The organism is Aeromonas veronii bv. veronii (assembly GCF_000820225.1).
Lineage (GTDB): Bacteria > Pseudomonadota > Gammaproteobacteria > Enterobacterales > Aeromonadaceae > Aeromonas > Aeromonas veronii.
In genome coordinates this window covers 288,318-345,008 of sequence record NZ_CDDK01000031.1, presented here as the reverse complement: position 1 = coordinate 345,008, position 56,691 = coordinate 288,318, and the positions used below count along the sequence as shown (strand labels likewise).

The window sequence follows — 56,691 nt, the reverse complement described above, 5'->3', positions numbered from 1 at the left end:
GCCAGATCCAGCCCGTCCAGCCACTGCAGGCAGAGGGCGGTGGTGGGGTGGGTACCGGTACCGAAGGCCAGACCCGGATCCAGCATGACGTTGACTGCATCGGGGTTCGGCACATCGCGCCAGCTCGGGCAGATCCAGAGGCGCTCGCCAAACTGCATGGGGTGGAAGTGATCCATCCACTCGCGCACCCAGTCCTTGTCTTCCAGCTGCTCGACCTTGTAGCCGACGTTTTCGCCGAAGATCTGCTGGAAGAAGGCGATGGTGGGAGCCGGGTCGGTTTCGGCATCGAACAGACCCATCACTTCGGTCTCGCCCCAGAGCGGGGTTTCACCGGGCATGGGTTCGTAGACGGGCACATCCTTGGCATCCATAAAGGTCACAGCCTGGGCTCCACGCCCCAGCAGCATGTTGCTCACCTTGTCTGCGGTCTTGGCAGTGGCGTTGATTCGAATTTGTATCCAGGGCATGGCGTCGACTCTTCATAAATGTGAAACCGCGAGATTCTATCATCATGGGGCAGTGCTGTCGTGGTTTGCCCATGACGTGGAGGGATACGGGGGCTTTTGCCGGATTGGCATGGTTCCTGTATTGCTCTATGCAGGCGAAGACGACCGGTTTTCGCTGAACGCTTTGCTCAAGTTCCGTCATCTTTCACTGCCACCCTCGGGTGGCATTTTTTTATCTGCACTTCTTTGCCTGGTAAACAGTTTGCCAGACAAAAAAGAGCAAGGTCGGCACCTTGCTCAAGGACGGGCTGACGCCGTTTTGGCGCATTCATGCTGCTGTTGGCACGCCAGATGCAAAGACTAATATGTCCTGCATAAGGATATGTGTGTGATTGTTACCCCAATGTTCAGGTATTCAGGCCATTTCTCGCGAAATGGCCTTTTTTTTGGCTGATTGTCGGACGTTGGCCTGCCACAGGCTGTCATGAGTGCCGCTGGTTGTGCCCGTTTGGGGCATCTCCTTGGTGAACTTATCCCATCATGGTGCGTTGGGGGGCTTAGTTGGCAAAGCCGCTCATGTCGATCACCAGCTTGCCTACCATGCGTCCCGCTTCCACCTCGGCATGGGCCTGAGCCAGCGTGACCGGGGTCAGTGACGGGATGGTTCTGGTCAGGGTGGTCTGCAATACCCCTTCATCGACCAGTGCCGCCACCCGGCCGAGCAGGCGGTGCTGCTCGATCATGTCCGGCGTCTGGAACAGGGAGCGGGTGAACATGAACTCCTGGCTGAAGGTGACGCTCTTGCTCTTGAGCAGGGAGAGATCCCACGGCTCGCTCGATTCTGCGATGGTGCAGATATGGCCAAACGGACGGATCAGCCCGGCCATGGTGGCCCAGTGCTCGGCGGTGGCGTTGGTGCAGAAGATGGCATCGACCTGAGTGATGCCAAGGGCGGTCAGCTCCTCCTGCAACTTGTGGTGGTTTACGACCTGGTGGGCGCCCATTTCGAGGCACCACTCGCGGCTCTCGGGGCGGGAGGCGGTCGCAATCACCTCCATACCTGTGAGCTGGCGAGCCAGCTGGATGGCGATGGAGCCCACGCCACCGGCGCCGCCGATGATCAGCAGTTTGCCACGGCTTTCGCGGGTGAGGGCAAAGCGCTCGAACAGGGTTTCCCAAGCGGTGATGGCGGTGAGCGGCAGGGCGGCGGCCTCCACATCGCTCAAGGTGGTGGGGGCGATCGCGGCGATGCGCTCATCCACCAGTTGCAGGGCGCTGTTGCTGCCCGGACGGCTGATATCGCCGGCATACCAGACCCGGTCGCCCGCCTGAAACAGGGTCACTTCGCTGCCGGTGGCGATCACTTCCCCCACCGCATCCCAGCCCAATACCCGGGGCGAGCTTTCAATTTTGGCCTTGGGGGAGCGCACCTTGGTATCCACCGGATTGACGGAGGTGGCGGTGACCCGCACCAGCAGATCCCGCGGACCCGGAACCGGATCGGGCAGGTTGGCGGTGATGAAGCAGTCGGGGTGGTCGCTTGGCAGATAGTGAGTCAGGGCAATGGCTTTCATGGTTTTTCCTTTCAAATCGCTGTGTTCGGGATTGCCACTCACTCTAGTCTGGTTGATTATCAAGATTAAGATGGGTAATCGGTAAAGACTGTTTGAATATATGAACAATGTCGATCTGGAGTTGATGGGACTGTTCGCCACCGTGGTGGAGCAGGGAAGCTTTACCCGGGCCGCCGAGCTGCTTGGTATGCCCAAGTCATCGGTGAGCCAGAAGATCTCGCGGCTCGAATCCCAGCTCGGGGTGCGGCTGTTGCAGCGCACCACCCGCAGGTTGAGCCTGACCCCGCAGGGGGAGCTCTATGTGGAGCACTGTCAGGGGCTGCTGGCACTGGCCCGCAGCGCCAATCTGGCGATGGCACGGCTGCGCTCGGCCCCGGCGGGGCGGGTGCGGATTACTGCACCCGAGGCGACCGGTACTCTATTGCTTGGCCGGATCCTCGCCGAGTTTCGCGCCCTCTATCCCGAGGTGGTGCTGGAACTGACCCTGAGCGATGAACAGCTCGATCTGGTGGGGGAAGGTTATGATTTGGCGCTGCGGGCGGCGCCGCTGAAAGACTCCAGCCTCATCTGTCGGCGTATCGGTGAGGTGGCGCGCCATCTGGTGGCGGCGCCCGCCTATCTGGCGGCCCACGGCATGCCGCAACAGCTGAGCGAGCTGGGTCGTTATGCCTGTCTGGTGCACTCGGCCATGCCGGTGTGGCCATTGCTGGAGGGGGGCTGGCGGCCGCAGGGGGCCTGTGTCAGCAACAGCTTGCTGGCGCTGCGGGAGATGGCACTCCATGACGGGGGGATTGCCCTGTTGCCCCACCATGTCTGTGAAGGGGATTTGGCGGCGGGGCGGCTGCAGAAGGTGTTGCCGGATCAGCCCATTCCGGCCAACCCGTTCTACCTAATCTATCCGAGTCGGGAGCATCTGGCCCCCGCTCTGCGCACCCTGATGGATTTCGTGGCCGAGCGGTTGCCGTTTGCCTGAGTTACCAGCTGCTCTGGCTGGCCGACTCCTGATTGGGTTTGAGGCCGAGGGGGACCGACTGGCGCTCCGCCAGCATGCGGATCTGCCCTTCAATCAGGCTGGCGCTGGGGCCCAGCACCAGCACCAGCTGGTGCTCGTTGAGCTGGATCCAGGAGAGGCAGCCCAGACCCAGCAGGCGGGATTCATCCACTAGTGAAATATCCCGCACCCGCAGGCTGAGGCGGGTGATACAGACACTCATCGCCACCAGATTGTCCATCCCGCCCAGCACCTTGAGGTACTGGATCGCCAGCATCTGCGGGTCTGAGGGGGCAACACTGGCAAGGCGCGGATGTTCCACCGCGATGGGCTTGCTCGGCATGCTGAGGGGGGCGCGCTCCAGCAGTTGATAGAACAGCAGGGTGTAGGCAACGAAGAACAGGATACCGACCGGAATGAGCCAGAAGCTGTGCTCCCCTGCCTGATAGCTCAGCACCAGATCCAGCAGACCGGCGGAGAAGTAACTGCCCACCTTGATCCCCAGCCCGCTACAGACCGCCAGTGACAGTCCGGTCAGCAGGGCGTGGGCGAGAAACAGCCAGGGGGCGGTAAAGGCGAACAGAAACTCGATAGGCTCTGTGATACCCACTAGTGCCGAGGTGAGCGCCAGGGTGAGCAGCAGCCCGCCTTGTGGCAGCCGCCGCATCCGCTGGCGGTGCAGCCAGATGGCAAAACAGGCGCCCGGCAGGCCGAACATGATGATGGGGTAGAGACCGGCCACATACCCTTCATGAAGGGGTTGGGCGGTGGCCAGTGCCTGCAGGTTGCTCTCGCCAAGGCCGATGACGCTGCCCAGCACCTGATGGAGCCCGAGCGGGATCAGCAGTCGGTTGAGAGTGCCGTAGCAGAAGGCGCCAAACGGCGTGGTAAGCAGCTCGGAGGTGAGCAGGGTCAGCCCGCGCTCCAGCGGCGGCCATAGCAGCGAGAGGGGAATGGCGATCAGCAGGCAGGCCAAGGCCGACACCAGCAGGCTGGGAAACTCCCCCTTGGCGATTTGCAGCCAGCGGGGCAGGGTTTGCTGGTGTACCCAGGGGTAGATGATGGCGGTGGTGAGCCCCGCCAGCAGGCCGCAGATCATGTCGGCGTGCAGGTTGGGGGCCAGCGTATTGAAGGCGGTGCTGAGCAGCAGGAAGTTGACCGCCCCCGCCAGCGTTTGTCCGCCCAGCTCCTGCCGACTCAGGCCAAAGGCGATCGCCACCGCATAGATGAGCGGCATCTGGCTGAAGATCGCCTGACCGGTGAGGGAGAGCACCGCCAAATCGAGCACGTCGGGTTGCCCAAGCCGGTAGATCAACGCCGCCATCGGCAGGATGGAGACGGGCAGCAGCAGGGCATAACCGAGCCGCTGCAGGGCTTGAGTAACGACTTGTCGAGTGGCTTTAACGGGCATACAGCGGCTACGTTCTGTGACTTGGCGCACAGTTTAACCGGAAAACACCTATTTGGGGATAGTTTTGGAACCCCTAATTTATATTTTTATTATTTCTGCCCGAAAAGCTCGCGCACTTCCCGCGAGGGCGGTGCCGTTAACAGGCTCACCGTGATAAAGACCATCAGCGCCAGCGTGAGGCTTGGCACGATGGCGTGCAGGCCAGCCAGCTTGATCCCCCACTGACTCAGAACCCCATAGCTGACGATGCCGCTGACCATGCTGGCCAGCGCGCCCGGGCCGTTGGCCCGTGACCAGTAGAGACCGAGCACCAGCGGCCAGAGGAACACCGCCTGCAGGCCGCCAAAGGCGAGCAGGTTGAGCCAGATGATCATCTCGGGGGGCTGCAACGCCGCCAGCAGCACCAGAGTGCCGAGGATCAGGGTGCAGAGCAGGGAGAGGCGGGGGATGCGCACCTCCAGCTTCTCCTGCTTTGGACTCAGATAGTTGAGGTAGAGATCCTTCACCAGAGTGGCGGAAGCCTGGATCAGCTGGGAGTCGATGGTGGACATGATGGCCGCCATCGGCGCCGCCAGAAAGACTCCGGCCAGCCAGGGGGGCAGCACTTCCATCATCAGGGAGGGCATGATCTTGTCCGGGCTGTCCATGCCCGGCAGGATGGCGCGGCCAAGGGCACCCGCCAGATGCATGCCGAACATCAGCAGGGCGCTGACCACGGTGCCGATCAGAATGCCGCGATGGAGCGCCTTGCTGTCGCGATAGCCAAAGCAGCGCAGCGCCGAGTGGGGTAGCCCCACCACCCCGACACAGACCAGGATCCAGAAGCTCAGCATAAAGGGCTGGGTCAACATGTCGCCGGCCCCTTGCGGGCTCACCAGCTTGGGATCGATCTCCCTGAGCTGGTGGATAAGGTTCGGCAGGCCGTCACCGGCAATCAGAATCCCCGCCAGCAGGGCACCGGTGCCGATCAGCATGATGATCCCCTGCAGGGCATCGGTCATCACCACGGCGCGGAAGCCGCCGATGATGGTGTAGAGCAGTACGCAGCTGGCAAACAGCATCAAGCCCTGCTGGTAGGAGAGGCCGGTGGCGGTCTCCAGCAGGCGAGCGCCGCCGATAAACTGCACCACCATGGTCGCGATAAAGGCGAGGATGATAGTAATGGAGCCGAGGATCACCACCGCCTTGCTCTGGTAGCGGGCCCACAGCATGTCGTTGATGGTCACCGCATTGACCCGGCGGGCGATGATGGCGAACTTCTTGCCAAGCACCCCCAGAGTGAGCCAGACGGTGGGCAGCTGGATCATCGCCAGCAACACCCAGCCCAGACCGATCTTGTAGGCCGCGCCCGGTCCGCCGATAAAGGAGGAGGCCGAGGTGTAGGTGGCCACTAGCGTCATCGCCAGCACCAGCCCGCCCATGCTGCGGTTGCCGATGAAGTACTCCTGCACGAAGTTGCCTTGTGCGCGATGGCGGCTGGCCCAGAAACCCACCCCCAGCACCAGTACCAGATAGATGACGAGCGGCAGCATCAACTCAAGATTCATGGGATGACTCCTTGCCGGAAGGGGAGTGGGTATCGAGGGGGATCTCCACAAACAGCCGGTTCACCATCAGAGCGCAGAGCAGAATGAACAGCAGCGGCATCACCATGCAACTGAGCAGGAACCACAGCGGCAGCCCCCACAACTCCAGCTGGAGCGGGATAAAATAGGCGGTGCCATACCAGGCAAAGAAGTAGAACAGGGTCAGCAGCAGGCAGAAAGCTGCTTCCCGGCGGGCGAGAGCAAAACGGTTCACCTTGGCCTCCGACAAATTTGAGGGGCGCAAGGATAACAAAAAAGGGCCATGTCGCCATGGCCCTTTTTCAGCAGAGGCTTCTTGCGAAGCCGCCTCCCGGTTGGATTGCGGATAAGCAGCGGGCTGCTATCCGGCCGGAAGTGATTGTTCTGCCTGCGAGATCTTACAGACCCAACTTCTTGTGCAGATAGTGGATATTGGTGCCACCGTGCTGGAAGTTTTCGTCTTTCATGATCTCTTTTTGCAGCGGCACGTTGGTCTTGATGCCCTCGACCACCAGCTCGTCCAGCGCATGACGCATGCGGGCGATGGCAATGTCACGATTCTCGCCGTAGCAGATCAGCTTGCCGATCATCGAATCGTAGTGGGGCGGTACCTTGTAACCGGCATAGATGTGGGAGTCCCAACGCACGCCCAGACCACCCGGCGCGTGGAAGCGCTGCACCAGACCCGGAGAGGGCATAAAGGTGGCCGGATCTTCGGCGTTGATCCGGCACTCGATGGCATGGCCACGGATGCGGATATCCTGCTGGGTGATCGACAGGGGCTGACCGGCGGCGATGCGCAGCTGCTCCTTGATGAGATCGATGCCGGTGACCATCTCGGTGACCGGATGCTCAACCTGAATACGGGTGTTCATTTCGATGAAATAGAACTCGCCATTCTCGTACAGGAACTCGAAAGTACCCGCACCGCGGTAGCCGATCTCGATACAGGCGCGCACACAGCGCTCGCCGATGAACTTGCGCATTTCGGCGGTGATGCCGGGCGCCGGCGCTTCTTCCACCACTTTCTGGTGGCGACGCTGCATGGAGCAGTCACGCTCGCCCAGATAGAGGGCGTTGCCCTGGCCGTCTGCCAACACCTGAATTTCGATGTGGCGCGGGTTTTCCAGGTACTTCTCCATGTAGACCATGTCGTTCTTGAAGAACTGGCCTGCTTCGGATTTGGTCAGGGCGATGGCGCCCGCCAGTTCCGCTTCATTGCGCACCACGCGCATACCACGACCACCACCGCCACCGGCAGCCTTGATGATCACCGGATAGCCGATGCGCTTGGCAATGGCAGCGTTGTGCTTGGCGTCGTTGTCGACGGGGCCGTCAGAGCCCGGTACGCAAGGTACGCCCGCTTTCTTCATCGCTTCGATGGCGGAGACCTTGTCACCCATCAGGCGAATGGTCTCGGCGCGCGGGCCGATGAAGATGAAGCCGGATTTTTCGACCACTTCGGCGAAATCGGCGTTCTCGGAGAGGAAGCCGTAACCCGGGTGGATGGCCACGGCACCGGTTACCTCAGCGGCGGCGATGATGGCCGGGACGTTGAGGTAGGATTCAGTACTGGCCGGTCTGCCGATACAGATGGATTCGTCGGCCAGCAGCACATGTTTGAGCTCCCGGTCGGCGGTGGAGTGAACGGCCACTGTCTTGATCCCGAGCTCTTTACAGGCGCGCAGGATCCGCAGGGCAATTTCACCGCGGTTGGCGATGACTACTTTGTCCAACATGGGTGGCGATTTCCCTTATTCGATGATGAACAGCGGCTCGTCAAATTCGACGGCCTGACCATTTTCAACCAGGATCGCTTTGATCACACCGGCCTTGTCAGACTCGATTTGGTTCATCATTTTCATGGCTTCGACGATGCACAGGGTGTCGCCGACATTGACTTGCTGACCCACTTCCGCGAACGGCTTGGCATCCGGGCTGGAGGAGCGGTAGAAGGAGCCAACCATCGGGGAGCGCATCAGGTGACCGCTCGGGGCGGCATCGGCGGCCGGTGCGGCGGCAACCGGGGCGGCAGCGGCAGGTGCGGCAACCGGAGCAGCTTGCTGCATCATCATCTGCGGCATGGCGGTGGTCACCTGACCGGAGAAGTTGCGGCTGATGCGAACTGACTCTTCACCTTCGGAGATCTCCAGTTCGGCGATGCCGGACTCTTCAACCAGTTCAATCAGCTTCTTGATTTTGCGGATATCCATTAGCATTCTCTTTCTTCTTTATCTGATCAGTGATTATCAAGCCGCGCGCAGATGGTGCACGGCCGCGGTTAAAGCGAATTGGTAGCCATCGGCCCCCAGACCACAAATGACCCCTTTTGCGACATCAGACAGATAGGAGTGATGACGGAACGGCTCCCTGGCATGGACGTTTGACAGGTGAACCTCGATAAAAGGGATGGCGACACCCAGCAGCGCATCGCGAATGGCGACGCTGGTGTGGGTGAAGGCGGCTGGATTGATGATGATAAAATCCACCTGGCCCATGGCCTGATGGATGCGGCCGACCAACTCATGTTCGGCATTGGATTGCAGATGTTCCAGAGTGACACCGAGTTCGCTGGCGTTAAGCTTCAGATCGGCGACGATCTCATCAAGCGTCTTGCTGCCGTAGATACCCGGTTCCCGTTTGCCCAGCAGATTCAGGTTTGGTCCGTTGAGCAGGAGAATTCGGTGATTTTGCGACATATTGAGTACATCCTCGATGATAATGCTGCTATCTATCAGCTATCTTGTGGACTACCAGAAATCTAGCCATTTTCTGCGCAAATCGGTGTGCCCTGGCACACAGATTTCGCAATTATATTGATTTCGTGAAAATTAGCAGCATTTTACTGGTCTAATCTCTACATCTGGCTATTTATTGCACGTTTCGACCTGAGATACTTCGTCGCTGCCACCTTGCTGTTTGCTGGCGGATAAGAAACGACAAAGCCGGCACAGGGCCGGCTTTGTTGAGCAACAAACGAAGCGGGATCAGGCTGCTTCCGACTTCTCGCGGATGAGTTTGTCTACTACCCCCGGATCCGCCAGGGTGGAGATATCCCCTAGGCTGTCGGTCTCGCCGGTGGCGATCTTGCGCAAGATGCGGCGCATGATCTTGCCGGAACGGGTCTTTGGCAGCCCCTCTGCCCAGTGGATCACGTCCGGCGTGGCGATGGCACCAATCTCCTTGCGGACCCACTCCTTCACTTCTTTGTGCAGCTCGCGGCTCGGCTCTTCCCCGGCGATCAGGGTGACATAGGCATAGATGCCCTGACCCTTGATCTCGTGAGGAACCCCCACCACCGCGGCTTCAGCGATCTTGGGATGGGCCACCAGCGCCGATTCAATTTCGGCGGTACCCATGCGGTGGCCGGAGACGTTCAGTACATCATCCACCCGACCGGTAATCCAGTAGTAGCCGTCCTCGTCGCGACGGGCACCGTCGCCGGTGAAGTAGCGGCCCGGGAAGGTGGAGAAGTAGGTCTGCTCGAACCGCTCGTGATCGCCGAACACGGTGCGCATCTGGCCCGGCCAGGAGTCGGTGATCACCAGGTTACCCTCGGTGGCTCCCTCCAGCGGTTCGCCCATGTTGTCCACCAGCGCAGGTTGCACCCCGAAGAAGGGACGAGTCGCCGAGCCCGGTTTCAGGTCGGTGACGCCGGGCAGCGGCGTAATCAGGATGCCGCCGGTTTCGGTTTGCCACCAGGTATCGACAATGGGGCAGCGCTCGTCACCAATGGTGCGGTAGTACCACTCCCAGGCTTCCGGGTTGATGGGTTCACCCACCGAGCCCATGATGCGCAGGCTCTGGCGTGACGTGCCGGTGACCGCTTCGTTGCCTTTGGCCATCAGGGCGCGGATGGCAGTGGGGGCGGTATAGAGGATGGTGACCTGGTGCTTGTCCACCACCTGACTCATGCGGTTGGTGGCCGGGTAGTTGGGCACCCCTTCGAACATGATGGTGGTGGCACCGTTGGCGAGCGGCCCGTAGACCAGATAGGAGTGGCCTGTGACCCAGCCCACATCGGCGGTACACCAGTAGATATCCTCTTCGTGGTAGTCGAACACATATTTGAAGGTGAGGGTGGCATAAACCAGATAGCCGCCAGTGGTGTGCAGCACCCCCTTGGGTTTGCCGGTGGAGCCGGAGGTATAGAGGATAAAGAGCGGATCTTCGGCGTTCATCGCCTCGGGCGGGCAGTCGCTGCTGACGGCGGCGGTCGCTTCATGCCACCAGATGTCGCGGTGGTTGTGCCAGGCGACATTGCCGCCGGTGCGCTTGAGCACGATCACCTTGTTGACCTGGGTTTCCGGGTTGGTGAGCGCTTCATCCACATTCTTCTTGAGCGGCACCGGACGGCCGCCACGCAGCCCCTCGTCGGCGGTGATCACGATGCGCGAGCCCGAGTCGATGATGCGACCAGCCAGCGCTTCTGGCGAGAAGCCGCCGAATACGATGCTGTGTACCGCGCCGATGCGGGTACAGGCCAGCATGGCGATGGCGGCTTCGGGCACCATGGGCATGTAGAGGCAGACCACGTCGCCGCGGTGAACCCCTTGTGCTTTCAAGACGTTGGCAAACTTGCACACTTCGCTGTGCAGTTCGCGGTAGGTGAGTTTGCGATCTTCGGTGGGGTTGTCCCCTTCCCAGATGATGGCGACCTTGTCACCCCGTTCGGCGAGATGGCGATCGAGACAGTTGGCCGAGACGTTGAGCTTGCCATCTTCAAACCATTTGATGGAGACATGGCCCGGATCGTAGGAGGTATTCTTGACCTTGGTATAGGGTTTCATCCAGTCGAGAATTTTTCCCTGCTCTCCCCAGAAGGTATCGGGATCCTCGACGGAGGCCTGATACATGGCGGCGTAGTCGCCCTTGTCGAGCAGTGCATTGCTGCTGATGTGGGGTTTGACCGGGTAGACCTTGCTCTCGCTCATCTGTCACTCCTTTGAATAGATCTTTTAATGGTTTCTTAACAACTTATACCTTTGGTTGCGGGGGGCAATTAGACTTTTGGATAGGCGGCAACAGTTGGTTACAGGACAAAGAGTGACAATTAATCGGTGAGTGGGTAAAAGGGGGCGTTTCGATTAATTGGAGGTCATGATGTTTTCTCTGTTGCTCTGTGCATCCCTCTGGCAGTTTGATGCGCCTGTGCCCGCTAGCGAACCTCCGAAAGAGTTTGCGATCACCCATCAGGAGGCTTCACCTGCGCTGCGGGATCGGGTGGCCGATCAGCTTGGTTATGCATGGCAGGCCAAGGAGCCCGGTACCAGACTCACCTTCAGCGAGCCAGCCCCCCGTTATGCTGGCGAATCACCGTTGACGCGTATGCTCAATGATCGTGATGATGGTTGGGAATCCCGCTTGCAGATTGAGTGGTAATCCGGTCGGCAGCCAGGAGGCGGATGCCTCCCGGCTGGTGATGATGATTGCCTGCCGCTATGAGACGTAGCGTTGATGCAGGCGATCTCCCATGTGCTCGACATGCAGTGGTTTGCTGAACAGATAGCCCTGTCCTTCGCCGCAGTTGAGTGACTGCAAGAAGGCGTGTTGTGCCTGGGTTTCAATCCCTTCGGCGGTGACCTCCATATCCAGACTGTCGGCCAGATTGATGATGGTGCGGCAGAGCTCCCGACTGTTCTTGTCTTCCGGTAATGCCTGCACAAACGCCCGGTCGATCTTGATGCGATCGATCGGCAGGGTCTTGAGCAGACTCAGTGACGAGAAGCCGGTACCAAAGTCATCGATAGCAATCTGAACGCCGAGATTTTTCAGGCGGGTAAAGAGATCCAGACTCTGTTCGACCCGCTGGATGATGCTCTCAGTCACCTCGATTTCGAGCCGTTCTGGCGGAAATCCGGTCTCGGCCAGGATGGCGGCGACCCGCTCAACGTAGCCGGGGGATCGCATCTCCCGCACCGACACATTAACCGACAAGCGGGGCACCGGCAGTCCGGCAGCCAGCCAGTTTTGTCCCTGCTCGCAGGCGTTGCGCATCACCCACTCCCCAATTTTCTCGATCAGGCCGCACTCCTCCGCCACCGGAATAAAACGGGTCGGCGCTATCATTCCCTCATTGGGATGCTGCCAGCGCAGCAGGGCCTCCAGTCCACTCAGGTGGCCGTTGGCCAGATTGGTCATGGGTTGATAGAAGATGCAGAGCTGTTCGAGCTCCAGGGCCTTGAGCAGACCCTGCTCAATCTGCATCCGCTCGCGGGCTCGAGCCGCCATGCAGGGGGTATAGAACTGGAATCCGTTGCGCCCCTGACTTTTCGCCTCGTACATGGCGCTGTCGGCGGCGCTGACCAAGGTTTCCGGGCTGTCAGCATGATCCGGATAGATGGCGATACCGATACTTGCCGAGATCGCCACCAGCTCATGGGCCAGCTCAACCGGTTCACGCAACACGGTCAGCAGGGTATTGGCCAGGGTTGCCAGCTCGTCAGGCTCCTCCAGATAGGGGATCAGCACCAGAAACTCGTCTCCCCCGAGGCGGGTCGCCAAATCGTTGTGCTGCAGGCAGCCGCGGATCCGCTCTGCCAGCCGCTTGAGCAGCTCATCGCCAACTCCGTGGCCCAGGCTGTCGTTGATCAGCTTGAAGCCATCCAGATCGATAAAGAGCAGCCCCAACCGTTTGCGATTGAGCTGCGCGGTTTTCAGCTCAAGGGCCAGCCGCTCCTGCAACAGATGGCGATTGCCCAGCTCGGTCAGGGGATCGTGATAGGCAAGGTGGTTCAGCTCGGCTTCCACCTTGCGAATGGCGCTGATGTCGGAAAGGGCGATCACATAGTGAGTGGTGTTGTTGAAGTTGTCATAGACAGCGCTGATCTGCTGCCAGGAGGAGAAGTAGCTGCCATCCTTACGCAGACAAACCATCTCGCCATGCCAGGCGTTGTTGCCGGGACGCAGGTGATACCAGGGATAGTCGAGGTCGGTGTAGCGCCTGGGATGCATGATGATATCCGGGGTGCGGCCTATCACCTCCTCGGCATTGTATTGGGTCAGCATGGTGAAGGCCGGGTTGACCGACAGAATATGGTGCTCGCTGTCGAGGATGATGATCCCCTCGGCCGTGGTATCGAATACCACGTTGGCCTGATGGAGCCGCTCCTCCTGACGGCGGCGGGCGGTGGCATTGTGAATGACCCCCATGACCCGGTGGCCGATCGACTCGGTGGCGGGGACATGGTCGGCATGAATATCGACCCAGTGGCGCTCGTTGAGTGCGGTGAGGTAGCTCAGGGTGAGATGGATGGGGTCATGGCTTTGCAGCGCGGCCTTGAGCTGGCTGCCGGATTCCGGTTCAAAACAGTCGACGAACGCTTGCAGCCCGCCGTGGAACTGGTTGGCCTCGATGCCCAGCAGCGGCTCAATCTGGCCGTCGAACAGTAATCTGTCTTCCGCAACGTGCCATTCCCACACCCCGATTTGGGCCGCTCGCATTGCCAGCTGCAGCCGTTGTTCGGTTTCGTACTGCTCGGTGATGTCCCGTACGATGGCGAGGATGCCGTTCAGCTCCCCTTTCTCATCACGCATCGGACTGTAGGTGGCCTGAAAGCGGCGGGAGCTGCTGTCGTACGCCGCGGTTTGGCCCGTGATGGCGATATCCACGTAGGGCAGGCCGCTGCGCATGATCTGCTGAAACATGGGCTCCAGGGTCGGGGCCAGCTTGGGAACCACCTCTCTGAGGTGCTTGCCCTGATGCTCCTCGATGCTTTTGCCATTGATGTCGGCCAGCACCTGATTGACTTTACGGTAGCGAAATTCGCAGTCAAAGACGCCGATGCCCAGAGGGGCATTATCCATCAGCTGTTCCAGGACGGTGTGATCTGACAGCTGGGTCAACATTGCCTCGGTGTCGGCGTTGAAAAGCTTCCCATCCATGATGACCTCGGCATTGATTGTTTTGTCATTTGCATCAGTTGTCAGTATGGCACGAACTGTTTGACCGGGAGTCAAGCGGAGTTATCTGGTTGTTTTGACGGCAAGAATAGGCAGAAAAACCTGATAAAAAGGATGGAAAAAGGGGGCGAGTGGTTATCCCTTCTGGCGACCAAACGCCTGAATGCCGCGCACCAGTACCAGCCAGCCGAGCAGATGGAACGGGAGGGCAAGCAGATAGAGCAGCAGGAAGTGCGACTCGCTGCCGCTGCTGTTGATGAAGTCGATCCAGGCGGCCAGCAGCGCCAGCATGCCGGCTATCTGGAAGCGGCGGCGCAACACCACCTCGACGCCGAGATTGGCAAGGTAGAGGGTGAGCAGGATGCCGGCAAAGCCGGTGAGCTGGGCGGTGCCGTAGAGCTCGCGATCCGGGTTGAACAGCAGCGCAATCAGGGGAGTAATGCCCTGATCCAGCGGGATCAGGGCCAGCAGCCAGCATGCAATCAGAAGCAGGGCTGTCTTCATCGCGGCCTCAGTCGGCAGATGGTGCCGGTTTGACCAGAGAGAGGTAGTTGGCATCCATCTTGAGGAAGACCCCCAGCAGACGGGCACTGGCGCCGTAGAAGCCAAACCGGTCGGCGGCGCGACAGGCGCTTTCGAACTTGTCGAACCAGCCCAGCAGATGGCCGTGCAGCAGCGCTTCCTGCTCGTCGAGCCAGCGTTCCCGCTCGGCCGCGCTCTTGGCTTCCGCCGCGCGGATGATGAGATTGCCCATCAGATCCAGCTCGATGGCCAGATGGTCGGCAGGCTCTTTGTATTTATCGCTGACATTGATGCCGAGGCGATCGAGGCGGGCCTGCATCTCGGCCATCGGGGCCTGCATCAGCAACTTGGCCTCGCCGCGGTAGAGGGACTCGTAGGGCAGGGCGCCCTGTTTGGGATCCACCAGAAACAGGCCAGCGAAGTCGGCGGCGAGTTCCAATTGGCGATCCTGGCGCACCAACAGGCGGGCGATGGCCTCGTTGAGCTCGGCCACGGCTTCGCGCATCGGATCCAGGGTGGAGAGGCTTTTCAGGAAGCTTCGCACATCATAGGTGTCATATTCGGCGATCTGCTCATCACTGAGTTCGGCGGCGAACAGGGTGGAGAACCACCAGTAGAGTTCGGCCCGGCGTTCGCTGGTAGCCATAAATTCCTGCATTTTTCCTCCGTGGATGGCAATCGGGAGCCTTGATGGCTCCCGATTCTAACGACTTTAAAAATAAAGGAAACTCAAGGGGGCGCTTTCGTCCCCCTGGGGTCAGAGTGCCGGGAACATGGGGTCGATGCCCTTGGCCGATTCCGGCGCGCCGAAGGCAGTGACGGCGGGCGCCTGTCCGCGGAACTTCTCGATCTCCACCAGCGCGGTATGGGCCGTGGTGGCCTGCGCCAGGCTGGAGGAGCCGATGTCGGCGGTCAGCACGTTGGGATCGCCGTAGGTACAGAGAGTGCCCACCTTGCCACCCTCTTGCGGGCCATACCAGGCTCCTTCCTGAATGCGCACCACGCCGGGGGCGTAGTCATCGCTCACCACCAGACCAGCCAATACCTGACCGCGGCCGTTGAACACCCGCACCAGATCGCCGTCCTTGAGGCCGCGGGATTTGGCATCCTGCGGATTCATATAGACAGGTTCGCGACCCTGCACCGTGTAGGTGGCGCGGTAGTTGTCGGAGGAGCAGAGCTGGCTGTGCAGCCGCTTGTCCGGGTGGCAGGATTGCAGGTGCAGCGGGTACTGTTTGCTGCCCGGCCCGCCGTGAGAGCGCTCGTAGGGTTCGATCCAGACCGGGTGGCCCGGGCAATCCCCATAGCCGTAGTCGGCGATGGTCTTGGAGTAGATCTCTATGAGACCGGACGGGGTACCGAGCGGTTCCAGATCCGGTTCCTGACGGAACGACTCGTGGCGCACCCAGGGTTGGCCTGCCGGGAAGGTGACGAAGCCTTCGCCGTGCCAGAACTGGCTGAAACGGGGCAGACGAATGCCGATGCCGCGCCCCTGCAGGCGGGCGTCGTCATAAATGCTCTGGATCCACTCCAGCTTGCTCTTGCCACCGGTGAACTCGGCCTCGCGACCGAAGCGACGGCAGAGATCGGCGAAGATGTCATAGTCATCGCGTGCCTCGAACAGCGGCTCCACCACCTTGTACATGGCCAGAATGCCCGCATTGGAGTGAGAACCCCACTGCTCGATGTCATCCCGCTCGTAGGTGGTGGTGGCGGGCAGCACGATATCGGCGAAGCGGCAGCTGGCGGTCCACTGGTGATCGATGCTGACCACGGTTTCCAGCTTGCGCCAGGCCGCGACCATCTTGTTGCGATCCTGCTGGTGGTGGAACGGGTTGTTGCCGCAGAACACCGCCATCTTCATGTGGGGGTAGGTGATGGTCTGGCCGTTGAAGGCGATCTGCTTGCCCGGATTGAGGATGCAGTCGACGAAACGGGCCACCGGAATGTACTTGGAGTAGCCCTTCCAGTCGCCGTCATGGATCGGCTTGACCCCGGGAATGACCGAGCTGAAACCGGACATGATGGGGCCGCTGGAGGTGATGGTGCCCGCTCCGTTGTAGTGCCAGCCAAAGCCGTAACCGCCCCCCGGCAGGCCGATCTGGCCAATCATCGAGGCCAGAACCACCAGCATCCAGGCGTACTGCTCGCCGTGGTGCATACGCTGCACGCACCAGCCGCCGATAAGCTGGGTGCGGCCGCTGCTCATGGTGCGGGCCAGCTCGCGGATGGTCTCGGCAGGGACGCCACAGATGGTGGCGGCCCACTCGGCATCCTTCACCTGACCATCGCTGGTGCCCAGCAGGTAGGGCAGGAACTTGTCAAAACCGGTGGTGTAGTTCTTCAGGAACGCCTCGTCGTGGCGCTTCTCGCTGTAGAGGGTGTGGGCGATGCCCAGCATCAGCGGTACGTCGGTCTGCGGATTCAGGGTCACCTGATCGCAGTTGAGGTACTTCTGGGTCTTGGATTTGACCGGATCGACACTGATCACCCGGATCTCGCCCTTGGCCACCTTTTCTTTCAACTGCGCCCAGTAGTCGTAGACACTGTGATCCGGCACCAGCCAGCCCACCTGCAGGTTCTTGATGGGATCAGAGCCCCAGATAACGATGGTTTTGCTGTGCTCCAGCACCAGCGGCCAGGAGGTCTGCTGTTCATACACCTCCATGGCGCCCGCCACGTGGGGCAGGATCACCTGGGCGGCACCGGTGGAGTAGTCACCGGCCTTGGCCAGATAGGTGCCGTGCAGGTTCATGGCACGCCCCAACATGGCGCCAGCGGAGTGCAACTTGCCCACCGACTGCCAGCCGGAGTGACCGGCATAGAGGGCGCTCGGGCCATAAGTTTTCTGCACCCGCTCCAGCTCGTGATAGAAGAAGTCCAGCGCCTGAGACCAGGTGACCCGCACGAAGCGGTTCTGGCCGCGTTCGCTGGTGTCGGACTGGTGGCCCTTGCGCAGCCAGTCCAGCCGCACCATGGGGTAGCGGATGCGGGAGGGGTTGTAGACCACTTCACTCAAGGCCTTGAGCATGTCGGTGGGGTGCTTGTCGTGCTCGAACGGCAGGGTCTCGACCCAGCGGCCATCGACCACCCGGGCACGGAAGGCGCCCCAGTGGGAGCCGGACTGCACCAGCTTGTCGCCAGACTCGGCAGCCATCACGGCGCGACCGAGCAGGGAGGGGCCGATCAGGGCAGAGGCACCGCTGGCCAGCAAGCCACCCAGAAAACCACGACGGGAAATATTGATCATCTTGTTATTCCTCTTTCGAATCCGGACTTAGTGGCTGCCCTGACCACCGGTATCGGCGGCATGGTTTTGCAGGTATTTGAGCAGGGTGCGCTCCTCTTCCTTGCTCAGGCGATAGTAGGCAGACATCGCCTTGAGTCCCGAAATCCAGCCGTTGGCAGTGAAGTGGGCGGGATCCGGCGCGCCGTGGCAGGAGTTGCAGGTGGATTTGTACATCTCGCCGGCGTAATCCCAGATTGGCTTGAGCGAGGACTCAAAGCCCTTGCCATCGACCCAGGCCTGCACCTGAACCTGTTCCCACTTGATATGGGTGGCGCTGTCGGTCTCCTGCTTGAGCACTTTCTCGCTCGCTTTCAGTTCGTCACGGATGGTGGCGACGAAGACCCGCTTGCCCATGTATTCGCTCAGCACCCGGCCCTTGCCGTCGCTCTCGCGCCACCCTTCGATGGTCACCTTGAGGCGATCGCCGCTGCGGTCCACCACGTCGATACGGGAGGCGGGCAGCAGTTTGCCGACCGGCTCGCTACTCTGCTCGCTGGCATAGAGATCTTTTTCACCCAGGTTGTAGAGGGTCTCGGTGGCTGGCGCCTCTTGCGCGTCGTTGACCAGAGTGGCGTAAGTGGCCCGGAAGCCGCCCGCCATGTTGGGCAGTTCGTGGGCGATGCCTTTGTGGCACTCGATGCAGTTCATGTTCTTCGCCGCCGCATCTTTCATCGCCAGCGCAGCCGCCGGGGACTGCTTGGCGTGATCCATGTTGTCGTAGCTGTGGCAGGACTTGCAGGTCTTGGAGTTCTGGCTGCTCATCCGTGCCCACACCTTCTCGGCCAGATGCAGGCGCCGGTCCTCGAACTTCTCCTGGGTGTCGATGCTGTGGCCTATGTACTCCTGATAGAGGTCGTTGGCCGCCTCTATCTTGCGGGCCACCTTGCCGACGAAATCCTTCGGCTGATGACAGTCGGTACAGACCGCCTGTACCCCGGAGGCATTCTTGAAGTGGATGGACTCCTTGTACTCCGGATAGACGGTGTCTTTCATGGAGTGGCAGGAGATACAGAATTCGAGGCTGCTGGTTTTCTCAAAGCCATAGTGCAGGCCGACGGTGCCCGCGAGGGTGACGCCGACGCCCACCAGAAGCAGCGCCAGTACCGACCAGCGACGGCTGGGGGTGCGCAGGAAGTGCCACAGTTTTTTCATCATGCTCTCTCACATCACTTTTTTGATGGGAGCCATGATAGGGAGGCGTTGTGAACAGGGCTGCCGCCACAAATTAATGAAATAGGGGTATTTATGACAAAATGTGAATAGAATAATTCTCCCTTGTCGACCATCGTGAACCCTGCCCATGAGCTACCACATTCTGGTTGTTGAAGATGATGCGGTTACCCGCGAGAAGCTGACCGGCTATTTCGAGCGGGAGGGCTATCGGGTGACGGCGGTCGAAAACGGCCAGGAGATGCGCGCCGTGCTGGCAGAGCAGCCGGTCGATCTGGTGATGCTGGATATCAATCTGCCGGGGGAAGATGGTCTGCTGTTGACCCGTGAACTGCGGGCGCGCAGCACGGTGGGGATCATTCTGGTCACCGGCCGCAGCGATGCGGTGGACCGGATTGTCGGCCTCGAGATGGGGGCCGACGACTATGTCACCAAGCCGTTCGAGCTCAGGGAACTGCTGGTGCGGGTCAAGAATCTGCTGTGGCGGATCTCGCTGGCGGCCGCCGCGCCGAGCGAGCCTGCGGTGGCTGACGATGCGGTGCGCTTTGGCCCCTGGCGTTTTGATATTCCCCGCCGCCAGCTCAGCAAGGACGGAGTGCCGGTGCGTCTGACCAAGGCCGAATATGAAGTGCTGGTGGCCTTTGTCGCCCATGCCGGGCGGGTGCTCAGTCGGGAGCGGATCCTGACCCTCATCAGCCATCGCGGCGATGGCCCGAGCGATCGCACCATAGACGTGTTGATCCGGCGGCTGCGCGGCAAGATGGAAGCGGATCCGCGGGATCCCCAGCTGTTTGTCACCGTCCATGGTGAAGGCTATCTGTTTGCCGGCGAGATAGCCTCCTGACCCCGTTGCGGTGGCCTTGACCTGTTTGACCGGGTATCAGACCGGCGGGCGGGTATCAAATTGCGGGCAGTCGTCGCCAATCTGGTGCCAGGGCGCCTTGGAGCCGACAAAGATGTGAAACGCGGGCCGCTGGCTCGGCACATCGTCCAGTACCCCGAGGCGTAGGTTGATCTTGCCGCTGCTGCTCTTCTGGCTGAACAGGCTGGAGCCGCAGTGACGACAGAAGGCCAGGGTGGTCTCTGCCGATTTCCGGTAGCGGGCGATGGCCTCTTCCCCTTTCACTATGGTGACCTTGTTGCCATCCAGTCCGCCGACCGAGGCGTAATCTCCCCCTGAAAACTTGCGGCATTCGCTGCAGTGGCAGTTCCCCATATAGTCGAACTGATCCGGCAGGGTCAGGGCGACGGCGCCGCACAGGCAGCTGGCATGTAACTCTTTCATCTCTTCTCCTTGAGTGTGCTAATCGGATTTGGAACGGCTATTCGACCCGATAGACGGGACGAAAAGCGCCATCCGAGAGGGAATCGGCGGGGTCGGCCAGTGGCGCAGACAGCGTCAGAATGGGTGGCCCCATCACCCGAGGGCACTGCTCGGCATTGGCATCAGGGTGTTGCAGCAGGCAGACAGCCTGAGCGACCGCAAGGCGCCCCTGCAGCCGCATCTGATCGCTGTTGGCGGCGAGGATCTTGCCCCGGCGCAGTCCCCGCTGTACCCCGTGGCTGAAGTAGGTGCTCAGCACCTGGGGCCTGTCGAGATGGCGCTGCGCCAGCTCGTTGACCGCTACTTCGGCGGCGATGGCGCCCCCCACCAGATAGTCGAGGTCGGGATAGCGGGCCAGAGTTTGCTGCACCAGCGTGCGCTGGATTTCCCGGCTGTTGTCGCCGCGCTCGGTGCTGACCAGCTTGATGGCGCTCCCCTTGATGGCATCGGCAAAGCCCGGCTCTACGAAGTTGTTGCCGCCACTCGCCTGCGGGCCGGGGAAGAGGGCGACCGAGACCGGCTTGCTGCCGGCGGGGTGGCGCTGCGCCAGCCAGTGGCCAATCTGCCAGCCCATCTGGTACCAGGAGACCCCAACCTTGGCCTGCACCAGACCGTTGGGCAGATCGTTGACCAGTCCAAAGAGCGGCAGCGGCGTGGCCTTGATGGCCTCGCGCAGGCCCTGATAGCTCACCGCGCCGAGCAAGATGGCATCGCTCCCTTCCTGCACGCAGCGTTGCAACTGCTGGCGCTGCTCGGCGAGGGCGCCGTACCCCCCCGCTTCGTGGATCTGCAACTTGACTCCCAGCCGCTTCGCCTCGTCAACCATGCCCTGATTGACCGAAAGCCAGTAGGCGTCGCGCAGATGGGGGTAGAGGGCACAGAGGGTCAGCGGTTTGGTTGCGGCAGCGGGCTCCGGCCACTGCTGGCGCAGCGGCTGGCCGCTGAATTCGCCGCCGGGCCAGATATCGACCGCAAAGGCGAGGGCGGCGCGGGGAAGCATTAGCAACCAGATCAGCAACAACGGGGAGAGATAGACGCTTCGCATGGTCAGGGGTTTTGTTAAAGTGTTGGGCCATATTATCCGGTCAATGCCGACCACAACCAAGGGACTTCCCGTGAGAATCTTTTCCGGCCTGGGTGGCAAGTTGCTGCTGGCCTTCTCCCTGATGGCGTTGTTGACCCTGAGTGCCTCCCTGCTGGGCTGGGTGGGGCTTAGCCATCTGCGCCAGCTGGAGCAAGGGGTGCAGCAGACGTTGGCCGATCAGGAGCTGGCCCGCACGCTCTCTCGCCTCAGCGGCGAGATCCAGAGCGCGTCGCGGCTGCTGGCCACCGCAACCAGCGAGCAGGAGCGGGAGCATCAGGGACGCTTGCTCACTCTGCAGGGGCAACAGCTGCAACAGGTGTTGGCGCAACTTGGCCGTGGGCAGGGTTCAACAAGCCTCGATCAGCTCAGTCAGAGCATCATCGGCAATCTGGGCCAGCAGGGCTGGCTGGTGGGGGAAAGGTTGACCCTGATGGCGCAGGGGGAGGCGCAGCGGGCCCGTCTGGTGGCGGCGGCCGGACAGATCGCCGAGCTGGCGCGCAGCCAGATGGAGAACGCCGAAACCGTGATGGTGGCGGGATTGGGTTCCCTCTACCAACAGCAAGGTGCGCAGGCGACCCGGACGCTGGACCGCCTGCTGGAGCAGGATCTCGACTGGCTGGAGCAGATGACCGAGCTGCGTCATCGCACCCTGATGCAGCAGCAGCGCATCGAGGAGATGTGGCGCAGCGAACGGCAGGAACAGTTGCAAACGTTATTGCAAGAGGGGCAGCGGGAGTTGGCCATCTTGCAACTGCGAGCCGGGGCTGTGACCGATCCTGCCCGCCGGCAGGCGGTGGAACAGGCGCTGACCGTGCTGGCGCAGAGCGACAAGCTGGTGCAACTGCGCAGCGACTGGCTCGGCAAGGGGGAGGCGCTGCGGGTGCTGGCCAATGCCAATGAGGCCCTGATGAGCAGCCTCAACCAGCAGGTCGGTGAGCTGGTCAGCCGTGCCCGCGATTCGCTGGGGCAGAGCCAGCAGGCGCTAAGCCAGCGCCTCAGGCTGCTGGAGCAGGCGTTGATGGCCATTGGCCTGCTCACCCTGCTACTGCTGATGCTGCTGATGTGGCGCATGGTCTACGGCCGGATCGTCTGGCCGCTGCAACGGGCGGTGGCGGGGATGAGCCGGTTGGCGCGCGGGGATCTGGCCCCCCTTGAACCGATCGCCAGTACCGGGCGCGATGAGCTGGCGGAGTTGGGGCGGGCCCTGCAGGTGTTTCGTGACAATGCGGTAGAGCTGGGCCGCTATCAGCGAGAGCTGGAGTCGCGGGTCGAGGAGCGCACCGGCCAGCTCAGCCACGCCAACGAGCGGCTCAATGAGGAGGTGGAGAAGCAGCGGCAGGCCCGCGCCGAGGCAGAACAGGCCAACCGGGCCAAGTCGGTGTTTCTCGCCACCATGAGTCACGAGATCCGCACCCCCATGAACGGCATTCTGGGCGGTCTGACGCTGCTGGAAGATACCCACCTCAGCGATACCCAGCAGCGCTATCTGGCCGCCATCGAGCACAGTGGCGAATCCCTGCTGGAGATCCTCAACGACATTCTCGACTACTCCAAGATCGAGGCGGGCCATGTGGAGGCGCGCCGCGAACCCTTCCCCCTGTTCCAGCTGGTGGATGAGCTGGGCGCGCTGTTCCGGCCAAAGGCAGAGGCCAAGGGGGTCACCCTGGCACTGGAGTATGCGCCCTGGCTGGCGCCTGTGGTCGAGGGGGATCTGGGCAAGCTGCGCCAGGTACTCGGCAACTTGCTCGGCAATGCAGTCAAGTTTACCGCCCGTGGCCAGATTACCCTGACGGTGGCGCCCCTTGTCTGTCACGGCCCTTGCGCCGAGCCCTGCATCCGGTTTGTGGTACGCGATACCGGCCCCGGCATTCCGGCCGATGAGCAGGAGGCGGTGTTCGAGGCATTTCGCCAGCGCAAGCGTGATATAGGCCATCAGGGCGGCACCGGGCTGGGACTGGCGATCAGCCGCAAGCTGGTGACCGCCATGGGGGGCGAGCTTATCCTTGCCAGCGAACCGGGCAAGGGGTGTGAATTCAGCTTCAGCCTGCCCTTGCAACGCTCGAGCGCCCAACTGCCCGCCGAGGCGCAGCCGCTGCACCTTGGCCAATCCCGCGACATCCTGCTGGTGGAGGATAACGAGATCAACCGGCTGGTGGCGCACGGCATGCTGACCCGCCTCGGCCATCGCGTCACCCTGGCGGAGGATGGTCGCAGCGCGCTGGCGCTGGTGACCGAGCGCCCCTTCGAGCTGGCGCTGCTCGATATCAATCTGCCCGATATGGACGGTATGAGCCTGCGCGAGGATCTGGCCGCCATCAGCGAGGAGATGCATGAACGGCCGCTGCCCGCCATCGCCATCTCGGCCCAGATGTATCCGGAGGATATCCGCCACTGCCTTGCCGCCGGCTTTGTCGATTTTGTCGGCAAGCCGGTACGGCTGGCGGTGCTGGCGAACGCTATCGATCAGCTGTTTCGGCAAGAAGGAACCTCTATCGAGCCGCGGGTGCCGTTATCAGTAGCCGTGCCCCCAACTAACCACCCCGAGTGGGCCAATCCGGTGCTGGATGCCGATCTGCCCCTGCTCGGCATGGCGCGGATCCGCCAGCTGGTCGCGCTGTTTGAGTCGCAAGGGCGGGTGTTGGTAGATAAGTTGGCTCAGGGTGAGGGGAAAGAGCAACGTCAGCTGGCGCACAAGCTCAAGGGAAGTGCGCTGGCGCTGGGGTTGACCGAATTTGCCAGCCACTGTGCGGCTCTTGAGGCGGGAGGCGGGGAGCCTGCGGCAATCGGCGGGCAATTTGACGCGGCGGTGAGCGGGTTGCAGCAGTGGCTGGCGGCCAACAGGGATTCGCCGTTCTGATCCCTGCTGGCGATGCACAACGTTCAGAGGGGGCCAGTTCCTGCGCCGTTATTCTATTTCGCGAAACAGCACCTGCTTGCACTTGGCGCAGACCCATTCCCGGCGAAAATCGGTCAGGTGCACCATGCCTAGCTCCAGCAACTCGTGGTGGCCGCAGTGATAACAGAAGATGATGTCGCCATCGACTGATTCAGGGTGGGTCGCCAGATATTCGGCTTTGGTGGGGAGCTGCTCCCACGAGGTGGTGGGGAGATGTTTGCGTTGGCTGGTGTAATAGACCCAGTAGAACAGAAAAAAGACAGCCAGGATCACGAATGTCAGCAGATGGTCCATCTTGAACTCCTCCGGTTAGGTGCAGCCCCTCGGATGCATGGCTGCAATCAGCTCCATCATCATTAAATTTGTTTCGAATGAATATGTTACAGGATGGATAAAGAGGGCGTTGTGATCCCCTTCGGGTTTTGCCCGCCCGCAGCGGGATGAAAAATGTGCCGTTTGGCGGAGCGGCCAGGATATTGAACGGGGAGGGAATCTTGCTTTTTACAACATAAATTCAACATTTTTTTAGGTGGTTGGACTGTCTCTTTGATCCAGCTCACGTTACAATGCCCGCGCCCACTTCACCTAACGCGCAAACGATTTTCAGGAGAGAAACGGATGTTGAAACGTGACATGACCATCGCCAATTATGATCCGCAATTGTGGCAGGCCATCACAGACGAAACCCGTCGTCAGGAAGAGCATATCGAGCTGATTGCGTCTGAGAACTACACCAGCCCCCGTGTCATGGAAGCCCAGGGCTCCCAGCTGACCAACAAGTACGCTGAAGGTTACCCCTCCAAGCGTTACTACGGTGGTTGCGAGTATGTGGATGTGGTCGAAACCCTGGCTATCGAGCGCGCCAAAGAGCTGTTCGGTGCCACTTACGCCAACGTGCAGCCGCACTCCGGCTCCCAGGCCAACAGCGCCGTTTACATGGCTCTGCTGCAGCCGGGCGACACCGTACTGGGCATGAACCTGGCCCACGGCGGTCACCTGACCCACGGCTCCCCGGTCAACTTCTCCGGCAAGCTTTACAACATCGTGCCTTATGGTATCGATGAGTCCGGCAAGATCGATTACGACGACATGGAACGTCAGGCTGTCGAGCACAAGCCGAAGATGATGATCGGTGGCTTCTCTGCCTACTCCGGCATCGTTGACTGGGCCCGCATGCGCGAAATCGCCGACAAGGTCGGTGCCTACCTGTTCGTCGACATGGCCCACGTGGCTGGTCTGATTGCCGCTGGCGTCTACCCGAACCCGGTGCCCCACGCTCACGTGGTCACCTCCACCACCCACAAGACCCTGGCCGGTCCGCGCGGTGGTCTGATCCTCTCCGCCGCTGACGACGAGGAGCTCTACAAGAAGCTCAACTCTGCCGTCTTCCCGGGTGGTCAGGGTGGCCCGCTGATGCACGTCATCGCCGGTAAAGCCGTTGCCTTCAAAGAGGCGCTGGAGCCGGAGTTCAAGACCTATCAGGCTCAGGTCGTGAAAAACGCCAAGGCGATGGCCGCCACCTTTATCGAGCGCGGTTACAAGATCGTCTCCGGCGGTACCGACAACCACCTGATGCTGGTTGATCTGATCGGCCGCGAGCTGACCGGTAAGGATGCTGACGCTGCGCTGGGCAAAGCCAACATCACAGTCAACAAGAACTCCGTGCCCAACGACCCGCGCTCCCCGTTCGTCACCTCCGGTGTGCGGATCGGTACCCCGGCCATCACCCGCCGCGGTTTCAAGGAAGCCGAGTCCATCGAGCTGACCCACTGGATCTGCGACGTACTGGACAACCACGACAACGATGCCGTGCTGGCCACCGTACGCGAGAAGGTGCTGGATATCTGCCGCCGCTTCCCAGTTTATGGCTGATAAGTCAGACCGTTCGCTTTGAGACCAATGCCACCTGCGGGTGGCATTGTTTTTTCTGGCTTTTACCGGTTTTGGATGGCCGTGCTACACTGGCCGACCTAGATCCTGGCCCGCCGGGCCGGTCCCTATTCCATTAACGCCGGAGGTCCGATGCATTGCCCATTCTGTAGTGCGGTTGATACCAAGGTGATCGATTCCCGTCTGGTGGCAGAAGGCCATCAGGTGCGCCGCCGTCGTGAGTGTCTGCTCTGTCACGAGCGTTTTACCACCTTCGAGATGGCCGAGCTGGTGATGCCCCGCGTCATCAAGTCCAACGGCTCCCGCGAGCCGTTCAACGAAGACAAGCTGCGCGCCGGCATCCTGCGGGCGCTGGAGAAGCGGCCGGTGAGCATGGAGGCCATCGAAAAGGCGGTCAACCATATCAAATCCCGCCTGCGTGCCACCGGCGAGCGCGAAGTCGCCTCCGAGCTGGTGGGCAATCTGGTGATGGATGAGCTCAAGAGTCTGGACAAGGTGGCCTATATTCGCTTTGCCTCCGTCTATCGCAGCTTCGAAGATATTCGCGAGTTCGGTGAAGAGATCGCCAAATTGGAGAAATGATGGTATCGGATGGGCAAGTGGATATCCGCTTCGCCCCTCTCTACCTCAGGACACGAAGATATTCGCGAGTTCGGCGAAGAGATCGCCAAGCTGGAGAAGTAAACCGCCATTCTCACCCATGTTGCCGCGTCCGATTACGCTGCGCTAATCGAACCTACGATACTGCGTAAAGCCGAGACGTGTTGTCAAAGGAGCCCGGATGTTTAGTCAAGATGATTACCAATGGATGAGTCGGGCCCTCGAACTGGCCCGCCGCGGCCGCTACACCACGGCCCCCAACCCCTGCGTCGGCGCCGTGCTGGTCAAAGATGGCGTGGTGGTTGGCGAAGGGTGGCATCAGAAGGCGGGCGAGCCCCATGCCGAGGTTTACGCCCTGCGCGCCGCCGGTGACAACGCCCGTGGCGCCACCGCCTATGTGACCCTCGAACCCTGCTCCCATCACGGTCGTACTCCCCCCTGCGCCGAGGCGCTGATCAACGCCGGCGTGGCCCGGGTGGTAGCAGCCATGGTCGATCCCAATCCCCAGGTGGGTGGGCGTGGCCTGCGTATGCTCTCCGAAGCGGGCATCAAGACCGATTTCGGCCTGCTGGCGAGCGAAGCCGAAGCGCTCAACCCGGGCTTTTTCAAGCGGATGCGTACCGCCTTCCCGCGGGTGACCGTCAAGCTGGGGGCCAGCCTCGATGGCCGCACCGCCATGGCGAGCGGCGAGAGCCAGTGGATCACCTCCCCGGATGCACGCCGCGACGTGCAGCGGCTGCGGGCCCGTCACGATGCGGTGCTCTCCAGCGCTGAAACCGTGCTGGCCGATGGTGCCTCCCTGACCGTGCGCTGGGACGAGCTGCCCCCCTCGGTCAAGGTAAGTTATCCCAAGGAGACCCTGCGCCAGCCGCTGCGGGTCATCGTCGATTCGCAAAACCGGCTTACCCCAGAGCTGCCGCTGTTCCAGAACGAGAGCCCGGTGCTGCTGGCCCGTCACAAGGCGTCCGGCGAGTGGCCCGAGTGGGTGCAGCAGTTGGAGCTGCCGCTGCTGGATGGCAAGCTGGATCTGGTCAGCCTCTTCATGCTGCTGGCCAAACAGAACGTCAACTCGGTGCTGGTCGAGGCGGGCCCGCGGCTGTGCGGCGCTCTGCTGGAAAAAGGGCTGGTGGATGAGCTGGTGCTCTATCAGGCTCCAAAATTGATGGGTGACGAGGGGCGTGGCCTGTTCCATCTGCCCGGCCTGACCCGGCTGTTCCAGGCGCCCAAGCTCGCCATCAAGGATGTGCGCATGGTGGGGCAGGATATTCGCATTACCGCCAAAATAGCCTGATTTATCAATGTTCAAGGGGGCATAATCAGCCCCCGTCATCAGCAAGGTGATCTGCATGTTTACCGGAATTATCGAAGCGGTGGGAACCCTGGCCGAGCTGCGCCGTCAGGGCGATGACATGGCTCTCACCGTCCACGCACCAGGTCTGGATTTTAGCGACGTCAAGCTGGGCGACTCCATTGCCACCAACGGCGTCTGCCTCACCGTCGTGGCGCTCGGCGACAAGAGCTATACCGCCGACGTGTCGCTGGAAACCCTCTCCCGTACCGGCTTTGCCGCCGCCAGAGTGGGCGATCGGGTCAACCTCGAGAAGGCGCTGATGCCCACCTCCCGCCTCGGCGGCCATCTGGTCTCCGGCCATGTGGACGGGGTAGGGGAAGTGAAAAGTGTCTCCAGCAGCGGCCGCGCTATCGAGTACTGGATCAAGGCGCCGGGCGAGCTCTCCCGCTATATCGCCGAGAAAGGCTCCATTGCGGTGGATGGCATCAGCCTCACCGTCAACGCGGTGCAGGGGGACCTTTTCCGCCTGACGATCGTGCCCCACACCGCCCAGGAGACCACCATCGCCAGCTGGAAGCCGGGCCACAAGGTCAACCTCGAGGTGGATCAGATCGCCCGCTATCTGGAGCGGCTGATGATGGGGAAAAGTCAGGAGAGCAGCGCCTCGACCCTGACCATGGAGACGCTGGCCAAGGCTGGTTTTCTCTGACGGTGAGCGCTGAATCTGGCCCCCAAAACGATTTTCTGTGATCCCGCTCTGATTGAAATGGAGCCGCGAGCCCCAATCTAGAGCAACATACACTCGCATTTGCGTTGAGCCTGCTGGCTCAACCCCCAAGCACACTGATGGAGTAGCCCATGGCGCTGAGCACAACCCAGGAAATCATTGCCGACATCAAGGCTGGCAAGATGGTGATCCTGATGGATGACGAGGACAGGGAGAACGAAGGGGACCTCATCATGGCCGCCTCCTGCGTCCGTCCGGAGGATATCAACTTCATGGCCCGCTACGGCCGTGGCCTCATCTGCCTGACTCTGACCCGGGATCGCTGCAAGCAATTGGCGCTGCCGCTGATGGTGGATCGCAACAATGCCCAGTTCTCCACCGCCTTTACCGTCTCCATCGAGGCGGCAGAAGGGGTGACCACAGGTATCTCAGCTGCCGATCGTGCGGTGACCGTGCAGGCGGCTGTGGCGGCCAATGCCAAGGCGGCCGATCTGGTGCAGCCGGGCCACATCTTCCCGCTGATGGCGCAGGATGGCGGTGTGCTGACCCGTGCCGGCCACACCGAAGCCGGTTGCGATCTGGCCCGTCTGGCCGGTTTCGAGCCTGCCGCCGTCATCGTCGAGATCCTTAACGAAGATGGCACCATGGCGCGCCGTCCTGACTTGGAGATCTTTGCCGAGGAGCATGGCATCAAGCTTGGCACCATCGCCGACCTTATCGAGTACCGCAACCAGCACGAGACCACGGTCGAGAAGGTGGCCGAGTGCAAGCTGCCCACCGAGTTTGGCGAGTTCGACCTCATCACCTTCCGCGATACCATCGACAATCAGGTTCACTTCGCCCTGAAAAAGGGTGAGGTACAGGCCGATCAGCCGACTCTGGTGCGCGTCCATCTGCACGATGTGCTGAGCGATCTACTGCTGACCGACCGCCACGCCGCCCGCAGCTGGCCGCTGCCCAAATCCATGGCCCGCATTGCTGACGAAGGCGGCGTGCTGGTGATTTTGGGGGCGGAATCCCATGGCGCCGAGCTGCTGGCTAGGGTCAAGGGTTTTGAAGCCGCCGACAAGGGGCTAGCACCGGAAGGAGCCAAGTGGCAGGGCACCTCGCGCCGGGTTGGCGTGGGCTCCCAGATCCTCAAGGCGCTCGGCGTGAGCAAGATGCGCCTGTTGAGCTCGCCGAAGAAGTACCATGCCCTCGGTGGTTTCGGTCTGGAAGTGGTTGAGTACATCGGCGAGTAAAGTTCCACCAGAGAAGTACCATTCCCTTCCGGGTGGTTTCGGTCTGGAAGTCGTGGAATTTACCGGCGAGTAAGCGCGCCGGACTGGTTAAATCGCGATCATGGCCGTCTATTGCGGCCATGGTTTTTGTCGTGGGTCTGTTGTGCTAGAATGTGCGCACTTTTGACTCCGGCCCTTTTGATTGCACAGATACAGGATTTCCAATGAAGGTTATCGAAGGAAATATCGCCGCTCCTGAGGCGCGCGTTGCTATTGTTGTTGCCCGTTTCAACAGCTTCATCAACGACAGTCTGGTGAACGGCGCGGTGGACGTACTGAAGCGTCAAGGTCAAGTGCAGGACAGCAACCTGACACTGGTAAAAGTGCCGGGCGCGGTTGAAATGCCATTGGTCATCAAGAAGCTGGCCAAGAGTGGTCAATACGACGCCATCGTGGCGGTCGGTACTGTCATCCGTGGCGGCACCTATCACTTCGACCTGGTGGCAAACGAGAACAGCAAGGGCATGGCCCAGGTAATGATGGAATATGAAATTCCCGTTGCCTTCGGTGTGCTGACCACTGAAAACATTGAACAAGCCATCGAGCGTGCAGGTACCAAGGCGGGTAACAAGGGTGCAGAGGCTGCACTGGCAGCGCTCGAAATGATCAACGTCCTGAAAGAACTGGACGTGTAACGAGGAGAAGTACATTGAAACCGTCTGAGCGCCGTAAAGCCCGCCATTGCGCCACCCAGGCCATCTACCAGTGGCAGATGACCAAGGCTAACGTGGGTGACATCGAAGAGCAGTTCAAGATCGATCAGGACACCAAGGGTGTAGACCTGAACTATTTCCGCGATCTGCTGTTCGGGGTAGCCCTCCACTGCAGCGAGCTGGACAAGGTGTTTGCACCTTTCCTCTCCCGTCCGCTGGAAGAAGTGGACATGGTGGACAAGGCGATCCTGCGTCTGGCGACCTACGAGCTGACCCGTCGTGATGATGTACCGCCGCGCGTGGTCATCAACGAAGCGATCGAGCTGGCCAAAGCTTTTGCTGCCGATGACAGCCACAAGTTTGTCAACGGTGTACTGGACAAGGTGATCAAGTCGCTGAACAAGCGTTGATCCTGCTGTCCGTCAGCATCTAAGAGAGGAGCCAGCTTATTGCTGGCTTTTTACTGTATGGGTGAATTTGAGCTGATTGATAAGTACTTCAAGGTCCCCCACGCCCGCAAGGACGTGGTGATGGGCCCTGGAGATGACTGTGCCCTGCTGACCCTGCCCCCCGATACCCAACTGGCGGTGAGCACCGACACTCTGGTGAGCGGCGTACACTTCTTTCCCGACATGGATCCGGTGGATCTCGGCTACAAGGCGCTGGCGGTCAATCTCTCCGATCTCGCCGCCATGGGGGCCGAGCCGCGCTGGGTGTCGCTGGCGCTGACCCTGCCTGCCATCAACGAAGGTTGGGTTGCCGGGTTTGCCGAAGGGTTTCTGGAACTGGCCGAGTATTACAACGTCGCGCTGGTGGGCGGGGATATGACCCGCGGGCCCCTCTCTATCACCATTTCGGTGAAGGGGTCGGTGCCTGCCGGACGTGCCCTGATGCGAAGCGGTGCCAAAGCCGGTGACGGCATCTATGTGACCGGCACTCTGGGAGATGCCGCGCTGGCGCTCTCCCATCTGCTGGGCAAACGCACTCTCAACGAGAACCAGCTGGCAGCTGTGCTGCCACGGCTCGACCACCCCCATCCCCGGATTCTGGCCGGTCAGGCCCTGCGCGGACTGGCGGGCAGTGCGCTGGATCTCTCCGATGGGCTGGCATCGGATCTCGGCCATATCCTCAAGGCCTCCGGCGTGCGGGCCCAGATCGATCTCGATCTGCTGCCGCTCTCGCCGGTGCTGCAGGATGCGGTGAGCGAGCAGGAGGCGTGGCAACTGGCGCTGGCCGGTGGCGATGACTACGAGCTTTGCTTCACCGTACCGGAGGAGCACCGCGGCGCGCTCGATACGGCGCTGGCCCACAGCGGGGTCAAGTTCAGCCGCATCGGCCGCATCGTGGCGGGCGAGCCGGGCATCGACTACCTGCGTGGCGACCAGGCGGTCGAGTTGCAACTGAAAGGGTGGGATCACTTCGCATGAGTTTGTTCAGGATAAAGCCCGAGCTGACACGACTGGATCTGAAAAATCCGCTTCATTTTTTGGCGGTGGGGTTTGGTTCCGGTCTCAGCCCCAAGGCGCCGGGCACCATGGGCACCCTGGCGGCCATTCCGCTCTACCTGCTGGTGAGCGGGCTGCCGACCCACTGGTTTATCGCCTTGCTGGCGGTGGGTTTTGTTGTGGGGATCCGTATCTGCCAGAGCGCCACCGATGCCATCGGCATGCCGGATCACGGCGCCATCGTCTGGGACGAGGTGATCGGTTTTGGCGTCACCATGATCGCCGCGCCAGCCGGTTGGGAGTGGGTGGTGGCGGGATTCGCGCTGTTCAGGTTGTTTGATGTGCTCAAGCCCTGGCCCATCTCCTGGTTTGATCGCCGGATCCACGGTGGCCTGGGCATCATGCTGGACGATCTGATCGCCGGCCTGTTCGCCCTGTTTTGTATGCAATTACTGGCATTCTGGCTCGGTTGAGAGCCATCTTCCGGGGGATGACCGTTCTGGCATCCCCCGATTTATATCTGCTTAATTTTCATTCATCGGCATATGCTGCCGTTTATCATCCATTTCACATAAATATTCACTACTCATTCGGGGCTGGTGATTGTTTTGGAAATAGTGATAAATGCTGCTTGTTGCGTTGTTGTTGAAATTAAAGTAATGATACCAATAGATGTACGGACGCACCGGCCATTTTTGTGATGAAAATCATCATTTATCTCTGCTGAATTGGTGGTTATCTGCACAAAACATTGCGGAATTGTATAACTCAATCATTTACACCCGTGGTCAAACCGTCTAAGTTACTCGCGGGTTATTCCAAAAAAATGCAAAAAACCCGCCCGGATCGCTGGTTTCGCTGCCTCATGGGTTGAGCAAATATTGCCCAAGGTAACAACCGGCATCTGCGGCTGATTTACGGACGAATTATTTGGGACGGATGTCCCCCGCAGAGGTAAACATGTCCTTGCTCGAAGTAAAGAACTTGCGGATCGAGTATCCCTCCCGCTACGGGGTGCTGGCCGCGGTGAAGGATCTCTCTTTCTCTATCGAAAAGGGTGAGATTGTCGGGGTGGTCGGTGAATCCGGCGCCGGCAAGTCCACCATCGGCAACGCCGTTATCGATCTCCTGAGCCCGCCGGGTCGCATCGCCCGCGGTGATATCTATCTCAATGGCGAGCTCATCTCCGGCAAGAGCCAGAACGAGATGCGGGCCATCCGTGGCTCCCGTATCGGGTTCATCTTCCAGGACCCCATGACCTCCCTCAACCCGCTGTTCACCGTTGAGCATCAGCTGGTGGAGACCATTCTGGCCAATACCGACCTTTCTCGCGAAGCCACTTTTGCCAAGGCATTGGAGCTGATGGGGGCAGTGGGGATCCCGAGTCCGGAGCTGCGCATCAAGCAGTACCCACACCAGTTCTCCGGTGGCATGCGTCAGCGGGTGGTTATCGCCATTGCGCTCTCCTGCGATCCTGAGCTGATCATCGCCGATGAGCCGACCACGGCGCTCGACGTCTCCATTCAGGATCAGATCCTCCAGCTTATCCGCGCCCTCTGCAAAGAGCGTCAGGTGGGCTGCATGCTGGTGACCCACGACATGGGCGTAGTCTCCAACGTTACCGACAAGGTGGCGGTGATGTATCGCGGCGATCTGGTGGAGTTCGGCCTGACCGAACAGGTGCTGGGCAGCCCCAATCACCCCTATACCCGCAGCCTCATCTCGGCGGTACCCCGCTCCGATGTGAAGCTGGTGCGCTTCCCGCTGGTTTCCTATATCGAGGATGCCAGTGCGCCGGATACCAATATTGACCTCAAGACCCACTGGCTCGGCCAGAGTCAGGACGAGCGTGCCTATGAAGGGGCGCTGCTGCGGGTGGAGAACGTCGATCTGAAGTTCGTCACCAAGGACTCCATCTTCCCGAGCCGCCGCCAGTATGTGCGCGCCTGCAACAACATCAGCTTCGAGATCTTCGAGGGGGAGACCTTCGGTCTGGTGGGGGAATCGGGCTCCGGCAAATCGACCATTGCCCGCGCCATCACCGGTCTCTATCCGCCTGATACCGGCAAGATTTTCTTCGAGGGGATCGATCTGACCGCCCTCAAGAGCGAGCGCGAGCGTCGCCCGCTGCGTCGCCAGATGCAGATGGTGTTTCAGAACCCCTATTCCTCGATGAACCCGCGGATGAAGGTACGCGACATCATTGCCGAGCCGATCCGCTTCCATCAGTTGGCGAGCAGCGAGAGCCAGATTGAGGGGATTGTCGGCGATCTGCTGGATCACGTGGGTCTCGGTCGTGGTGCCGGGGTCAAGTATCCCCACGAGTTCTCCGGCGGTCAGCGCCAGCGTATCTCCATTGCACGCGCCCTGGCCACTCGCCCGCGCTTCCTCATCTGCGACGAGCCGACCTCGGCGCTGGATGTGTCGGTGCAGGCCCAGATCCTCAACTTGCTCAAGGATCTGCAGCAGGAGCTCAAGCTCACCATGCTGTTTATCAGCCACGATCTGCCGGTGATCCGCCAGATGTGCGACCGCATCGGGGTGATGCAGCACGGTCATCTGGTGGAGGTGGCCGAGACCGAGAAACTCTTTACCAATGCCGAGCATGAGTACAGCCGCAAGCTGATCTCCCTCATGCCGGAGTTCAAGGGAATGTCCCGCGAGGGGCTGGAAATCGCAAGCTAGGAGAGCGCCGGTGCGCCGGTCTGCTTGTCAAAAAAAGTGTCATAAGAAAGCCAAAAGCATGGAGAACAAGATGAAGAAAGGATTGTCCAAGATTGCCCTGGCGCTGTTTGCCGCCGGTTTCGCCTTCAGTGTCTCAGCCGCTGATATCAAGGTGGGTGTCGCTTCTGACGCCACTTCGCTGGATCCACAGGAGCAGCTCTCCGGTCAGACCCTGGAGATGTCGCACCTGGTATTCGATCCCCTGATGCGTTACACCCAGGATCTGAAATTCGAGCCCCGTCTGGCCGAGAAGTTCGAGCGTGTCGATGACAAGACTGTCCGCTTCCACCTGCGCAAAGGGGTCAAGTTCCACTCCGGTAACGACTTCACCGCTGACGACGTGGTGTGGACCGTCAACCGCCTGAAATCCTCCGTCGACTTCAAGGCGATCTTCGATCCCATCAGCGAAGTGAAGAAAGTCGATGACTACACCGTCGATCTGATCACCGCCAAGCCCTTCCCGCTGGTGCTGCAGACCGTCACCTACATCTTCCCGATGGACTCCAAGTTCTATACCGGCAAGACCGAAGCGGGCAAAGACAAGGCCGAGATTGTCAAAAACGGCGACTCCTACGCCTCTACCCACGTCTCCGGTACTGGCCCGTTCACCGTCAAGTTCCGCGAGCAGGGTGTGAAGCTGGATTATGCCCGCAACGCCAACTACTGGGACAAGGCCTCCAAGGGTAACGTCGAGAACCTGACCGTGGTGCCGATCAAGGAAGATGCGACCCGTGTTGCAGCCCTGCTGGGTGGCGACGTGGACATGATCTATCCGGTTGCGCCGAACGATCTGGAGCGTGTGAAGAATGGCAAGGACTCCCAGCTGGTCACCCTGTCCGGTACCCGCGCCATTATCATCGAGCTGAACCAGAACACCAACCCGGCACTGAAAGACAAGCGCGTGCGTCAGGCGATCAACTACGCCATCAACCAGGTGGGCATTGTCGAGAAGATCAACAAGGGCTTCGGTACCCCTGCTGGTCAGCTGAGCCCGAAAGGCTATGCCGGTCACAACGAGGCGCTGGTGCCCCAGTATGATCTGGCCAAGGCCAAGGAGCTGATGAAAGAGGCCGGTTACGAGAAAGGCTTCAAGATGACCTTCATCTCCCCGGCTGCCCGCTACGTCAACGACGTCAAGATTGCCCAGGCTGTCTCCGCCATGCTGGCCAAGATCAACATCAAGGTGGATCTGAAGACCATGCCGGTGGCCCAGTACTGGCCTGAGTTTGACAAGTGCGCCGCAGACATGCAGCTGATTGGCTGGCACTCCGACACTGAAGATACCGCGAACTTCTTCGAGTTCCTGACCTTCACCAAGGATGCCAAGACCGGTATGGGTCAGTACAACTGCGCCGGTTACGCCAACGCCGAAGCTGACAAGCTGGTGATGGATGCCAACGCCGAGACCGATCCTGCCAAGCGTGCCGAGATGCTGAAGAAGGTCGAAGCCATGCTGATCGAAGATGCTGCCTACGTGCCGTTGCACTGGGAAGATCTGGCCTATGGCGCCAAGAAGAACGTCGACATCAAGCCAGTGGTCAACGTGATGAACTTCCCTTACCTGGGTGACCTGGTGGTCAGCAAGTAAGAGAACGTCGCAAGGAAGGACGGGGCGGGGTGGTCAGCTGGCCACTCCGCCCACTAACAGAAGCCTGTGCCACGACACAGGCCACGTAGAAGGACAAGCATGTTTACATTCCTGCTGAAACGGTTCTATCAGGCCGTGATAGTGATGTTCGTCATCAGCCTGGTCGCCTTCTCCATCCAGGACAACCTGGGTGACCCGTTGCGTGAGCTGGTGGGACAATCCGTCTCCGAAGCCCAGCGTCACGAGTTGCGCGAGAAGATGGGCCTTAACGATCCCTTCCTCATCAAATACAGCCGCTTTCTGAAAAATGCGGTGCATGGGGATTTGGGCACCTCCTATTTCTTCAAGCGACCCGCTCTCGAGGTGATCCTCGACAAGCTGGTGGCTACCCTTGAGCTGGTTTTTGCTGCCGCGCTCATTATCGTGGTGGTTTCCATTCCACTCGGTGTCTATTCGGCGATCCGCCCGCGCAGCATTCCCACCAAGATCATCATGGCGGGGAGCAGCATCGGCATTTCGATCCCGGTATTTTTGACCGCCATCATGCTGATGTACCTCTTCTCCATCCAGCTGGGCTGGCTGCCGGCCTATGGCCGCGGCGAGACCCGTAACCTGCTGGGCTGGGAGTCGGGCTTCTTCACTTGGGATGGTATACTGCACCTGATCCTGCCGGCGGTGTCGCTCTCTTCCATCATGCTGCCGCTGTTTATCCGGTTGGTGCGCTCCGAGATGCTGGAGCAGCTCTCCTCCGAATACGTCAAGTTCGCCCGAGCCAAGGGGCTGGACAACAACAAGGTCTACTATCAGCACGCTCTGAAGAACACCATGCTGCCGGTCATTACCGTCGGCGGGGTGCAAATCGGCACCATGGTGGCCTACACCATTCTGACCGAGAGTGTGTTCCAGTGGCCGGGTACCGGCTTCCTGTTCCTTGAGGCGATCCACCGGGTCGATACGCCCCTCATCACCGCCTACGTCATCTTCGTGGGACTGATCTTCGTGGTGACCAATACCCTGGTCGACCTGCTCTACGGGTTGATTAACCCGACCGTTAACCTGACTGCCAAGGGGTAAGCATGAGTAACGCTGTAACTGCAAGCCCAAGCCGTTGGGCACGATTCAAGAACTCTGACATCGTCTACTACTTCCTGCGGGACAAGGTAGCCATGTTCAGCTTTGCGGTGTTCATGGTGTTCGTGCTGGCGGCGCTGCTGGCGCCCTGGCTCGCCCCGCACAACGTCTATGACCAGACCAGTTTTGATCTGATGGATGCCGAGTTGCCCCCCTCCTGGCTCGAAGGTGGCGAGGAGCGCTTCTGGCTCGGTACCGACAACCAGGGGCGGGATATCTGGAGCACCATTCTCTATGGCGCCCGTATCTCCCTCACCATCGGCCTGTTTGCGGTGGCGCTGCAACTGGTGCTCGGTATCGTCATTGGTCTGATTGCCGGTTATTTCGGTGGCCGCATCGACAACCTGCTGATGCGCTTTGCCGATGTGCAGCTGTCGTTCTCCACCATGATGGTGGCGATCATCATCTCCGCTATCTTTCAGGCAACCTTTGGCTCCGAGTTCTACTCGAAGTTCGCCATCATGATGCTGGTGGTGATCATCGGTATCGCCGAGTGGCCGCAGTACGCCCGTACCGTGCGCGCCTCTGTGCTGGCGGAGAAGAAGAAGGAGTATGTGGAAGCGGCCAAGGTGATGGGGTTCCGCGCCCCGCGCATCATGTTCCGCCACATTCTGCCCAACTGTTTGTCGCCCATTCTGGTCATCTCCACTGTGCAGGTGGCCAACGCCATCATGAGTGAAGCTGCGCTTTCCTTCCTTGGTCTGGGGATGCCGGTTGATCAGCCCTCGCTCGGTTCGCTTATCAGCGTCGGCTTCAACTACATCTTCTCCGGCTCCTGGTGGATCACCGCCTTCCCGGGTATCTGTCTGGTGGTGCTGGTGCTGGTCATCAACCTGCTGGGTGACTGGTTGCGGGATGTGTTTAACCCCAAGATCTACAAAGGTTAACGCGGGCCGACTCTGAGGCGCCGAGTCGCAGTTGTCAGGCCATTTGGATGAAAAAAATCCGAAACCGGTTTTGCCGGTTTCGGATTTTTATTGGTCTTGAGCAGATAGCTTGTTGATTGCACACCCATCAATAGTGCGGCGGCGGGGTCTCTTCGGCCATGCTGGCAATCTGGCTGGGTTGTACGCTTTGCAGTTTGTCGATCAGCAGCTGGATCTGGTATTTGAGCCGATCGAGTTCACGGCCCTGGGTGGTTACCTCGTCGTTGAGCTGCTCTATGGTGTACTCCGCATAGGCGAGACGAGTTTCCAGGGTTTCGATGCGATCGTTAAGTTGCTGACTCATGGGCCTTCGGGTCCTTACTTGATTGTCCAGATTTCGGCCAGACCACTGGAGCTGGCACTGACAAGGTGGCTATTGTCGCGCAAAGCGACGCCGTAGACCACTGCGCTGGGCGGTTTCACCTTGGGTTGCGGCGAGACGCGCCAGCTCTGCAGCAGGGCACCATCGCTCACTTGCCACAGGGAGAGCTGACGGGAAGGGGCGCCGGTGATGAGCCACTTGCCATCGTTGGCAAAGCGGGCGCTGGTGTAGACCTCGAAGCGGTGATCATATTGCAGCTGACTCACCTCCTTGCCGGTTTTCAGATCCCAGATGCTGGCCCGGCTGCTGTCGGCGGTGAAGGCGTAGCGGCCGCTCGGCTCCAGTCTGGCCATGATCACCCGGCCACCATGGTTGAAGCGCCAAATTACCTGCCCGCTGCGGGTATCCCACAGATAGGCGCTATAGTCGTTGCCGCCGGTCAGGGCGTAACGACCGTTGGCGGAGAGATCCACCGTATTGACCTGTTCGGTGTGCCCCAGAAACTGCAGACGACGGCCGCTTCGGGTATCGAGCCACTCGGCCTTGCCATCTTCCCGACCTATCAGCACATAACGACCGTCGGCCGAGAGCGCGATGTCCCTCAGCCTGGATTCAGGAAGTGAGTAGTAGCCTTGTGATTGCCCGTCGTTCAGCCGCCAGGTAGCAAAGGTGTCTGGGGTGGCGGTGACGGCATGGCTGTTGCCTTCGGAAAAACGGGTAATGAATACCAGATCTTCCGCCGAGTCGGATTGCTTCCAGCGCCAGCGTTGACGGTTCTGTTCCAGATCCCAGACGATGATGCCCTGGCTGATGCTGGAGACGATGGCCTGCTTGCCATCACTGGAGAGATCTGCGGTCAGCAGACCCGTGCTGGCGAGGGTCATTTGCTGGTTGGGTTGGGAGCTTTGCTCGCAACCGGTGAGCATTAAACAGAGGCTCACCAGATAAATGGCACTTTTTATCATTTTTGCGGTCTCACGCTTTTGTTACCTGCGATCACGGCGTTAGTATAAGGCGCTTATCACGATAAACCTCTCATTTCACGATGGAACCGAGAGCGGTATTTGGAGTTTGGAGAAACTGATGAACAAATTTCTGAAGGTGTCCCTGTTGGCGGCGGCCGTTGCCGTCGGTCTGACTGCTTGCCAAAAAGACGAGAAGCCTGCTGCGGCCAATACCGCCGAAGTGAAGGCAGAAGCCAGCAAGCCGGCAGAGGCGACCAAGGCCGAAGCCAAGAGCTTTGAAGAGCAATCTGGCTACGCAATTGGCCTCTCCATGGGTCGTTACATCGCCAATACCCTGGAGCGTCAGCAGGAACTGGGCATCAAACTGGACAACGCCGTGATCCTGAAAGGGGTGACTGACGGTCTGGGCAAAGAAGCCAAGATGACTGATGAAGAGATCCAGAAGGTACTGCAGGATTACGACGCCAAGATCAACGAGCTGACCAAGGCCAAGGCCGAGAAAGACGCCGTTGAGAATCTGAAGAAGGGCGAAGAGTTCCTGGCTGCCAACGCCAAGAAAGAGGGTGTTAAGAGCACTGAATCCGGCCTACAGTACGTGGTCGAGAAGATGGGCACTGGCGCCAAGCCGAAATCTACCGATATCGTCAAGGTTCACTATACCGGTACCCTGACCGACGGCACCAAGTTCGACAGCTCCGTCGATCGCGGCGAGCCGGCTACCTTCCCGCTCAATCAGGTTATCCCGGGTTGGACTGAAGGTGTTCAGCTGATGCCGGTTGGTTCCAAGTTCAAGTTCTTCCTGCCGTCCAAGCTGGCCTATGGCGAGCACGGTGCAGGCTCCATCCCGGCGAATGCCGTACTGGTGTTTGACGTTGAGCTGCTGGCTATCGAGAAGCCGACTACAGACGATGCCAAGAAGTAATCTTTTCTTGTAGTGAAAAACGGCTCCTTAAGGAGCCGTTTTTACTTGTGTATTCCCTGCAATCGCGGGATAACAGAGCTGTCTTGGCGTTGGGTTTGCGCGCGAAAATAAGGCAAAATAGATCGCAGAATCAAATACAAGGATGAGTCCAGTGGCTGAAAATAAATCGCGTGTCCTGCTGGTGGAAGATACCCGTAGTCTGGCGGTGGTCTATGAACAGTACCTGCGCCAGGAGGGGTATGAGGTGGTGCTGGCCGACTGTGGTCAGCAGGCGTTGGTGCAGTTGCTGGCAAGTCCTCCCCCCGTAGTGCTGCTGGATCTGGAGTTGCCGGATATGTCCGGTATGGATATTCTGCAAATGATCACCGAACAGCAGTTGCCTTGCTCTGTGGTAGTGATCACCGCCCACGGCTCGGTGGATGTGGCGGTGGAGGCGATGCGCCTCGGTGCCTTCGATTTTCTGACCAAGCCGTTTGACAGCAAGCGGCTCTGCGCCACCGTTCGCAATGCCTTGAAACACCAGCAGTTGAGCTCGCTGGTTGCCCACTATAGGGAAAACTTCGAGCGTAGCTCCTTCTTCGGTTTTATCGGTGCCTCCATGTCGATGCAGGCGGTCTATCGCATCATCGAGAGCGCGGCGCCCAGTAAGGCGACCGTCTTTATCACTGGCGAGAGCGGCACCGGCAAAGAGGTGTGTGCCGAGGCGATTCACCAGTGCAGTCCCCGCAGCGAACAGCCCTTTATCGCCCTCAACTGCGCCGCCATTCCCCATGATTTGATGGAGAGCGAGATCTTCGGTCATGTGAAGGGCTCTTTTACTGGCGCCCAGGGGGATCGCAAGGGGGCGGCCAGTCTGGCCGATGGCGGTACCCTGTTTCTCGACGAGATCTGCGAGATGGACCTGGATCTGCAGAGCAAGCTGCTGCGCTTTATCCAGACCGGCACAGTGCAGCGAGTCGGCAGCGGCAAGCTCGAGACGGTGGATGTGCGCTTTATCTGCGCCACCAACCGGGATCCGCTGGTGGAGGTGAAAGCAGGCCGTTTTCGCGAGGATCTCTACTATCGGCTCCACGTCATTCCCCTCACCCTGCCGCCGCTGCGGGAGCGGGGCGAGGATATCCTGCTGCTGGCGCGTACCCTGCTGCAGAGCTACGCCAAGGAGGAGAACAAACGCTTCAAGGATTTTGATGTCGAGGCTGCGCGAGTGCTGCTCGACTACCCCTGGCCCGGCAACGTACGCGAGTTGCAAAACGTGGTGCGCAATATCGTGGTGCTCAATGACAAGGAGTTGGTGAGCCCGGATATTCTGCCGCCACCACTCAATGGAGTTCGTCCCCAGTTGCCGGCTGCGATTGCGGCAGCGGTGACATCGGCTCCGGCCACCACCGGGGTGGCTAACGGGCCAATTCGTCCGCTCTGGCTGGTGGAGAAAGAGGTGATTGAACAGGCCATCGCCAGCTGTGATGGCAATATTCCCAAGGCGGCGGCCCTGCTCGAGATCAGCCCCTCCACCATTTACCGTAAAAAGCAGGGGTGGGAGGAGTCCAATCGGGCCTGAACCATCTTGCCCGCAGAAAGGGCGGCTAGCGTGCCGCCTTTGCTATTTGGGGGATCAGAGTTTGGCGAGGCGCTTGAGGCGGGCCAGTCGCTCCCCCTCGTTGGCGCTGAACCAGCGGTCCTGTGACAGCAGAAACCAGGCGCGGGAGAAGTATTCCGCGGCCAGCGGATCGTCGAGTACCAAGGCATTCTCCCCCAGCTCCTCGAACAGATAACCATCCTCAGGTTTGCCAGCCTCGGCCATATCGGCCTTGAGCTGGTGCAGCTCTGCCAGCGCCTGCTGGTGCTGACCCTGGGCCCGGGTCAGGCGAGCCAGACTCCAGCGAGCGATAAACGCCTTGGCCGGCTGGTTATGTTGCAGATGCCAGGCCAGACACTTCTGCTGCTGGATTTTCGCCTCATCAAAGCGGCCCAGTTCGAACAGGGTCCAGCCCTGATTGTTGTAAAGGGGGGCCAGCCAGCCACGCACCTTCTCGTCACTGCTGCGTTCCGCCAGCTCCATCGCCAGTTGATGCCAGCGGCTCTGCTCTTCCAGCGGTGCGGCGATGGCGATCATGTGAGCGGCGTCGATGGCGAGATAGGTCTCCTTCTCCTTGAGCCCCCATTGCCAGGCTTGTTCAAACAGCTGTTTGGCGCTGGCTTTGTCGCCCGCCGAGTTAAAGGTGCGGCCTCGCTCCAGCAGGGCCCTGATCCGCGCTCTGGGGGTTTTATCTGTGAGGCGAGGCTCTATCTCGTCGAGCAGCTGATGGGCTTCGGCAAACTGGCGCTGCAGTGAATGGGTGCGGGCAATTTGGGTCAGCAACTCCAGTTCGAGTTGCAGGTCGGCGGCGGCACGCGCTTCGGGAAGAAGGGTGTGAAAACGCAGGGCGCTGGCGGCGGGATCCTGATAATCCCACAACGCCATGAAATCGGGCGGATTGTCCATCTGGCCTCCTTGCTGGTTATCCTGTCACCAAGATGCCTGCAGGCCATTGTTTGTACAAGGGGTGCCCGTCACAGAGCGCCCCTTGCATCATGCTAACTGCTGTGGCCGGTTGGTCAGTAGACCATGGCCAGGCTCATCAGCATCAGACCGAGGGCGGCAAAGGCCCCCTCCTTGATGGCGAGCCTTGGCACCAGCGCCTTGGGCAGGGCCGGAAACAGGCTCAGGGCAAAGCCAAGGCCCGGCATCAACCAGTGGAATGCCGGATCGCGCAGGGTGGGATCGGCGGCTCCATTGATGATGATCAGCAAAATAAACAGGGTGAAGGCGGGGAGGATAAACCAGCGTACCCCGCCTGCGGCGACCGCCCGCAGCGGCGAAATGCGATAGAGCAGCATGGTCACAAGGAACAGAACAAAAGGGGCCAGCAGATAGAGCGGAGCGGGGTTCATAACATCTTTCCTGAAAACTGATCGTCAAAAAACAGGGAGTCCGGTGCAAGAGGCGCGGGATTTAATCACTCTTCGTAGGTAATCACCAGCAACCCGGGTCCGGGCTGTGAAGAGGATCCCGGATAAAGGTTTGCTAGCGCACTTTTAGTGCAACCAGAACCAGGCTGCAGCAAATCCCAGCCAGCTCAGCACCAGCAATATCCAGGGCAGGGGATGCTGATGGCTTACTTCAACCAGCTCCAGCTGATCGTCTTGTTCTTCGGTTTGGGGCGCGCCCTGTGGCTGCCTGGCTTTGGCCTGCAATTTTTTCTGGCGGCTCGCTTCACGGGCCCGCGCCTTCATCTGCTTCTTGTACTCGTCGATGCCTTTCTGGATCCCTTGCGCGATAAGCTGGGTCTGTTCCTTGGTCTGCCCCGGCTTCTGGTTGGCACGGGCAATTTTCATCGCCTCCTGCTGGGTCTCGGGGGAAATCTTGTCGTACTTGGCCATCAAATCATCTCCTCGGGCATGGCTGGCTGGGGAGTATGCCATAAAGGCGCGTCCGGGTGGCGCCTCCTTGGTGCGGGAGGGGAGCAAGTGAGTGACTGCTCAACAAAAAACCTGATAAATCAGCAGGAAGCCGGATGTTGGGCCGAAGATCACAATTAGCAGAATTTGTGAGTCATCGATGAAAAACGGTCATCTGTTGTTTGTTATATTGGCGCCCGACCCGCTGGACAGGGTTGATAAATAACAAAACAATCAAGGTGATATGGAAATGAATAATAACTTTATCAAAGGCGGCGTGGCACTGGCCGTGCTTGCTGCACTGACTGGCTGTAATACCTCGAGCAATGACACCGTTGCACCCTGCACCGAAAATGTCTGCAAACTGACCATCTTGCACACCAACGATACCCACGGCCGTTTCTGGCACAACGCTGAAAATGAGTATGGTATGGCTGCCCAGAAGACTCTGGTCGAGCAGCTGCGTGCCGATGCCAAGGCTGCTGGCAGTGACGTACTGGTTCTTTCCGGTGGTGATGTGAATACCGGCGTGCCGGAGTCCGATCTGCAGGATGCCGAGCCTGACTTCATGGCGATGAACAACATTCGCTACGATGCCATGGCAGTGGGCAACCATGAATTCGACAACCCCCTCAGCGTGCTGGAGAAGCAGCGCAAGTGGGCCCAGTTCCCCATGCTCTCGGCCAACATCTATGACAAGGCCAGTGGCAAACACTACTTTGACCCCTACAAGGTGTTCAAGCTGGAGAGCGGTCTCAAGGTCGCCGTACTGGGCCTGACCACCGAGGATACCGCCCAGCTGGTGGATCCCAACAACGTGCAAACCCTGGAGTTCCGCGATCCGACCAGCGAGGCGGCCAAACTGGGCCAGCAGATCCGCAGCAACAAGGAGGCCAATCTGGTCTTCGCCATCACTCACATGGGCCATTACGAGAATGGCCAGCACGGCAGCAATGCGCCGGGCGATGTAGAGATGGCTCGTGCACTGCCGGCAGGGACTCTGGATGCCATCATTGGTGGCCACTCCCAGAATCCGGTCTGTATGGAACCGGGTACCACCAACAAGTACGCCAATTTCAAACCGGGTGATAACTGCCAACCGGACCAGCAAAACGGCACCTGGATCATGCAGGCCCACGAGTGGGGCAAGTATGTGGGCCGTGCCCAGTTTGAGTACCAGAATGGCAAGTTGACCCTGACCAGCTATGACCTGATCCCGGTCAACCTGATCAAGCGCAACGCCAAGGGCGAGGCGATCGATGCCAACGGCGCCGTAACCAAGGATCCGGCCAAGATGCAGTTCGTACAGGACGAGATCACCAAGGATCCCGAGCTGTATAACACCCTGCTGGGTTATCAGGAGAAAGGTCAGCAAGAGCTGAATGTCGTCATTGGCTCGGCAGATGGCTTGCTGGTTGGTGATCGCAACTCGGTTCGCAACAAGCAGACCAACCTGGGTCGCCTCATCACCACGGCGACCAGCAGCAAGCTGGGTGTCGACTTTGGTATCGTCAACTCAGGCGGCGTCCGTGACAGCATCCCGGCCGGTGATATCACTTACCGCAGCGTGCTGCTGGTGCACCCGTTTGGCAACACGGTCAACAAGGCTGTCATGAAGGGAAGCGAGCTGGCGACCTATCTGGGCCAGGTGGCAAGCAAGACCCGCAATACCGGTGGTTATGCCCAGTTTGGCGGTATCAACATGGCGGTGGATTGCCAGGCCAAGAGCGTCAATATCACCAGTATCGGTGGCAAGGCGTTTGATCCGGCAGCAACCTACAGCTTCGCGATCCCGAGCTTCAGCGCCTCCGGTGGTGATGGCTATCCGAAGATCGATACCATCAATGCCGGTTTGGTGGATGCAGCCGTGCTGAAGGAGTACATCGAGATCAAGAAGACCATCAACGTGGCCGATTATCAGCCAGGCAATGAGGTGAGCTACCTGAACTCAACGTCTACCGAAGGATGTAACTAAGCGCTGTCGATTCGGTATCGTCACAGCAGTAGTCACACTCTGCTGTCTTCTTAAAAAAATCCCCAGGCATTACCTGGGGATTTTTTCGAACCGTTACTGAATTTTCCTGTCTATTGCATCACATCGTGTCTCGTCAGGCTTGCAGCCAGCTTTCGATGCTGCGCTGGATGCCTGCATTGTCCAGACCGAGCAGGGCATAGATCTCCTGCTGGGTACCCTGTTCCACGAAGCGATCCGGCAAGCCAAGGTTGAGCACCGGCTTGCACTGTTTGCTGCGCATCAGCAGTTCGTTCACCGCTGAACCGGCGCCGCCCATGATGGCGTTGTCTTCGATGGTGACGAACTGATCGTGGCTGGCCGCCAGCGACAGCACCAGCGCCTCATCCATCGGTTTGACAAAGCGCATGTCCACCAGAGTGGCATCCAGTGCCTCTGCGGCCGCTTTCGCGTGGTGCAGCAGGGTACCAAAGGCCAGAATGGCAGTGCCTTTGCCCTCTCGAATAATGCGTCCCTTGCCAAGCGCCAGCGCCTGCATCTCTGACGAGATGGGGGCGTCGCTCAGGCTGCTGCCGCGCGGATAGCGCACTGCGGCAGGGCCCTGATGGAGATAGCCGGTATAGAGCATCTGGCGGCACTCGTTCTCATCAGATGGCGTCATCACCACCATGTTGGGCACGGTGCGCAGGAAGCTGATGTCGAACGCCCCCTGATGGGTCGGGCCATCGGCGCCCACCAGACCGGCCCGGTCGATGGCGAACAGCACCGGCAGATCTTGCAGCGCTACGTCGTGGATCACCTGATCGTAGGCGCGCTGCAGGAAGCTCGAATAGATGGCCACCACCGGCTTCTTGTCGGCGATGGCAAGACCCGCGGCGAAAGTGACCGCATGCTGCTCGGCAATGGCCACATCGAAGTAGCGATCCGGATATTGCTGGCTGAATTTTACCAGCCCCGAGCCTTCGCGCATGGCGGGGGTGATGCCGACCAGCTTTTCGTCTTTGGCGGCCATGTCGCACAGCCATTGGCCAAAGATGGCGGAGAAGGTGGGTTTGGCGCTGCTCGCCTTGGGCAGGGCGCACTCGTCCGGATTGAACTTGGGCACGGCATGATAACCGATAGGGTCTTTCTCCGCCGGCTCGTAACCCTTGCCCTTCTTGGTTTTGACGTGCAGCAGCTGAGGCCCCTTGAGGTTGCGCATGTTGCGCAGGGTCTCGACCAGCGCCTCGATATCGTGACCGTCGATGGGGCCGATATAGTTGAAGCCGAACTCCTCGAACAGGGTGCCGGGCACCACCATCCCCTTGAGGTGCTCTTCAGCCCGCTTGGCCAGCTCCTTGACCGGCGGCAGACCCGCCAGCACCTTCTTGCCGCCTTCGCGGATGGTGGTGTAGAGCTTGCCTGACATGACCCGGGCCAGATGGTTGTTGAGCGCCCCGACATTCTCGGAGATGGACATCTCGTTGTCGTTGAGGATCACCAGCATATCCTTGTGGACATCGCCGGCGTGATTGAGCGCTTCAAACGCCATCCCGGCGGTAATGGCACCATCCCCGATCACCGCAACAACTTTGCGGCCGAGTCCTTCGCTCTCGGCGGCGACCGCCATGCCAAGCGCTGCACCGATGGAGGTGCTGGAGTGGCCGACGGAGAGCACGTCGTACTCGCTCTCGCCGCGCCAGGGGAAGGGGTGCAGACCATCCTTCTGCCGGATGGTGTGGATCTGATCACGGCGCCCGGTCAGGATCTTGTGGGGATAGGCCTGATGGCCCACGTCCCAGATCAACCGATCGAACGGGGTGTTGTAGACGTAGTGCAGGGCCACGGTCAATTCGACCGTGCCGAGACCGGAGGCAAAGTGTCCGCTGGAGCGGCTGACAGAGCGCAGCAGATATTCGCGCAGCTCGTTGCACAGCACCGGCAGCCGATCTTTGGGCAAGGAACGCAGCTCGACCGGAGTGTCCGCGAGGGCCAGGTTGGGGAAATTGCTAATATCAACGCTCATATTGTTACTGTTATCCAGCGTTTAGTGGGTTCGCTCGATGATGTAATCGGCAAACGCTTCCAGAATGTCGGTATTGTAGGGCAAGGATTGCAGGGCTGTTAAGGCTTTCCCATGCAGTTCGCGAGCCAGCTCACGGGCATTTTCGAGTCCGAGCAGGGCCGGATAGGTACTTTTCTCCAGCGCCAGGTCAGAACCTTGTGGCTTGCCTAGGGTGGCGGTATCACCTGTGATGTCGAGGATGTCATCCTGCACCTGAAAGGCGAGGCCAATCGCGGCGGCATAGGTTTGCAGTGCAGCCAGCGTGGCGTCATCGACATCGGCTTTGCACAGGGCGCCGAGCGCCACGGCGCATTCAATCAGCGCTCCTGTCTTGTGGCGGTGTACCTGCTCCAGCTCGGCGAGCGAGATCTGGCGCCCTTCGGCCTGCAGGTCCAGCGCCTGGCCGCCACACATACCGAGATAGCCGGAGGCGCGGGCGAGGGTACTCAGCATCCGCACCCGGTTGGCCATCAAGGAGTCAGGCATGGGGTGATCGGCCAGAATGGAGAACGCCAGGGTCTGCAGCGCATCACCGGCCAGAATGGCGGTTCCTTCGTCAAACGCCTTGTGAACGGTTGGCTGACCACGACGCAGGTCGTCGTTATCCATGGCGGGCAGGTCATCGTGCAGCAGGGAGTAGGCGTGGATGCACTCCACGGCAGCCGCAGGGCCATCCAGCAGTTCGCTCTTGACGCCCAGCATCTCGCCGACCGCGTAGACCAGAAACGGGCGAACCCGCTTGCCGCCCAGCAGCAGGCCATAACTCATGGCATCGCGCAGACGCGGCGCCATGGCGGGCAAGGATTCAAGTTGTGCTGACAGACAGTCGTCAATACGCTGACGATGCAGACGGGAAAAATGGTCCAGCGCCACTCACTCCTCTCCTTGTTCTGGCTGGAAGGGGGCGAGCTGGTCACTGCCATCGGCTTGACTGAGCAGGATCTGGATCTTCTGTTCGGCCAGTTCCAGCTTCTGCTGACCGGCCCGTACCAGATGAACGCCCTGCTCGAACTGCTTGAGTGCCTCTTCCAGGGGTAGGGAACCTTGTTCCAGCTGATGAACGATGGTTTCCAGCTCTTCCAGAGTGGCATCAAAACTCAGACGGTCGATTTTTTTACTGGCCATGTCCATCCTCGGGGATTGAAAAAAACGGCTTATATTAACATCGACCGTCCACAGGGGGGAGGCAGAAAAGCATTGCCCCCTCAAACTCTCGCTAAACTGGCCGATAATGAGCCATCATTCTCAGTGGATGCATGCTTGCCGCATGGGTCGCAATAGCAGAAAATTCAACAGACTATAAATAGACATAAGAACCGGTGACAGGAGTAGGGACGTGGATCTAGGCAGTCTGATAGGGATAGTGCTGGGTTTCGGGGTGGTGGTGTACGGCATGCTGCTGGGTGGCCCCATGAGCATGTATGTTGATATGCCATCGGTCTACATCACTGTATTGGGCTCAATCTTCATCGCCATGATGAAGTTCAACCTTGGCCAGTTCCTGATGGCATTCAAGGTGGCGGGCAAAGCCTTTATGTACAAGGGCGACAAGCTTGAAGACCTGATTACCAAAGCCGTTGAACTGGCTGACGCGGCTCGCAAAGGGGGCTTTTTGGCGCTGGAGGCCGCAGAGATCCCCAATGCATTTATGAAAAAAGGGATCGACATGCTGGTGGATGGTCACGATGCCGAAGTGGTGCGTGCCGTAATGGAAAAGGATATCGACCTGACAGCCGAGCGCCATGTCATTGCCATCAAGGTCTTCCGTACCCTTGGGGATCTGGGCCCTGCCATGGGGATGATAGGTACGTTGGTGGGCTTGGTGGCCATGCTGGCCAACATGAGTGACCCCAAGTCGATCGGGCCGGCGATGGCGGTGGCCTTGCTTACCACCCTGTACGGTGCGATAGAGGCCAATATGTTGGCGATCCCGATTGCCGACAAGCTGGAGCTGCGCAGCGGGGAGGAGAAGCTCAGTCGTACCCTGATCCTTGATGCCATTATGGGGATTCAGGATGGCCAGAACCCGCGGGTGATCCAGTCCATGCTGCAAAACTATCTGAACCAGTCCAAACGTAATACTGGCACCGAATAGGGGGCGCTATGTCTGATTGCAAGTGCCCACCACCAGGTCTCCCTGGTTACATGGGAACCTTTGCCGACCTGATGTCGCTGCTGATGTGCTTCTTCGTGCTGTTGCTCTCCTTTGCCGAGATGGATGTGCAGAAGTTCAAGCAGATAGCCGGTTCCATGGACAAGGCATTCGGGGTACAGAACATCCTTGAGGTGAAAGATATTCCCAAGGGAACCTCGGTGATTGCCCAGGAGTTCAGGCCTGGTCGCCCGGAACCCACGCCGATTGATACCGTGATGCAGCAGACCATCGATCTGACCCAGACCGAACTGGAGTTTCTGCCCGGCGAGTCGGATCAGGCAGGTGGTCAGGACAAGAGTGATGGCAAACAGACGGGGGGCGATACCGCGCAGGATGCGAAGAAGGCGCAAGAACAGTCCAATACCCTGGCCAAAGCCCTCGCCGAGCAGATGAAAGATCAGATCCAGGACGGTGCCATCGAAATTGAGGCGCTGGGCCAGCAGATCATCATCCGGATCAGGGAAAAAGCGTCGTTCCCGGCGGGTTCGGCATTTCTGCAGCCCCAGTTCTGGCCGGTCATTCGCAAGGTAGCGACCCTGCTCAAGGATGTGCCGGGTGAAATCACCATCTCCGGTCACACCGACAACGTGGCGACCGAAGATGAGCTGTTCCAGTCCAACTGGGAGCTGTCGTCGCAACGGGCGGTTGCGGTGGCGCACCAGATGCTGAAGGTCCCCGGTTTTGATCAGGGGCGACTGGTGGTGCAGGGGATGGCGGACTCCCAACCATTGGTGCCCAATACGACCCCGGAAAATCGTCGGATGAACCGGCGGGTGGAGATCGCCATCATGCAGGGCAAACCGACTGTTTCGGCCCCCATTTCCGTACCGGAAGGAAAGTAAGCGAGGGGAATGTCGATGACGCAAGTGGGATCTGCATCAGGGGGCTGACGTGGATTTTGTGTTGGCTTCATATTAAGATGCCTCATCCGAACAGATTGCTGCGGCCTCCTTGCAGATGGCCGCAGTTTCTATTTTCAAGCAACCCAGGTTTCGACTATGAATCATACTCCGATGACTGTTCGCGGCGCTGAGAAGCTGCGCGAAGAGCTCGATTATCTCAAGACCGAGCTTCGTCCCCAGATTATCGAAGCGATTGCCGATGCCCGTGAGCACGGCGATCTGAAGGAAAACGCCGAATACCATGCCGCTCGCGAGCAGCAGGGGTTCTGTGAAGGTCGCATTCAGGAGATTGAAGCCAAGCTCTCCAATGCTCAGGTTATCGACGTCACCAAGATGACCAACAACGGCCGCGTGATTTTTGGCGCGACGGTGACTCTGCTCAAGAGCGAGACAGAGGAAGAGGTGGTTTACCGCATCGTGGGTGACGATGAGGCTGATATCAAACAGAACCTCATCTCTGTCAACTCCCCCATTGCCCGCGCCCTGATTGGCAAGGAAGTGGACGATGTCGCAATCGTCAAGACCCCTGCTGGCGATGTGGAATACGAAGTACTGGAAGTTGCTTATATCTAAGCGAATGCTACAGACGATGAAACAGGGGGGCTGGTGCTCCCCTGTTTGTCTTTATCTATATGATTATTGATAAAAATCAGGACAGATACGCCTCGGTAAAGGCGTCCTGATGACGCTGAAACAACCAGTGGCGCAGCCGTTCGATGTTGTTCTCGCTCATCTGAAAGCTCAGTGCCCAGGTGGCATGGTCGGCATTGGCTTTGATGCGCCTTACCAGTCGTCCCTGCAGTGGAAGAGGGTCCTCTTGCTCGATGCAGAGCTCGCCGTTGATGGGGGTATCGGCCACCATGTCGGTTGGCAAATTTTCCACGATGAGGCCGTTGAGGGAGAGGCTGAGCACCTGAAACAGGCCCAGGTCGCTGCAAAGCTTGGCTTTTTGTGTGAGACGCCAGGCACGCGGTTGCGCAAACCCCAGCTCCCTGATGACCGGTGCAGATAACCGGGACTCGACGAAGCCATCTTCCCCTTGGGTAAAGCTCAGGGGAAAACGCAGCTGATGGCCTGCGAAGCGGGCTTCGAGTACAAGGTGTTCGGCTTTTTGCAGCAAGCCAAGCATGGGGGCATCGAGGTGACCACTCAGAACATGGGTGTCCTGATTGCTCCCCAAGTCCCGCAGCATGGCCAGCTCATCGTCGGTCAGAATAGGATGGTGAGCCATAATGCGTGTCCGGAAGTATTCATCGCAGGTTAAGGGCTTTGCGACTACTTTGGCAAGCGACTCGGGAAGAAGTGGAATAAGGAAAGAGCGATGCTCTTTCCTTTTACTTGCGGGGCAGCTGGATTTTAGGTTCGTTGGCTTGACGATAAATGGTCAGCACATGACCCATGCTTTGCACCTTGATTGAACCGGTTTCACGGACGATTGCATCCATAACCAGTTGTTTCATTTCGCGATCTTCAGAGGCAACCTTAACCTTGATCAGCTCGTGATGGTTCAGTGCCAGATCGATCTCGGCCAGTACACCTTCGGTCAGACCATGCTGACCCAGCAGGACGACAGGCTTGAGGCTATGGGCAAGGCCCTTGAGGTACTGTTTCTGTTTATTGTTGAGAATCATCGCAATTTCTTCATAAGTCAGGGTTGAAAGGGGCGTATTCTACCCCCACTTAGCCCTTAATACTAATAACCCTTGTGGTTTTTTAAAGTCGATTATCATGACCCAGAAAAAACGTTCCCCCAGTTCAACTCGCTGGTTAAAAGAACATTTCGACGATCAATACGTCAAAAAAGCCCAGAAAATGGGCCTGCGTTCTCGTGCTGTTTTCAAGATTGACGAGATCCAGGGCAAGGATCGCTTGCTGAAACATGGCATGACCGTAGTGGATTTGGGAGCCGCCCCCGGTGGTTGGTCCCAGTTCGCGGTTGAACAGGTTGGTGATTCGGGTCGCGTCATCGCATGTGACATTTTGCCGATGGATCCCATTGCCGGTGTCGATTTCCTGCAAGGGGACTTTCGGGAGGAAACTGTACTCGGCGCCTTGCTGGAGCGAGTGGGTCCCGACAAGGTCGATGTCGTGATGTCTGATATGGCACCTAACATGAGCGGTACCCAGCAGGTGGATCAGGCTCGCGCCATGTATCTGGTCGAGCTGGCGCTGGACATGTGCAATCAGGTATTGCGTAGTGACGGCAGTTTCGTAGTGAAGGTGTTTCAGGGAGAGGGCTTTGATGCCTATCTCAATGAAATTCGTAAACTTTTCTCCGCTGTCAAAATTCGTAAACCAGACTCATCCCGCGCCAGATCACGGGAAGTCTACATTGTGGCTACCGGTTTTAAACTGTAGTACCCTAACCTTCATCGTTAACTGTCAGTCTGCGAGGTTACTGATTTGAGTGACATGGCGAAAAACTTAATCCTGTGGCTGGTCATCGCCGTCGTTTTGATGTCGGTGTTCAATAGCTTCAGCCCCAGCGATACCACCAGTCGCCAGCTGGACTATTCCAGCTTCGTTAAAGAGGTGACCCAAGAGCAGATCCGTGAAGTGCGGATGGACGGTAAGGTCATTAATGGCGTCAAGCGTACTGGTGAACGATTCACCACCATCATCCCTGCGCCGGATCCCCAGCTGCTCAACGACATGCTCAATCACAATGTCAAAGTGATGGGCGAGAAGCCGGAAGAGCCGTCTCTGTTGACCTCTATCTTCATCTCCTGGTTCCCGATGCTGCTGCTGATCGGTGTCTGGGTCTTCTTCATGCGTCAGATGCAGGGCGGCGGTGGCAAAGGTGCCATGTCGTTCGGCAAGAGCAAGGCTCGCCTGATGAGCGAAGATCAGATCAAGACTACCTTTGCTGACGTTGCAGGTTGTGATGAAGCCAAGGAAGAGGTGAAGGAGTTGGTCGACTATCTGCGCGACCCGAGCAAATTCCAGAAACTGGGTGGCAAGATCCCGACCGGTGTGCTGCTGGTGGGTCCTCCCGGTACCGGTAAGACCTTGCTGGCCAAGGCCATTGCAGGCGAGGCCAAGGTGCCGTTCTTCACCATCTCAGGTTCCGATTTCGTGGAGATGTTCGTCGGTGTCGGTGCCTCACGGGTGCGTGACATGTTCGAACAGGCCAAGAAATCTTCCCCTTGCATCATCTTCATCGATGAAATTGATGCGGTCGGTCGTCAGCGTGGCGCCGGTCTGGGTGGTGGTCACGATGAACGTGAGCAGACCCTTAACCAGATGTTGGTCGAAATGGATGGTTTTGAAGGCAATGAAGGCATCATCGTCATCGCAGCCACCAACCGTCCTGACGTACTGGATCCGGCACTGCTGCGTCCGGGCCGTTTCGACCGTCAGGTTGTGGTCGGTCTGCCGGATGTCCGTGGTCGCGAGCAGATCCTGAAAGTCCACATGCGCAAAGTTCCGTTGGCGGATGACGTGAATCCGGCGCTGATTGCCCGTGGTACCCCCGGTTTCTCCGGTGCGGATTTGGCCAACCTGGTCAACGAAGCTGCCCTGTTCTCTGCCCGTGAGAGCCGCCGAGTGGTCTCCATGGCCGAGTTCGAGAAGGCGAAGGACAAGATCATGATGGGTGCGGAACGTCGCTCCATGGTGATGAAAGAGTCCGAGAAGGAGATGACGGCGTATCACGAAGCCGGTCACGCCATCATTGGTCGTCTGGTTCCGGATCATGACCCGGTTTACAAGGTCTCCATCATTCCGCGTGGTCGTGCGCTGGGTGTGACCATGTATCTGCCGGAGCAGGATCGCTGGAGCCACTCCAAGCAGCATCTGGAGTCGATGATCTCCAGTCTGTATGGCGGTCGTCTGGCAGAAGAGCTGATTTACGGTGCCGAGAAGGTATCGACTGGTGCATCCAACGATATCGAGCGTGCCACCGACATCGCCCGCAAGATGGTGACCCAGTGGGGTATGTCCGAGCGTCTCGGCCCGATGCTCTACGCGGAAGAAGATGGCGAGGTGTTCCTCGGTCGCAGCATGGCCAAGGCCAAGCATATGTCCGACGATACCGCTCGCGTTATCGATGCAGAGGTCAAGCAGGTCATAGACCGCAACTACGCCCGTTCCAAGCAGATCCTGCTGGATAATATGGACGTGTTGCACAGCATGAAAGATGCGCTGATGAAGTACGAGACCATCGACGCCAAACAGATCGATGATCTGATGGCGCGTCGCGAGGTTCGTGCTCCGAGCAACTGGCATGACGAGCACGGTGATACCCCGCAAGGCGGTTCCACCGTGGCTGCCGAGGCCAAGCCTGCCGATGAGGCTGCACCGGTGGCGGATGTCACTATCGACAAAGCCAACGACGCTCCGGCCAAATAATTGTGACTCTCCAAACCCCGGGCTTGCCCGGGGTTTTTCTTTATCAGATGGACGTGAAAATGCAGTTAACCAGCAAGGGGCTCAGCCTCTCCCTCGATCGTCCCCATGTTATGGGGATCCTCAATGTGACGCCCGACTCCTTCTCCGATGGCGGCCATTTCAACCAGTTTGAACGGGCAATGGCCCATGCGCGCCAGATGGTCTCTGACGGTGCGACCCTCATCGACATTGGTGGCGAGTCAACCCGCCCTGGTGCGCCCGATGTGAGCGAGCAGGAGGAGCTGGACAGGGTCATTCCTGTCGTGGAACAGATGGTCCGTGAGCTGGATGTGATGATCTCCCTCGATACCTCCAAAGCTGCTGTGATGCGGGAGGGTTGCAAGGTGGGTGCCCATCTGATCAACGATGTGCGGGCACTGCAAGAACCTGGATCACTGCAGGCCGCGGCCGAAGCGCGGGTTCCGGTCTGTCTGATGCATATGCAGGGGCAGCCGAGAACCATGCAAGTCGAGCCGCACTATGACGACCTGATCGGGGAGGTACGCGCCTTCTTTGATGAGCGTATTGCGGCTTGTCTGGCGGTCGGGATCCGTCGTGAAGAGCTGTTGCTGGATCCGGGATATGGCTTTGGCAAAACCCTTGCACACAACTATCAGCTGTTGGCGGCTCAAAAGGAACTGCTTGATTATGGCTTGCCGCTATTGGTGGGGATGTCGCGAAAGTCTATGATAGGCAACCTGCTGGGCCGTCCGGTGGATGAGCGTCTGGCGGGCAGTCTGGCATGCGCCCTTATCGGCATGCAGCATGGGGCCCGCATCATCAGGGTACACGATGTACGGGAGACCATGGACGCATTGCGCGTCGGTTGGCTGGCAATGACGGGACAAGATTTTATTTCCAGATAATAAAGAGAACAGACAATGGCAAGAAAGTATTTCGGTACCGATGGTGTGCGTGGCAAGGTTGGCGAATACCCGATCACTCCTGATTTTGTAATGAAATTGGGTTGGGCTGCCGGCAAGGTGCTCTCCAAGAAGGGCACCAAAAAGGTGCTGATTGGAAAAGATACCCGCATCTCCGGTTACATGCTGGAATCCGCGCTGGAAGCGGGGCTCTCTGCGGCAGGCCTCAAGGCCATTCTGATGGGACCCATGCCCACGCCGGCGGTTGCCTACCTGACTCGCACTTTCCG

Annotated in this window: 54 protein-coding genes (2 of these 54 running past the window's edge); 27 read left to right on the top strand and 27 right to left on the bottom strand. The window is 59.5% G+C overall.

Features of this window, described 5'->3' with window-relative positions; all coding sequences use genetic code 11:
• Together prmA and BN1139_RS14225 are read right to left on the bottom strand one after the other, a co-directional pair.
• Positions 1-467: the 5' portion of a 50S ribosomal protein L11 methyltransferase gene (gene prmA, locus BN1139_RS14230; RefSeq protein WP_005349476.1), read on the bottom strand. The gene continues 412 nt to the left of window position 1, outside the view; 467 of the gene's 879 nt are visible here — the first part of the coding sequence; the start codon lies at positions 465-467; its stop codon lies off the left edge, out of view.
• 536 nt (positions 468-1,003) lie between these two features.
• The gene (locus BN1139_RS14225; protein WP_005349477.1) at positions 1,004-2,020 is read right to left on the bottom strand and encodes a zinc-binding alcohol dehydrogenase family protein; all 1,017 of its coding nucleotides are present in this window, start codon (positions 2,018-2,020) and stop codon (positions 1,004-1,006) included.
• Between the two features lie 100 nt (positions 2,021-2,120).
• Here BN1139_RS14225 and BN1139_RS14220 point away from each other — a divergent pair, with 100 nt between their 5' ends.
• Entirely contained in the window at positions 2,121-2,993 is an 873-nt protein-coding gene (locus BN1139_RS14220; RefSeq protein WP_005349478.1) for a LysR family transcriptional regulator, read from the top strand.
• A 1-nt stretch (position 2,994) separates the two neighbouring features.
• Here BN1139_RS14220 and BN1139_RS14215 read toward each other — a convergent pair whose 3' ends face one another.
• From BN1139_RS14215 to acs, 7 genes are all read right to left on the bottom strand, one after another.
• Complete coding sequence (locus BN1139_RS14215) at positions 2,995-4,422, bottom strand: PTS transporter subunit EIIC (RefSeq protein WP_005349480.1); 1,428 nt, start codon at positions 4,420-4,422, stop codon at positions 2,995-2,997.
• A gap of 89 nt (positions 4,423-4,511) precedes the next feature.
• Complete coding sequence (panF, locus tag BN1139_RS14210; RefSeq protein ID WP_005349481.1) at positions 4,512-5,969, bottom strand: sodium/pantothenate symporter; 1,458 nt, start codon at positions 5,967-5,969, stop codon at positions 4,512-4,514.
• Positions 5,959-6,222 carry a YhdT family protein gene (locus BN1139_RS14205; RefSeq protein ID WP_005349483.1) on the bottom strand — a complete coding sequence of 88 codons (264 nt, stop codon included), beginning with the start codon at positions 6,220-6,222 and terminating at the stop codon, positions 5,959-5,961. Before BN1139_RS14205 ends, panF begins: the two co-directional genes overlap by 11 nt.
• A gap of 163 nt (positions 6,223-6,385) precedes the next feature.
• Complete coding sequence (gene accC / locus BN1139_RS14200; protein WP_005338910.1) at positions 6,386-7,726, bottom strand: acetyl-CoA carboxylase biotin carboxylase subunit; 1,341 nt, start codon at positions 7,724-7,726, stop codon at positions 6,386-6,388.
• A 15-nt stretch (positions 7,727-7,741) separates the two neighbouring features.
• Complete coding sequence (gene accB / locus BN1139_RS14195) at positions 7,742-8,200, bottom strand: acetyl-CoA carboxylase biotin carboxyl carrier protein (RefSeq protein ID WP_005338908.1); 459 nt, start codon at positions 8,198-8,200, stop codon at positions 7,742-7,744.
• 36 nt (positions 8,201-8,236) lie between these two features.
• Entirely contained in the window at positions 8,237-8,686 is a 450-nt protein-coding gene (gene aroQ / locus BN1139_RS14190) for a type II 3-dehydroquinate dehydratase (protein ID WP_005338907.1), read from the bottom strand.
• 288 nt (positions 8,687-8,974) lie between these two features.
• Positions 8,975-10,921 carry an acetate--CoA ligase gene (gene acs, locus BN1139_RS14185; RefSeq protein ID WP_013724076.1) on the bottom strand — a complete coding sequence of 649 codons (1,947 nt, stop codon included), beginning with the start codon at positions 10,919-10,921 and terminating at the stop codon, positions 8,975-8,977.
• A 166-nt stretch (positions 10,922-11,087) separates the two neighbouring features.
• Between acs and BN1139_RS14180 the strand changes: the two genes are divergently transcribed.
• Positions 11,088-11,369 carry a hypothetical protein gene (locus tag BN1139_RS14180; protein ID WP_237700559.1) on the top strand — a complete coding sequence of 94 codons (282 nt, stop codon included), beginning with the start codon at positions 11,088-11,090 and terminating at the stop codon, positions 11,367-11,369.
• Positions 11,370-11,426: 57 nt separating this feature from the next.
• Here the strand turns inward: BN1139_RS14180 and BN1139_RS14175 are convergent, their stop codons facing one another.
• The 5 genes from BN1139_RS14175 to torC all read right to left on the bottom strand — a co-directional run bounded on the left by BN1139_RS14175 (position 11,427) and on the right by torC (position 18,855).
• Positions 11,427-13,871 carry a sensor domain-containing protein gene (locus BN1139_RS14175; RefSeq protein ID WP_005349488.1) on the bottom strand — a complete coding sequence of 815 codons (2,445 nt, stop codon included), beginning with the start codon at positions 13,869-13,871 and terminating at the stop codon, positions 11,427-11,429.
• Between the two features lie 153 nt (positions 13,872-14,024).
• Complete coding sequence (locus BN1139_RS14170) at positions 14,025-14,393, bottom strand: hypothetical protein (RefSeq protein WP_005349490.1); 369 nt, start codon at positions 14,391-14,393, stop codon at positions 14,025-14,027.
• 7 nt (positions 14,394-14,400) lie between these two features.
• Positions 14,401-15,069, bottom strand: a complete 669-nt coding sequence (gene torD, locus BN1139_RS14165; protein ID WP_005349492.1) for a molecular chaperone TorD — start codon at positions 15,067-15,069, stop codon at positions 14,401-14,403.
• Positions 15,070-15,168: 99 nt separating this feature from the next.
• Entirely contained in the window at positions 15,169-17,661 is a 2,493-nt protein-coding gene (gene torA / locus BN1139_RS14160; RefSeq protein WP_005349494.1) for a trimethylamine-N-oxide reductase TorA, read from the bottom strand.
• A gap of 27 nt (positions 17,662-17,688) precedes the next feature.
• The gene (gene torC / locus BN1139_RS14155) at positions 17,689-18,855 is read right to left on the bottom strand and encodes a pentaheme c-type cytochrome TorC (RefSeq protein WP_005349495.1); all 1,167 of its coding nucleotides are present in this window, start codon (positions 18,853-18,855) and stop codon (positions 17,689-17,691) included.
• Between the two features lie 145 nt (positions 18,856-19,000).
• Between torC and torR the strand changes: the two genes are divergently transcribed.
• On the top strand, positions 19,001-19,714 hold the full coding sequence (gene torR / locus BN1139_RS14150) for a two-component system response regulator TorR (RefSeq protein WP_005349498.1): 714 nt from the start codon (positions 19,001-19,003) through the stop codon (positions 19,712-19,714).
• 36 nt (positions 19,715-19,750) lie between these two features.
• Here the strand turns inward: torR and BN1139_RS14145 are convergent, their stop codons facing one another.
• Together BN1139_RS14145 and torT are read right to left on the bottom strand one after the other, a co-directional pair.
• Positions 19,751-20,155, bottom strand: coding sequence for a GFA family protein (locus BN1139_RS14145; protein WP_005349499.1), 405 nt, complete (start codon positions 20,153-20,155; stop codon positions 19,751-19,753).
• A 37-nt stretch (positions 20,156-20,192) separates the two neighbouring features.
• On the bottom strand, positions 20,193-21,239 hold the full coding sequence (gene torT / locus BN1139_RS14140; protein ID WP_005349503.1) for a TMAO reductase system periplasmic protein TorT: 1,047 nt from the start codon (positions 21,237-21,239) through the stop codon (positions 20,193-20,195).
• 70 nt (positions 21,240-21,309) lie between these two features.
• On the opposite strand from torT, the gene torS reads away from it, so the two are divergent.
• A complete protein-coding gene (gene torS, locus BN1139_RS14135; protein WP_005349504.1) occupies positions 21,310-24,135 on the top strand; it encodes a TMAO reductase system sensor histidine kinase/response regulator TorS in 2,826 nt (941 codons plus the stop codon).
• Between the two features lie 48 nt (positions 24,136-24,183).
• On the opposite strand, the gene BN1139_RS14130 is transcribed toward torS, so the two are convergent.
• A complete protein-coding gene (locus BN1139_RS14130; RefSeq protein ID WP_005349505.1) occupies positions 24,184-24,468 on the bottom strand; it encodes a hypothetical protein in 285 nt (94 codons plus the stop codon).
• A gap of 324 nt (positions 24,469-24,792) precedes the next feature.
• On the opposite strand from BN1139_RS14130, the gene glyA reads away from it, so the two are divergent.
• From glyA to BN1139_RS14065, 13 genes are all read left to right on the top strand, one after another.
• The gene (glyA, locus tag BN1139_RS14125) at positions 24,793-26,046 is read left to right on the top strand and encodes a serine hydroxymethyltransferase (protein WP_005338884.1); all 1,254 of its coding nucleotides are present in this window, start codon (positions 24,793-24,795) and stop codon (positions 26,044-26,046) included.
• Between the two features lie 150 nt (positions 26,047-26,196).
• Complete coding sequence (gene nrdR, locus BN1139_RS14120) at positions 26,197-26,646, top strand: transcriptional regulator NrdR (protein WP_005338880.1); 450 nt, start codon at positions 26,197-26,199, stop codon at positions 26,644-26,646.
• Between the two features lie 199 nt (positions 26,647-26,845).
• Positions 26,846-27,955: a bifunctional diaminohydroxyphosphoribosylaminopyrimidine deaminase/5-amino-6-(5-phosphoribosylamino)uracil reductase RibD gene (gene ribD, locus BN1139_RS14115; protein WP_005349506.1), complete on the top strand. Its 1,110-nt coding sequence runs from the start codon at positions 26,846-26,848 to the stop codon at positions 27,953-27,955.
• 55 nt (positions 27,956-28,010) lie between these two features.
• The gene (locus tag BN1139_RS14110) at positions 28,011-28,664 is read left to right on the top strand and encodes a riboflavin synthase (protein ID WP_005349507.1); all 654 of its coding nucleotides are present in this window, start codon (positions 28,011-28,013) and stop codon (positions 28,662-28,664) included.
• Positions 28,665-28,813: 149 nt separating this feature from the next.
• Positions 28,814-29,923: a bifunctional 3,4-dihydroxy-2-butanone-4-phosphate synthase/GTP cyclohydrolase II gene (ribBA, locus tag BN1139_RS14105; RefSeq protein WP_005349508.1), complete on the top strand. Its 1,110-nt coding sequence runs from the start codon at positions 28,814-28,816 to the stop codon at positions 29,921-29,923.
• Positions 29,924-30,126: 203 nt separating this feature from the next.
• Positions 30,127-30,597, top strand: a complete 471-nt coding sequence (gene ribH / locus BN1139_RS14100) for a 6,7-dimethyl-8-ribityllumazine synthase (protein WP_005338866.1) — start codon at positions 30,127-30,129, stop codon at positions 30,595-30,597.
• Between the two features lie 14 nt (positions 30,598-30,611).
• Entirely contained in the window at positions 30,612-31,025 is a 414-nt protein-coding gene (gene nusB / locus BN1139_RS14095) for a transcription antitermination factor NusB (RefSeq protein ID WP_005343514.1), read from the top strand.
• 57 nt (positions 31,026-31,082) lie between these two features.
• Entirely contained in the window at positions 31,083-32,042 is a 960-nt protein-coding gene (gene thiL, locus BN1139_RS14090) for a thiamine-phosphate kinase (RefSeq protein WP_026034998.1), read from the top strand.
• Entirely contained in the window at positions 32,039-32,533 is a 495-nt protein-coding gene (locus BN1139_RS14085) for a phosphatidylglycerophosphatase A family protein (protein ID WP_005349509.1), read from the top strand. Before thiL ends, BN1139_RS14085 begins: the two co-directional genes overlap by 4 nt.
• A 487-nt stretch (positions 32,534-33,020) precedes the next feature.
• Positions 33,021-34,745, top strand: a complete 1,725-nt coding sequence (locus tag BN1139_RS14080; RefSeq protein ID WP_013724073.1) for a dipeptide ABC transporter ATP-binding protein — start codon at positions 33,021-33,023, stop codon at positions 34,743-34,745.
• A 70-nt stretch (positions 34,746-34,815) separates the two neighbouring features.
• Positions 34,816-36,372: an ABC transporter substrate-binding protein gene (locus tag BN1139_RS14075; RefSeq protein WP_005349513.1), complete on the top strand. Its 1,557-nt coding sequence runs from the start codon at positions 34,816-34,818 to the stop codon at positions 36,370-36,372.
• Positions 36,373-36,471: 99 nt separating this feature from the next.
• Positions 36,472-37,446, top strand: a complete 975-nt coding sequence (locus BN1139_RS14070) for an ABC transporter permease (RefSeq protein ID WP_005349514.1) — start codon at positions 36,472-36,474, stop codon at positions 37,444-37,446.
• A 2-nt stretch (positions 37,447-37,448) separates the two neighbouring features.
• On the top strand, positions 37,449-38,390 hold the full coding sequence (locus BN1139_RS14065) for an ABC transporter permease (RefSeq protein ID WP_005349515.1): 942 nt from the start codon (positions 37,449-37,451) through the stop codon (positions 38,388-38,390).
• 127 nt (positions 38,391-38,517) lie between these two features.
• Here BN1139_RS14065 and BN1139_RS14060 read toward each other — a convergent pair whose 3' ends face one another.
• Both BN1139_RS14060 and BN1139_RS14055 read right to left on the bottom strand, forming a co-directional pair.
• Positions 38,518-38,733 carry a SlyX family protein gene (locus BN1139_RS14060; protein WP_005335285.1) on the bottom strand — a complete coding sequence of 72 codons (216 nt, stop codon included), beginning with the start codon at positions 38,731-38,733 and terminating at the stop codon, positions 38,518-38,520.
• Between the two features lie 14 nt (positions 38,734-38,747).
• Positions 38,748-39,716, bottom strand: a complete 969-nt coding sequence (locus BN1139_RS14055; protein WP_005349516.1) for a WD40 repeat domain-containing protein — start codon at positions 39,714-39,716, stop codon at positions 38,748-38,750.
• 118 nt (positions 39,717-39,834) lie between these two features.
• Between BN1139_RS14055 and fkpA the strand changes: the two genes are divergently transcribed.
• On the top strand, positions 39,835-40,638 hold the full coding sequence (gene fkpA, locus BN1139_RS14050) for an FKBP-type peptidyl-prolyl cis-trans isomerase (protein ID WP_005349517.1): 804 nt from the start codon (positions 39,835-39,837) through the stop codon (positions 40,636-40,638).
• A gap of 151 nt (positions 40,639-40,789) precedes the next feature.
• Positions 40,790-42,196: a sigma-54-dependent transcriptional regulator gene (locus BN1139_RS14045; RefSeq protein ID WP_005349518.1), complete on the top strand. Its 1,407-nt coding sequence runs from the start codon at positions 40,790-40,792 to the stop codon at positions 42,194-42,196.
• A 54-nt stretch (positions 42,197-42,250) separates the two neighbouring features.
• On the opposite strand, the gene BN1139_RS14040 is transcribed toward BN1139_RS14045, so the two are convergent.
• The 3 genes from BN1139_RS14040 to BN1139_RS14030 all read right to left on the bottom strand — a co-directional run bounded on the left by BN1139_RS14040 (position 42,251) and on the right by BN1139_RS14030 (position 44,058).
• On the bottom strand, positions 42,251-43,120 hold the full coding sequence (locus BN1139_RS14040) for a tetratricopeptide repeat protein (protein ID WP_005349519.1): 870 nt from the start codon (positions 43,118-43,120) through the stop codon (positions 42,251-42,253).
• A 113-nt stretch (positions 43,121-43,233) separates the two neighbouring features.
• On the bottom strand, positions 43,234-43,569 hold the full coding sequence (locus BN1139_RS14035; RefSeq protein WP_005335280.1) for a hypothetical protein: 336 nt from the start codon (positions 43,567-43,569) through the stop codon (positions 43,234-43,236).
• A 144-nt stretch (positions 43,570-43,713) separates the two neighbouring features.
• Positions 43,714-44,058, bottom strand: coding sequence for a DUF2956 domain-containing protein (locus tag BN1139_RS14030; protein ID WP_005349520.1), 345 nt, complete (start codon positions 44,056-44,058; stop codon positions 43,714-43,716).
• A gap of 268 nt (positions 44,059-44,326) precedes the next feature.
• On the opposite strand from BN1139_RS14030, the gene ushA reads away from it, so the two are divergent.
• Positions 44,327-46,051, top strand: a complete 1,725-nt coding sequence (ushA, locus tag BN1139_RS14025; RefSeq protein WP_005349521.1) for a bifunctional UDP-sugar hydrolase/5'-nucleotidase UshA — start codon at positions 44,327-44,329, stop codon at positions 46,049-46,051.
• A gap of 133 nt (positions 46,052-46,184) precedes the next feature.
• Here the strand turns inward: ushA and dxs are convergent, their stop codons facing one another.
• Genes dxs through xseB form a run of 3 tightly spaced genes read right to left on the bottom strand, consistent with a single transcriptional unit; the run spans position 46,185 to position 49,217 of the window.
• Positions 46,185-48,053, bottom strand: a complete 1,869-nt coding sequence (gene dxs / locus BN1139_RS14020; protein WP_005349522.1) for a 1-deoxy-D-xylulose-5-phosphate synthase — start codon at positions 48,051-48,053, stop codon at positions 46,185-46,187.
• 21 nt (positions 48,054-48,074) lie between these two features.
• The gene (ispA, locus tag BN1139_RS14015; protein ID WP_005349523.1) at positions 48,075-48,965 is read right to left on the bottom strand and encodes a (2E,6E)-farnesyl diphosphate synthase; all 891 of its coding nucleotides are present in this window, start codon (positions 48,963-48,965) and stop codon (positions 48,075-48,077) included.
• Positions 48,966-49,217 carry an exodeoxyribonuclease VII small subunit gene (gene xseB, locus BN1139_RS14010; RefSeq protein ID WP_005338838.1) on the bottom strand — a complete coding sequence of 84 codons (252 nt, stop codon included), beginning with the start codon at positions 49,215-49,217 and terminating at the stop codon, positions 48,966-48,968.
• Between the two features lie 211 nt (positions 49,218-49,428).
• Between xseB and pomA the strand changes: the two genes are divergently transcribed.
• From pomA to greA, 3 genes are all read left to right on the top strand, one after another.
• On the top strand, positions 49,429-50,187 hold the full coding sequence (gene pomA / locus BN1139_RS14005; RefSeq protein WP_005349525.1) for a flagellar motor protein PomA: 759 nt from the start codon (positions 49,429-49,431) through the stop codon (positions 50,185-50,187).
• Between the two features lie 8 nt (positions 50,188-50,195).
• Positions 50,196-51,089: a flagellar motor protein MotB gene (locus BN1139_RS14000; protein ID WP_005349528.1), complete on the top strand. Its 894-nt coding sequence runs from the start codon at positions 50,196-50,198 to the stop codon at positions 51,087-51,089.
• Positions 51,090-51,245: 156 nt separating this feature from the next.
• Complete coding sequence (greA, locus tag BN1139_RS13995; protein ID WP_005343528.1) at positions 51,246-51,722, top strand: transcription elongation factor GreA; 477 nt, start codon at positions 51,246-51,248, stop codon at positions 51,720-51,722.
• Positions 51,723-51,798: 76 nt separating this feature from the next.
• On the opposite strand, the gene BN1139_RS13990 is transcribed toward greA, so the two are convergent.
• Both BN1139_RS13990 and yhbY read right to left on the bottom strand, forming a co-directional pair.
• Positions 51,799-52,380 (bottom strand): hypothetical protein, encoded by a 582-nt coding sequence (locus BN1139_RS13990; RefSeq protein WP_005349535.1) that lies wholly within the window; start codon positions 52,378-52,380, stop codon positions 51,799-51,801.
• 103 nt (positions 52,381-52,483) lie between these two features.
• Positions 52,484-52,780: a ribosome assembly RNA-binding protein YhbY gene (yhbY, locus tag BN1139_RS13985; protein ID WP_005338829.1), complete on the bottom strand. Its 297-nt coding sequence runs from the start codon at positions 52,778-52,780 to the stop codon at positions 52,484-52,486.
• A 97-nt stretch (positions 52,781-52,877) separates the two neighbouring features.
• Here yhbY and rlmE point away from each other — a divergent pair, with 97 nt between their 5' ends.
• The 4 genes in view from rlmE to glmM are tightly spaced (at most 59 nt apart) and all read left to right on the top strand, a layout consistent with a single transcriptional unit that may run on beyond the window.
• Positions 52,878-53,507, top strand: a complete 630-nt coding sequence (gene rlmE, locus BN1139_RS13980; protein WP_005338828.1) for a 23S rRNA (uridine(2552)-2'-O)-methyltransferase RlmE — start codon at positions 52,878-52,880, stop codon at positions 53,505-53,507.
• Positions 53,508-53,552: 45 nt separating this feature from the next.
• A complete protein-coding gene (gene ftsH / locus BN1139_RS13975; RefSeq protein WP_005343537.1) occupies positions 53,553-55,499 on the top strand; it encodes an ATP-dependent zinc metalloprotease FtsH in 1,947 nt (648 codons plus the stop codon).
• Positions 55,500-55,558: 59 nt separating this feature from the next.
• A complete protein-coding gene (folP, locus tag BN1139_RS13970; RefSeq protein ID WP_005349538.1) occupies positions 55,559-56,404 on the top strand; it encodes a dihydropteroate synthase in 846 nt (281 codons plus the stop codon).
• 15 nt (positions 56,405-56,419) lie between these two features.
• A protein-coding gene (gene glmM, locus BN1139_RS13965) for a phosphoglucosamine mutase (RefSeq protein WP_005349539.1) crosses the window boundary here: on the top strand, positions 56,420-56,691 show its 5' portion. It continues 1,063 nt past the right edge of the window; 272 of the gene's 1,335 nt are visible here — the first part of the coding sequence; the start codon lies at positions 56,420-56,422; its stop codon lies beyond the right edge, outside the window.

Bases quoted from the DNA above. Each gene is read 5' to 3' on its own strand.
- BN1139_RS14225 (WP_005349477.1), bottom strand. From the start codon at position 2,020: ATGAAAGCCATTGCCCTGACTCACTATCTGCCAAGCGACCACCCCGAC.
- BN1139_RS14220 (WP_005349478.1), top strand. From the start codon at position 2,121: ATGAACAATGTCGATCTGGAGTTGATGGGACTGTTCGCCACCGTGGTG.
- BN1139_RS14215 (WP_005349480.1), bottom strand. From the start codon at position 4,422: ATGCCCGTTAAAGCCACTCGACAAGTCGTTACTCAAGCCCTGCAGCGG.
- panF (WP_005349481.1), bottom strand. From the start codon at position 5,969: ATGAATCTTGAGTTGATGCTGCCGCTCGTCATCTATCTGGTACTGGTG.
- accC (WP_005338910.1), bottom strand. From the start codon at position 7,726: ATGTTGGACAAAGTAGTCATCGCCAACCGCGGTGAAATTGCCCTGCGG.
- accB (WP_005338908.1), bottom strand. From the start codon at position 8,200: ATGGATATCCGCAAAATCAAGAAGCTGATTGAACTGGTTGAAGAGTCC.
- aroQ (WP_005338907.1), bottom strand. From the start codon at position 8,686: ATGTCGCAAAATCACCGAATTCTCCTGCTCAACGGACCAAACCTGAAT.
- acs (WP_013724076.1), bottom strand. From the start codon at position 10,921: ATGAGCGAGAGCAAGGTCTACCCGGTCAAACCCCACATCAGCAGCAAT.
- BN1139_RS14180 (WP_237700559.1), top strand. From the start codon at position 11,088: ATGATGTTTTCTCTGTTGCTCTGTGCATCCCTCTGGCAGTTTGATGCG.
- BN1139_RS14175 (WP_005349488.1), bottom strand. From the start codon at position 13,871: ATGGATGGGAAGCTTTTCAACGCCGACACCGAGGCAATGTTGACCCAG.
- BN1139_RS14170 (WP_005349490.1), bottom strand. From the start codon at position 14,393: ATGAAGACAGCCCTGCTTCTGATTGCATGCTGGCTGCTGGCCCTGATC.
- torD (WP_005349492.1), bottom strand. From the start codon at position 15,069: ATGCAGGAATTTATGGCTACCAGCGAACGCCGGGCCGAACTCTACTGG.
- torA (WP_005349494.1), bottom strand. From the start codon at position 17,661: ATGATCAATATTTCCCGTCGTGGTTTTCTGGGTGGCTTGCTGGCCAGC.
- torC (WP_005349495.1), bottom strand. From the start codon at position 18,855: ATGATGAAAAAACTGTGGCACTTCCTGCGCACCCCCAGCCGTCGCTGG.
- torR (WP_005349498.1), top strand. From the start codon at position 19,001: ATGAGCTACCACATTCTGGTTGTTGAAGATGATGCGGTTACCCGCGAG.
- BN1139_RS14145 (WP_005349499.1), bottom strand. From the start codon at position 20,155: ATGAAAGAGTTACATGCCAGCTGCCTGTGCGGCGCCGTCGCCCTGACC.
- torT (WP_005349503.1), bottom strand. From the start codon at position 21,239: ATGCGAAGCGTCTATCTCTCCCCGTTGTTGCTGATCTGGTTGCTAATG.
- BN1139_RS14130 (WP_005349505.1), bottom strand. From the start codon at position 24,468: ATGGACCATCTGCTGACATTCGTGATCCTGGCTGTCTTTTTTCTGTTC.
- glyA (WP_005338884.1), top strand. From the start codon at position 24,793: ATGTTGAAACGTGACATGACCATCGCCAATTATGATCCGCAATTGTGG.
- nrdR (WP_005338880.1), top strand. From the start codon at position 26,197: ATGCATTGCCCATTCTGTAGTGCGGTTGATACCAAGGTGATCGATTCC.
- ribD (WP_005349506.1), top strand. From the start codon at position 26,846: ATGTTTAGTCAAGATGATTACCAATGGATGAGTCGGGCCCTCGAACTG.
- BN1139_RS14110 (WP_005349507.1), top strand. From the start codon at position 28,011: ATGTTTACCGGAATTATCGAAGCGGTGGGAACCCTGGCCGAGCTGCGC.
- ribBA (WP_005349508.1), top strand. From the start codon at position 28,814: ATGGCGCTGAGCACAACCCAGGAAATCATTGCCGACATCAAGGCTGGC.
- ribH (WP_005338866.1), top strand. From the start codon at position 30,127: ATGAAGGTTATCGAAGGAAATATCGCCGCTCCTGAGGCGCGCGTTGCT.
- thiL (WP_026034998.1), top strand. From the start codon at position 31,083: ATGGGTGAATTTGAGCTGATTGATAAGTACTTCAAGGTCCCCCACGCC.
- BN1139_RS14085 (WP_005349509.1), top strand. From the start codon at position 32,039: ATGAGTTTGTTCAGGATAAAGCCCGAGCTGACACGACTGGATCTGAAA.
- BN1139_RS14080 (WP_013724073.1), top strand. From the start codon at position 33,021: ATGTCCTTGCTCGAAGTAAAGAACTTGCGGATCGAGTATCCCTCCCGC.
- BN1139_RS14075 (WP_005349513.1), top strand. From the start codon at position 34,816: ATGAAGAAAGGATTGTCCAAGATTGCCCTGGCGCTGTTTGCCGCCGGT.
- BN1139_RS14070 (WP_005349514.1), top strand. From the start codon at position 36,472: ATGTTTACATTCCTGCTGAAACGGTTCTATCAGGCCGTGATAGTGATG.
- BN1139_RS14065 (WP_005349515.1), top strand. From the start codon at position 37,449: ATGAGTAACGCTGTAACTGCAAGCCCAAGCCGTTGGGCACGATTCAAG.
- BN1139_RS14060 (WP_005335285.1), bottom strand. From the start codon at position 38,733: ATGAGTCAGCAACTTAACGATCGCATCGAAACCCTGGAAACTCGTCTC.
- BN1139_RS14055 (WP_005349516.1), bottom strand. From the start codon at position 39,716: ATGATAAAAAGTGCCATTTATCTGGTGAGCCTCTGTTTAATGCTCACC.
- fkpA (WP_005349517.1), top strand. From the start codon at position 39,835: ATGAACAAATTTCTGAAGGTGTCCCTGTTGGCGGCGGCCGTTGCCGTC.
- BN1139_RS14040 (WP_005349519.1), bottom strand. From the start codon at position 43,120: ATGGACAATCCGCCCGATTTCATGGCGTTGTGGGATTATCAGGATCCC.
- BN1139_RS14035 (WP_005335280.1), bottom strand. From the start codon at position 43,569: ATGAACCCCGCTCCGCTCTATCTGCTGGCCCCTTTTGTTCTGTTCCTT.
- BN1139_RS14030 (WP_005349520.1), bottom strand. From the start codon at position 44,058: ATGGCCAAGTACGACAAGATTTCCCCCGAGACCCAGCAGGAGGCGATG.
- ushA (WP_005349521.1), top strand. From the start codon at position 44,327: ATGAATAATAACTTTATCAAAGGCGGCGTGGCACTGGCCGTGCTTGCT.
- dxs (WP_005349522.1), bottom strand. From the start codon at position 48,053: ATGAGCGTTGATATTAGCAATTTCCCCAACCTGGCCCTCGCGGACACT.
- xseB (WP_005338838.1), bottom strand. From the start codon at position 49,217: ATGGCCAGTAAAAAAATCGACCGTCTGAGTTTTGATGCCACTCTGGAA.
- BN1139_RS14000 (WP_005349528.1), top strand. From the start codon at position 50,196: ATGTCTGATTGCAAGTGCCCACCACCAGGTCTCCCTGGTTACATGGGA.
- greA (WP_005343528.1), top strand. From the start codon at position 51,246: ATGAATCATACTCCGATGACTGTTCGCGGCGCTGAGAAGCTGCGCGAA.
- BN1139_RS13990 (WP_005349535.1), bottom strand. From the start codon at position 52,380: ATGGCTCACCATCCTATTCTGACCGACGATGAGCTGGCCATGCTGCGG.
- yhbY (WP_005338829.1), bottom strand. From the start codon at position 52,780: ATGATTCTCAACAATAAACAGAAACAGTACCTCAAGGGCCTTGCCCAT.
- rlmE (WP_005338828.1), top strand. From the start codon at position 52,878: ATGACCCAGAAAAAACGTTCCCCCAGTTCAACTCGCTGGTTAAAAGAA.
- folP (WP_005349538.1), top strand. From the start codon at position 55,559: ATGCAGTTAACCAGCAAGGGGCTCAGCCTCTCCCTCGATCGTCCCCAT.